At 68.8% G+C, this 57,671-nt stretch carries 49 protein-coding genes and 1 riboswitch (2 of these 50 cut by a window edge); of the genes, 38 read left to right on the forward strand and 11 right to left on the reverse strand.

Translation table 11 applies throughout. The features are described from left to right. Positions 1 to 305: the beginning of a 2-phospho-L-lactate guanylyltransferase gene (gene cofC / locus HT102_RS13875; RefSeq protein ID WP_192040036.1), read on the reverse strand. 448 nt of this gene lie to the left of the window's left edge; only the first 305 of its 753 coding nucleotides appear in the window; it begins with the start codon at positions 303 to 305; its stop codon lies off the left edge, out of view. A gap of 111 nt (positions 306 to 416) precedes the next feature. Between cofC and HT102_RS13880 the strand changes: the two genes are divergently transcribed. The 3 genes from HT102_RS13880 (at position 417) to HT102_RS13890 (ending at position 4,778) form a co-directional block, all read left to right on the forward strand. Next, positions 417 to 1,415 (forward strand): NAD(P)H-dependent glycerol-3-phosphate dehydrogenase, encoded by a 999-nt coding sequence (locus HT102_RS13880; RefSeq protein ID WP_192040037.1) that lies wholly within the window; start codon positions 417 to 419, stop codon positions 1,413 to 1,415. A 51-nt stretch (positions 1,416 to 1,466) separates the two neighbouring features. Further along, positions 1,467 to 2,582 carry a D-alanine--D-alanine ligase family protein gene (locus HT102_RS13885; RefSeq protein WP_192040038.1) on the forward strand — a complete coding sequence of 372 codons (1,116 nt, stop codon included), beginning with the start codon at positions 1,467 to 1,469 and terminating at the stop codon, positions 2,580 to 2,582. Between the two features lie 120 nt (positions 2,583 to 2,702). Further along, positions 2,703 to 4,778 (forward strand): copper-translocating P-type ATPase, encoded by a 2,076-nt coding sequence (locus tag HT102_RS13890; RefSeq protein ID WP_192040039.1) that lies wholly within the window; start codon positions 2,703 to 2,705, stop codon positions 4,776 to 4,778. Here HT102_RS13890 and HT102_RS13895 read toward each other — a convergent pair. Together HT102_RS13895 and HT102_RS13900 are read right to left on the reverse strand one after the other, a co-directional pair. Further along, positions 4,755 to 5,531 carry a serine hydrolase family protein gene (locus HT102_RS13895; RefSeq protein ID WP_192040040.1) on the reverse strand — a complete coding sequence of 259 codons (777 nt, stop codon included), beginning with the start codon at positions 5,529 to 5,531 and terminating at the stop codon, positions 4,755 to 4,757. The genes HT102_RS13890 and HT102_RS13895 overlap by 24 nt on opposite strands. 231 nt (positions 5,532 to 5,762) lie before the next feature. Then, positions 5,763 to 6,317, reverse strand: coding sequence for a DUF3515 domain-containing protein (locus HT102_RS13900; RefSeq protein ID WP_192040041.1), 555 nt, complete (start codon positions 6,315 to 6,317; stop codon positions 5,763 to 5,765). Positions 6,318 to 6,339: 22 nt separating this feature from the next. Here HT102_RS13900 and HT102_RS13905 point away from each other — a divergent pair, with 22 nt between their 5' ends. The 4 genes from HT102_RS13905 to HT102_RS13920 all read left to right on the forward strand — a co-directional run bounded on the left by HT102_RS13905 (position 6,340) and on the right by HT102_RS13920 (position 10,194). Then, entirely contained in the window at positions 6,340 to 7,320 is a 981-nt protein-coding gene (locus tag HT102_RS13905) for a thiamine-phosphate kinase (RefSeq protein WP_333473454.1), read from the forward strand. A gap of 281 nt (positions 7,321 to 7,601) precedes the next feature. After that, positions 7,602 to 9,128: a multicopper oxidase family protein gene (locus HT102_RS13910; protein WP_192040043.1), complete on the forward strand. Its 1,527-nt coding sequence runs from the start codon at positions 7,602 to 7,604 to the stop codon at positions 9,126 to 9,128. A gap of 31 nt (positions 9,129 to 9,159) precedes the next feature. Further along, positions 9,160 to 9,681, forward strand: a complete 522-nt coding sequence (locus HT102_RS13915) for a pyridoxamine 5'-phosphate oxidase family protein (protein WP_192040044.1) — start codon at positions 9,160 to 9,162, stop codon at positions 9,679 to 9,681. A gap of 18 nt (positions 9,682 to 9,699) precedes the next feature. Beyond that, positions 9,700 to 10,194, forward strand: coding sequence for an SRPBCC domain-containing protein (locus HT102_RS13920; RefSeq protein WP_192040045.1), 495 nt, complete (start codon positions 9,700 to 9,702; stop codon positions 10,192 to 10,194). Between the two features lie 61 nt (positions 10,195 to 10,255). On the opposite strand, the gene HT102_RS13925 is transcribed toward HT102_RS13920, so the two are convergent. Continuing rightward, a complete protein-coding gene (locus tag HT102_RS13925; protein WP_192040046.1) occupies positions 10,256 to 11,521 on the reverse strand; it encodes an MFS transporter in 1,266 nt (421 codons plus the stop codon). Positions 11,522 to 11,796: 275 nt separating this feature from the next. Between HT102_RS13925 and HT102_RS13930 the strand changes: the two genes are divergently transcribed. Beyond that, complete coding sequence (locus HT102_RS13930) at positions 11,797 to 13,371, forward strand: phospholipase D-like domain-containing protein (protein ID WP_333473455.1); 1,575 nt, start codon at positions 11,797 to 11,799, stop codon at positions 13,369 to 13,371. Here HT102_RS13930 and HT102_RS13935 read toward each other — a convergent pair. The 3 genes from HT102_RS13935 to HT102_RS16200 all read right to left on the reverse strand — a co-directional run bounded on the left by HT102_RS13935 (position 13,368) and on the right by HT102_RS16200 (position 16,010). Beyond that, on the reverse strand, positions 13,368 to 14,423 hold the full coding sequence (locus HT102_RS13935; RefSeq protein ID WP_192040048.1) for a hypothetical protein: 1,056 nt from the start codon (positions 14,421 to 14,423) through the stop codon (positions 13,368 to 13,370). The genes HT102_RS13930 and HT102_RS13935 overlap by 4 nt on opposite strands. 36 nt (positions 14,424 to 14,459) lie before the next feature. Then, positions 14,460 to 14,873, reverse strand: coding sequence for a cupredoxin domain-containing protein (locus HT102_RS13940; RefSeq protein WP_192040049.1), 414 nt, complete (start codon positions 14,871 to 14,873; stop codon positions 14,460 to 14,462). Positions 14,874 to 15,029: 156 nt separating this feature from the next. Beyond that, entirely contained in the window at positions 15,030 to 16,010 is a 981-nt protein-coding gene (locus tag HT102_RS16200; protein ID WP_192040050.1) for a ribonuclease H family protein, read from the reverse strand. 210 nt (positions 16,011 to 16,220) lie between these two features. Here HT102_RS16200 and HT102_RS13950 point away from each other — a divergent pair, with 210 nt between their 5' ends. The 3 genes from HT102_RS13950 to HT102_RS13960 are packed head-to-tail and all read left to right on the forward strand — an operon-like array spanning position 16,221 to position 20,529. Then, complete coding sequence (locus HT102_RS13950; RefSeq protein ID WP_192040051.1) at positions 16,221 to 17,123, forward strand: ABC transporter permease; 903 nt, start codon at positions 16,221 to 16,223, stop codon at positions 17,121 to 17,123. Then, a complete protein-coding gene (locus HT102_RS13955) occupies positions 17,123 to 18,325 on the forward strand; it encodes an ABC transporter ATP-binding protein (RefSeq protein ID WP_192040052.1) in 1,203 nt (400 codons plus the stop codon). The genes HT102_RS13950 and HT102_RS13955 overlap by 1 nt, the downstream gene beginning before the upstream one ends. Continuing rightward, on the forward strand, positions 18,322 to 20,529 hold the full coding sequence (locus HT102_RS13960; protein WP_192040053.1) for a glycosyltransferase: 2,208 nt from the start codon (positions 18,322 to 18,324) through the stop codon (positions 20,527 to 20,529). Before HT102_RS13955 ends, HT102_RS13960 begins: the two co-directional genes overlap by 4 nt. 12 nt (positions 20,530 to 20,541) lie before the next feature. Here the strand turns inward: HT102_RS13960 and HT102_RS13965 are convergent, their stop codons facing one another. Further along, entirely contained in the window at positions 20,542 to 22,614 is a 2,073-nt protein-coding gene (locus HT102_RS13965) for a glycosyltransferase (RefSeq protein WP_333473456.1), read from the reverse strand. A gap of 3 nt (positions 22,615 to 22,617) precedes the next feature. Between HT102_RS13965 and HT102_RS13970 the strand changes: the two genes are divergently transcribed. From HT102_RS13970 to mutM, 13 genes are all read left to right on the forward strand, one after another. Next, positions 22,618 to 24,504, forward strand: coding sequence for a glycosyltransferase (locus HT102_RS13970; RefSeq protein WP_225443700.1), 1,887 nt, complete (start codon positions 22,618 to 22,620; stop codon positions 24,502 to 24,504). 168 nt (positions 24,505 to 24,672) lie between these two features. Continuing rightward, positions 24,673 to 24,927, forward strand: a complete 255-nt coding sequence (locus tag HT102_RS13975) for a GlsB/YeaQ/YmgE family stress response membrane protein (protein ID WP_192040056.1) — start codon at positions 24,673 to 24,675, stop codon at positions 24,925 to 24,927. Between the two features lie 136 nt (positions 24,928 to 25,063). After that, a complete protein-coding gene (locus HT102_RS13980) occupies positions 25,064 to 25,585 on the forward strand; it encodes a gamma carbonic anhydrase family protein (RefSeq protein ID WP_192040057.1) in 522 nt (173 codons plus the stop codon). Positions 25,586 to 25,664: 79 nt separating this feature from the next. Continuing rightward, complete coding sequence (locus HT102_RS13985; RefSeq protein ID WP_192040058.1) at positions 25,665 to 26,342, forward strand: uracil-DNA glycosylase; 678 nt, start codon at positions 25,665 to 25,667, stop codon at positions 26,340 to 26,342. A gap of 135 nt (positions 26,343 to 26,477) precedes the next feature. After that, positions 26,478 to 28,208, forward strand: a complete 1,731-nt coding sequence (locus tag HT102_RS13990) for a DAK2 domain-containing protein (protein WP_192040146.1) — start codon at positions 26,478 to 26,480, stop codon at positions 28,206 to 28,208. After that, complete coding sequence (recG, locus tag HT102_RS13995) at positions 28,205 to 30,442, forward strand: ATP-dependent DNA helicase RecG (protein ID WP_192040059.1); 2,238 nt, start codon at positions 28,205 to 28,207, stop codon at positions 30,440 to 30,442. The genes HT102_RS13990 and recG overlap by 4 nt, the downstream gene beginning before the upstream one ends. Before the next feature lie 152 nt (positions 30,443 to 30,594). Next, positions 30,595 to 33,996 carry a pyruvate carboxylase gene (locus HT102_RS14000; protein WP_192040060.1) on the forward strand — a complete coding sequence of 1,134 codons (3,402 nt, stop codon included), beginning with the start codon at positions 30,595 to 30,597 and terminating at the stop codon, positions 33,994 to 33,996. Continuing rightward, complete coding sequence (gene rsmD / locus HT102_RS14005) at positions 33,993 to 34,553, forward strand: 16S rRNA (guanine(966)-N(2))-methyltransferase RsmD (protein ID WP_192040061.1); 561 nt, start codon at positions 33,993 to 33,995, stop codon at positions 34,551 to 34,553. Before HT102_RS14000 ends, rsmD begins: the two co-directional genes overlap by 4 nt. 679 nt (positions 34,554 to 35,232) lie before the next feature. Further along, positions 35,233 to 35,721, forward strand: coding sequence for a pantetheine-phosphate adenylyltransferase (gene coaD / locus HT102_RS14010; protein ID WP_192040062.1), 489 nt, complete (start codon positions 35,233 to 35,235; stop codon positions 35,719 to 35,721). A gap of 170 nt (positions 35,722 to 35,891) precedes the next feature. Beyond that, positions 35,892 to 36,665, forward strand: a complete 774-nt coding sequence (locus HT102_RS14015; RefSeq protein WP_333473458.1) for a DivIVA domain-containing protein — start codon at positions 35,892 to 35,894, stop codon at positions 36,663 to 36,665. 43 nt (positions 36,666 to 36,708) lie between these two features. Then, complete coding sequence (locus HT102_RS14020; protein ID WP_408611369.1) at positions 36,709 to 37,290, forward strand: YceD family protein; 582 nt, start codon at positions 36,709 to 36,711, stop codon at positions 37,288 to 37,290. A gap of 85 nt (positions 37,291 to 37,375) precedes the next feature. After that, positions 37,376 to 38,083 carry a ribonuclease III gene (gene rnc, locus HT102_RS14025; protein WP_192040064.1) on the forward strand — a complete coding sequence of 236 codons (708 nt, stop codon included), beginning with the start codon at positions 37,376 to 37,378 and terminating at the stop codon, positions 38,081 to 38,083. Positions 38,084 to 38,116: 33 nt separating this feature from the next. Further along, positions 38,117 to 39,061, forward strand: a complete 945-nt coding sequence (gene mutM, locus HT102_RS14030; RefSeq protein WP_192040065.1) for a bifunctional DNA-formamidopyrimidine glycosylase/DNA-(apurinic or apyrimidinic site) lyase — start codon at positions 38,117 to 38,119, stop codon at positions 39,059 to 39,061. A 3-nt stretch (positions 39,062 to 39,064) separates the two neighbouring features. On the opposite strand, the gene HT102_RS14035 is transcribed toward mutM, so the two are convergent. Further along, a complete protein-coding gene (locus HT102_RS14035) occupies positions 39,065 to 39,646 on the reverse strand; it encodes a hypothetical protein (RefSeq protein WP_192040066.1) in 582 nt (193 codons plus the stop codon). Positions 39,647 to 39,782: 136 nt separating this feature from the next. On the opposite strand from HT102_RS14035, the gene HT102_RS14040 reads away from it, so the two are divergent. From HT102_RS14040 to gcvP, 14 genes are all read left to right on the forward strand, one after another. After that, positions 39,783 to 41,264: a flavin-containing monooxygenase gene (locus tag HT102_RS14040; RefSeq protein ID WP_192040067.1), complete on the forward strand. Its 1,482-nt coding sequence runs from the start codon at positions 39,783 to 39,785 to the stop codon at positions 41,262 to 41,264. 191 nt (positions 41,265 to 41,455) lie between these two features. Further along, positions 41,456 to 41,914, forward strand: a complete 459-nt coding sequence (locus tag HT102_RS14045; protein ID WP_149359121.1) for an OsmC family protein — start codon at positions 41,456 to 41,458, stop codon at positions 41,912 to 41,914. Positions 41,915 to 42,417: 503 nt separating this feature from the next. Next, positions 42,418 to 42,687, forward strand: a complete 270-nt coding sequence (locus HT102_RS14050; RefSeq protein WP_192040068.1) for an acylphosphatase — start codon at positions 42,418 to 42,420, stop codon at positions 42,685 to 42,687. 8 nt (positions 42,688 to 42,695) lie between these two features. Then, positions 42,696 to 46,328, forward strand: coding sequence for a chromosome segregation protein SMC (gene smc, locus HT102_RS14055; protein ID WP_192040069.1), 3,633 nt, complete (start codon positions 42,696 to 42,698; stop codon positions 46,326 to 46,328). Between the two features lie 103 nt (positions 46,329 to 46,431). Next, the gene (locus HT102_RS14060; protein ID WP_192040070.1) at positions 46,432 to 47,154 is read left to right on the forward strand and encodes a CDP-alcohol phosphatidyltransferase family protein; all 723 of its coding nucleotides are present in this window, start codon (positions 46,432 to 46,434) and stop codon (positions 47,152 to 47,154) included. A 9-nt stretch (positions 47,155 to 47,163) separates the two neighbouring features. After that, a complete protein-coding gene (locus HT102_RS14065) occupies positions 47,164 to 48,018 on the forward strand; it encodes a DUF881 domain-containing protein (RefSeq protein ID WP_192040071.1) in 855 nt (284 codons plus the stop codon). Further along, a complete protein-coding gene (locus HT102_RS14070; RefSeq protein ID WP_192040072.1) occupies positions 48,015 to 48,347 on the forward strand; it encodes a small basic family protein in 333 nt (110 codons plus the stop codon). The genes HT102_RS14065 and HT102_RS14070 overlap by 4 nt, the downstream gene beginning before the upstream one ends. Further along, a complete protein-coding gene (locus HT102_RS14075; protein ID WP_333473460.1) occupies positions 48,340 to 49,068 on the forward strand; it encodes a DUF881 domain-containing protein in 729 nt (242 codons plus the stop codon). Before HT102_RS14070 ends, HT102_RS14075 begins: the two co-directional genes overlap by 8 nt. Before the next feature lie 97 nt (positions 49,069 to 49,165). Beyond that, positions 49,166 to 49,573 carry a glycine cleavage system protein GcvH gene (gene gcvH / locus HT102_RS14080; RefSeq protein WP_333473461.1) on the forward strand — a complete coding sequence of 136 codons (408 nt, stop codon included), beginning with the start codon at positions 49,166 to 49,168 and terminating at the stop codon, positions 49,571 to 49,573. Positions 49,574 to 49,822: 249 nt separating this feature from the next. After that, positions 49,823 to 50,305 carry a glycogen accumulation regulator GarA gene (gene garA, locus HT102_RS14085; RefSeq protein WP_192040075.1) on the forward strand — a complete coding sequence of 161 codons (483 nt, stop codon included), beginning with the start codon at positions 49,823 to 49,825 and terminating at the stop codon, positions 50,303 to 50,305. Further along, positions 50,302 to 51,021, forward strand: a complete 720-nt coding sequence (gene ftsR / locus HT102_RS14090) for a transcriptional regulator FtsR (protein WP_192040076.1) — start codon at positions 50,302 to 50,304, stop codon at positions 51,019 to 51,021. The genes garA and ftsR overlap by 4 nt, the downstream gene beginning before the upstream one ends. Before the next feature lie 134 nt (positions 51,022 to 51,155). Then, positions 51,156 to 51,629, forward strand: coding sequence for a bifunctional nuclease family protein (locus HT102_RS14095; RefSeq protein WP_192040077.1), 474 nt, complete (start codon positions 51,156 to 51,158; stop codon positions 51,627 to 51,629). A gap of 266 nt (positions 51,630 to 51,895) precedes the next feature. Then, the gene (locus tag HT102_RS14100) at positions 51,896 to 52,510 is read left to right on the forward strand and encodes a MerR family transcriptional regulator (protein WP_333473462.1); all 615 of its coding nucleotides are present in this window, start codon (positions 51,896 to 51,898) and stop codon (positions 52,508 to 52,510) included. Positions 52,511 to 52,563: 53 nt separating this feature from the next. Then, positions 52,564 to 52,670, forward strand: a riboswitch (glycine riboswitch). 144 nt (positions 52,671 to 52,814) lie between these two features. Further along, positions 52,815 to 55,664, forward strand: coding sequence for an aminomethyl-transferring glycine dehydrogenase (gcvP, locus tag HT102_RS14105; protein WP_192040079.1), 2,850 nt, complete (start codon positions 52,815 to 52,817; stop codon positions 55,662 to 55,664). A gap of 219 nt (positions 55,665 to 55,883) precedes the next feature. On the opposite strand, the gene HT102_RS14110 is transcribed toward gcvP, so the two are convergent. Further along, complete coding sequence (locus HT102_RS14110) at positions 55,884 to 57,044, reverse strand: metallophosphoesterase (RefSeq protein WP_192040080.1); 1,161 nt, start codon at positions 57,042 to 57,044, stop codon at positions 55,884 to 55,886. Positions 57,045 to 57,134: 90 nt separating this feature from the next. Next, on the reverse strand, positions 57,135 to 57,671 hold the 3' portion of the coding sequence (locus tag HT102_RS14115) for a malate synthase G (protein WP_192040081.1). The gene runs 1,638 nt beyond the window's last position; only the last 537 of its 2,175 coding nucleotides appear in the window; the start codon falls outside the window, past its right edge; its stop codon occupies positions 57,135 to 57,137.

A 57,671-nucleotide genomic window follows, 5' to 3' on the forward strand; every position in this document is an offset into this window, starting at 1 on the left:
GCGAGCAGCATGTTCAACCGGGCCTCCGGGCTGGCGCGACCGGGGGTGAGCGGCGCGGCACCGTGCGCCGCGAGGCAGGTGGCCTCATCAAGGATCCGGGCCCCGTGGCCCCCAGCTGTCCGCGCGATCGCGTCGGAGCCCGCGATCACCGCGACCGAATCGACCGATGGACTGCCGACCAGCGTGGACAGGACATCATTGAGCATGGCCTCGGCGAGCCGGGACCGCTCCGCGGCATCGAGGCGCGGACCGAGCCGGGACTTGGCGCGCGACCAGTCCTTGGCCGGAACCAGCACATCTACCACCGGCGCGCTCCGGGGTGTTGTCGTGGCGATCGACCACGGCCACCCTGGGCGGCTGGCAGAATGCCGGAGCAGGAGCATGGCGTCGCGAGCGAGACACGGAAGTGGGTTTTCATGACCAAGGCTGCAGTAATGGGCTCGGGATCGTGGGGAACGGCATACGCCAAGGTCCTCGCCGATGCCGGTACGGACGTCATGATGTGGGCGCGCCGCCCGGAGCTCGCCGAGTGCATCGAGTCGCGGAACGAGAACAAGGACTACCTTCCTGGCATCATCCTGCCGGAGCGCCTGCACGGCACGGCCGACCCCGCGGTGGCGCTCGCCGACGCGGACATCGTGGTGTTGGCGGTTCCGTCGCAAACACTACGCGGCAACCTGGAATCGTGGAAGGAACTGGTTCCGCCGGATGCGACGCTGATGAGCCTGGCCAAAGGCGTGGAGAGCGAGACGCTGCTGCGCATGAGCCAGGTGATCGCGCAGGTGCTCAAGGCCGACCCCTCGCGCGTCGCGGTGCTGTCGGGCCCGAACCTCGCGCGCGAGGTCGCCGAGGGGCAGCCCGCGGCAACGGTCATCGCGTGCCCGGACTCGGCGCGGGCCATCGCGCTGCAGAAGGCCTGCCACACTGGCTATTTCCGGCCCTACACCAATACCGATGTGATCGGCTGCGAGATCGGCGGCGCGTGCAAGAACGTGATCGCGCTGGCGTGCGGCATGGCCTCGGGGGTGGGCCTCGGGGAGAACACGCTGGCCTCGATCATCACTCGCGGGCTCGCGGAGGTCACCCGGCTCGGCGTCGCGCTCGGTGCCAGCCCCGCGACGCTCGCGGGTCTCGCCGGGGTGGGGGACCTGGTGGCGACGTGCACCTCGCCGCTCTCGCGCAACCGCAGCTTCGGCGAGGCGCTGGGCCGGGGCGGCTCGATGGAGGACGCGCAGCGCGCGGCCCACGGACAGGTGGCAGAGGGCGTCAAGTCGTGCACGTCGGTGCGCGCGCTGGCGAACAGCTATGGGGTCGATATGCCGCTGACCAACGCGGTGCACCAGGTGTGCCACGAGGGGCAGGCCGTGCTCGATGCGGTCCAGCAGTTGCTGGGGCGCTCCACGAAATCCGAGTAACAGCCGTGCCTCTCGCCCCGCCCTGGCAGCGCTCCGGGTAGCGTTGGGCGGGTGCCTGAGGATCGGATTCGCGTAGCTGTTGTATTTGGTGGCCGCAGTGCCGAGCACCCCGTGTCGTGCGTATCGGCGGGGAGCGTGCTGCGACACATCGATCGGGAGCGCTTTGATGTCGTCCCGATCGGCATCACCCGGGAGGGCACCTGGGTGCAGGGCGTGACCGACCCCAGCAAGCTGGTCATCGCCAACAAGTCGCTGCCGTCGGTGGATCCCGCTGGGGGCGAGCTGTCCCTGTCGCCGTCCCCCGCGCGCAAGGGCGAGATCGTCGCTCTCGACGGTGACGCGATCGGAACTGTCCTGTCCACCGTGGACGTCGTCTTCCCGGTCCTGCACGGGCCCTACGGCGAGGACGGCACGGTACAGGGCCTGCTCGAGCTCGCCGGTGTGCCCTACGTGGGACCCGGGGTGCTCGCGAGCGCTGCCGGAATGGACAAGGAGTTCACCAAGAAGCTGCTCGCGGCCGAGGGGCTGCCGGTGGGGAAGCAGGTGGTGCTCCGGCCGGGCGCGGCTACCCTCACCGAGCAGGAGCGCGAGCTCATCGGGCTTCCCGCGTTCGTCAAGCCTGCCCGGGGCGGCTCGTCGATCGGGATCTCCCGCATCACGAGCTGGGACGATCTGGATGCCGCGATCGGGGAGGCCCGCGCGCACGACCCCAAGGTGATCGTCGAGGCGGGGATCGTGGGCCGCGAGGTGGAGTGCGGTGTGCTCGAGTTCGCTGACGGCCGGGTGGAGGCGAGCGTCATCGCCGAGATCCGGCTGCCCGAAAGCCATGTCGGCGACGCCGAGGGTGGTGCTTTCTACGACTTCGAGACGAAGTACATCAATGACGTCACCGAGTTCGATGTGCCGGCCAGCCTTGATGACGCGACGACGAAGGAGATCCAGCGCATCGCGATCGAGGCGTTCCACGCGCTCGGCTGCCAGGGGCTCGCTCGCGTGGACTTCTTCGCGACCGAGGACGGTCCGGTGATCAACGAGATCAACACGATGCCCGGCTTCACGTCGATCTCGCTGTATCCGCGCGTGTGGGCCGAGACGGGCGTGGAGTACCCGCGGCTGATCTCCACGCTGATCGAGACGGCGCTCGCGCGCGGCACCGGCTTGCGCTGACCGAGGACTAGCGGGGCTGTCGCGCGGCATTCCGGGGCGCGGGAATGGCTAGCGCTAGCACCCCTTTACTCGGGTACCCCCAGGGGGTATGGTGGGGATGCTTCGTACCGGAGGTCCACCATGCATGATCACAACGCCCACGACAACCACGACGCGCACGCCCAGCACCAGCAGAGCGATCGCCACGCCGGTCACGGTGCCCACGGCGAGATGTTCAAGCACCGCTTCTACACCAGCCTGGTGCTCGCCATCCCGGTGGTGCTGCTCAGCCCCATGATCGCCGGCCTGCTCGGCTACACCCTCCCGGACAATCGCCTCGTCACCGCGATCCCGGCGATCCTCGGCACGATCATCTACGTCCATGGCGGCAGCCCCTTCCTGACCGGCGCCTTCCGGGAGCTCCGGGACCGGCAGCCCGGAATGATGACACTGATCGGCATGGCCATCACCGTCGCGTTCCTCGCCTCGGCAGCAACGACCCTCGGGATCGGCGGCCTGCACCTCGACTTCTGGTGGGAGCTCGCGCTCCTCATCGTCATCATGCTTCTCGGCCACTGGCTGGAGATGCGTGCACTGGGTTCCGCGTCCGGCGCGCTCGACGCCCTGGCCAGCATGATCCCCGATACTGCCGAGCGCATCGAGGACGACGGGACGCGGGAGGTCCCCATCGCCGAGCTCGCCGTCGGCGACCACGTGCTCGTCCGCGCCGGTGGCCGGGTCCCCGCTGACGGCACCATCGAATCAGGCCACGCCGACATGGATGAGTCGCTCATCACCGGGGAATCCCGGTCGGTGCCGCGCGAGGCCGGGGACCGCGTCGTCGCGGGCACCGTCGCCACGGACAACTCGGTGCACGTCACTATCACCGCGATCGGCGACGATACCGCGCTCGCTGGCATCCAGCGGCTCGTCGCCGACGCCCAGCAATCCTCGTCGCGCGCCCAGGCCCTCGCCGACCGCGCCGCGGCCCTGCTGTTCTATTTCGCCATCACCGCGGCCGTGCTCACCTTCACCGCCTGGATGATCGCCGGCAGCCTCGACGACGCCGTGGTGCGCACCGTCACCGTCCTGGTCATCGCATGCCCGCACGCGCTCGGGCTCGCGATCCCGCTGGTCATCGCCATCTCCACCGAGCGCGCGGCCCGCGCCGGAGTGCTCGTCAAGGACCGGCTCGCCCTCGAGCGCATGCGCACCGTCGATACGGTCCTTTTCGACAAGACTGGCACCCTCACCACCGGCGAGCATCGCGTCACGGGCATCGAGCCAGAAGACAGCGAGGAGCTGCTCCGGATCGCCGCGGCCGCCGAGTCCGAGAGCGAGCATCCCGTCGCGCGCGCCATCGCGGCAGCAGCCCGGGAGCGACGCATCGACGTGCCACGCGCCACCGACCACCAGACCCTCGCGGGGCGCGGCGTGACCGCCCAGCTCGAGGGGCGCCGCATCGCCGTGGCGGGCCCCGCGCTGCTCGACGAGCTCGGCATCGAGCCGGACCAGCGCCTCGAGGCCACCATCGAGGAGTGGAAGCAGCGCGGAGCATCGGTGCTGCACGTCCTCGACGGTGATCGGATCCTCGGCGTGCTTGCACTCGAGGACGCGATCCGGCCCGAGTCGCGGGACGCCGTCGACGCGCTGCACGCTGACGGCATCCGCGTCGTGATGATCACCGGCGATGCGCGGGAGGTCGCCGAGAGCGTCGCCGACAGGCTCGGGATCGACGAGGTGTTCGCCGGGGTGCTGCCGGACCGCAAGGAATCCCGCGTGCGCGAGCTGCAGGAGCGCGGCCATGTCGTGGCCATGGTCGGGGACGGCGTCAACGATGCGCCCGCGCTCGCCCGCGCCGATGTCGGCATCGCGATCGGGGCGGGCACGGACGTCGCCATCGAGTCGGCCGGCGTGGTCCTCGCGGCGGACGATCCCCGGCTCGTGGTCTCCGTCAAGCACCTCTCGCGGGCCGCCTATCGCAAGATGCGCCAGAACCTCGTGTGGGCCGTCGGCTACAACATCGTTGCCGTGCCGCTCGCGGCAGGCGTCCTCGCCCCGGTGGGCATTGTCATGCCCCCCGCTGTGGGAGCGATACTGATGTCGCTGTCGACCATCGTCGTGGCGCTCAACGCGCAGCTGCTCCGCCGAGTAGAACTCGATCCAGGCCAAGCGCGGGACGCCGCGGCACGCTCACCCGAGCGCGTCAACGCATGATCCTTCGGTCGCTCCTGCGATATCGGCAGTGTGCTGCTCCCGCGATCCGATGGTGCTGCCCGCGACGATGAATCCGTCGCCGAACCCGACGGACGCCACGGTCGGCTCGCCCCAGTCCGACCAGCCGAGCTTCACCCCCTCCATGCCGGGGATCCGCGCCACGCCCCAGTCCTGCCGCTCGCCATCCGCCGCGATGAGCTCGGTGGTCGCCATGAGCGCCAGCACCTCGCGGCCCGCTCGTGTTTCCCTGGCTCGCTGCAGGAACGCGACAAGGTCGGCGGCGCTGGTGCGGCTCGTGCCCCAACGGTCGATCCTCACCGTCTCTTGCAGGCCGTACCGGTCCGCTACGCTGTCGATCGCGCTCGGGTGCCGGCCGTCCAGGATGTCGGCCGCGTGATCATCGGAACGCGCGATCATCCGCCCCACCAAGGCACGATCCTCCTCGGCAAGGCCGGCGCGGGACAGGACATGCTCGGCGAGGTACAGCTTGGCCGTTGACAGCGCCGCGCGAGACGCGGTCGCGTTCCCGGTGGCCGCGACCGCGCCATCGGAGCATGCGATCACCAGGGCGGTGCGCGATGGCACGACCAGCGTAGCGGCGGCAGGATCGGGAAGAAGCTCGGGAGCGTCGCTGTCCGCGACGGAAATGCACGCGGACAGCGCGTTCGATGCGGCGAGCGCACCGAATGCCAGCGCTACGATCGCGGAGGCCCAGGCGGGATCACCGCCGAGGCGTGCCCGCAGGCTCGCCATGCCTTCCACTCTAGGCCGGGTTGCCGCTTGCCGCCAGTTGCCGCTTGCCGCCAGTTGCCGCTTGCCGCTTGCCGCTTGCCGCTTGCCGCAAACGCGATAGAAGCGGTGGGAATTGCGGCCTGGTTTCTATCGCGTTTGGCGGTTTCCGGTGCTTCTGCTGCTGCTGCCCACGCCACGCACCGCCCACACCACGCGCGTGCCCACCCCGCCCGCGCGGCCGGGCAGAACCGCCTAGTTGATCGGGGCCGGGTCGATGGGTTGCTTCGCGATGGCGTCGCTGACGGTGTTCGACAGCACCTGGATCGGGGTGGGGCCCGATCCGCTGGGGATCGTCACGGCGACATACACGCCGCGATCGACCGCGTACCACGTGGAGGAGTCCAGCCCCATGCTCTCGCCGGAGATCTCGAACCAGTCCACCCCATTGACCACCTGCAACGCCGAAGCACGGTCGAACTCGAGGGGCCGCTCGAGCCCGCAGCGCAGTACCACTGGCTCGCCGAGGGTCGCGGGGTCGCGCCATGCCGCGGCACCCAGCGGGGCCGGGTCGAGAAGCTCCGCCCGCTTGAGGTCGCCGAGCTGCTCGGGCAGGGCGTCCAGCAAGCCCGCGCACTCGGTCGGCCCGGCATCGGGCGCGGGCATGGTGGTGATCGCAACAGGTTCGGCGGGCGAGGACCGTTGCATGACCACTGCTGCCACGATCAATGCCACGATCAGCGCCGCGGGCAGCGACACCGCCGTGGCGATGAGTCCGGGGGAGTACCGTTCCGACGCAGTCTTGCTCACCCCGCCACCGTACTCTAGGGGCGTGAGCGATCTGCATCACCACGATCCCAGGGCAACGGTGCGCGCGGCCGGCGAGTTCACCGTCATCGACCGGGCCACACGGGGCCGCGCCCAGCCCGCATCGGTGCTGCTCGGCCCCGGTGATGACGCAGCGATCGTCCGCATCGACGGCGGGGCGACGGTCGCCTGCCTCGACATGCTCGTCGAGCATCGGCACTTCCGCACCGACTGGTCCAGTGGCCACGACATCGGGCGCAAGGCGATCGCGCAGAACGCCGCCGACCTGTGCGCGATGGGTGCCGTGCCGGTCACCTTCCTCGTCGGGCTCGCCTGCCCTCCCGATACCCCCACCTCCTTCACCGATGCCCTCAGCGACGGCTTGTGGGCCGAGGCCGCGCGGTTCGGCGCGGGCATCAGCGGCGGAGACCTCGTCCAGGGGCGCGACATCACGGTCTCTGTCACCGCGCTCGGCCAGATGGAGGGCCGCGATGCCATCACCCGCTCGGGAGCACGACCAGGTGATGTGGTGGCGCTGGCCGGAGCGACCGGGCGGTCCGCGGCGGGACTGCACCTGCTCGAGCACGGGAGCGCACCCGCATCGGCGGCCGAGGAGGAGTGCATCGCGGTGCACCGCGTACCTTGTCCGCCCTACGCATCAGCGCTTGCTGCCGCGCGGGCCGGTGCCAGCTCCATGATCGACATCTCGGATGGCCTCCTATCGGACCTCGGCCATATCGCGCGAGCCTCCTCGGTGACGATCGACATCGACCTTGGTTCCTGGCAGCCGTGCTCCACTGTGCTGGCGGTAGCGGGGGCGCACCAGGTCGATCCCTGGGGCTGGGCCCTCGACGGCGGCGAGGACCACGCGTTCGCGGGCACGTTCGGTCCCCGCGCCCCGCTGCCCGAGGGCTGGAGCCGGATAGGGACGGTCTCCGAGGGCGGGCCTGGGGTCCTGGTGGCGGGCAAGCCTGCCGCGGCGCGGGGCTGGACGAGCTGGACATAGCTGGCGCCTTCGCGGGTGCTCGCCCTCTAGGGCTCCGCAGTCAGCACCAGTGTTAGCGAAACCCGTGGCATGCCCCCCTAATAGGGTGCATACTGGGCAACAGGGGGCACTAGCGCAGAGGGGCCCAAAACGCGGGCGCCCCGCACGTGACCAGCTCCGTGCGGGGCGCTTCGCTATTCCGCTGTTTCGCTATTCCGCTGGTCCGTAAGGGTAGACCCCGAGGCGGGAATGGGGCGCGAGCACCCATGTGCTGGGCGCCAGGGCCGCCGACGATGAGAACCATGGGTTCCCGTGTGCTTCCGTCCCGCCTAGCGATCGTGGCTCGCCTGGCGCTGATCGTCATCCTTGCCGGCATCGCCGCGATGGCGATCGTGATGGCGATGGCCTGGAGCAGCGCCGTCACGGACACCTCGGGGGCCGTGGCGCTCGACACCGAGCTGCGCATCCCGCCGCTCGCCGGGTCGCGCATCGGCCCCGACGGCGCCCGGGTGTTCGACCTCGAAATGCGGGCGGGCACCGCTGACCTCGGCCATGGGCCACAGACCCGGACCTGGGGCGTGAACGGCGACTACCTCGGCCCGACGATCCGCGCAGCGCGGGGCGATACGGTTCGCATCAATGTCGACAACGAGCTCGGCGAGACCAGCACCCTGCACTGGCATGGCATGCATCTTCCCGCAGCGATGGACGGCGGCCCGCACCAGCTCATCGAGACTGGGCAGCGGTGGGCGCCAGAATGGACGATCGCGCAGCCCGCTGCGACGCTGTGGTACCACCCGCACCTGCATGGCGCCACCGCTGAGCATGTCTACCGCGGCATCGCGGGCATGTTCATCGTCGATGAGCCAGGCGGGCCGGACCTGCCCTCGGAATATGGGGTCGATGACATTCCGGTGATCGTGCAGGACAAGCAGTTCCGCGACGGCCAGCTCGATATGTCCCCGGCGCTGTTCGCCGAGGCGGGGGTCCTCGGTGGCGACGTCCTTGTCAACGGGACGCCCGCGCCCTATCTCGAGGTGACCACCGAGCGCGTGCGGCTGCGCCTCCTCAACGCCTCCAGCGCCCGAAGCTACCGGTTCGTCGTCGCCGGAACCGCCACGGTGGACCTCATTGGCACCGATGGCGGGCTCCTCGAGCGCCCGCACCGGGTAGACCACGTGCAGCTCTCGCCCGGGGAGCGTGCGGAGATCATCGTCGAGGTGGCCGCGGGGACCACCGCGGTGCTGCGCAGCGAGCCGCCCGAGCTGGGCCTGAACTTCTGGACCGATCGCTTCTCGGGCGGCGACGACACCCTGGAAATCCTCGGGCTTCGTGCCGTGGACAACCTAGCCCCGAGCCCCGGCCCGCCCCCGGTCCTCGCGGCTCCGCGCGACCTCGGCGAGCCCGCGACGAGGCGTGAGCTCACCATCACCAGCTCGAGCACGATCAATGGCCGCACCATGGACATGGAACGAATAGACGAGACCGTCACGGTCGGCACAACCGAGATCTGGGAGGTGCGCAACGCCACCGGCGACCCCCACAACTTCCACATCCATGACGTGCAGTTCCAGATCCTCGATCCCGAAGGTCCCCTCCAATCAGGGCCCAAGGACACCGTGTACATCCGGCCAGGCCAGGTAGTGCGGTTGCTGGTGCGATTCGAGCACTACACGGATCCGGCCACGCCGTACATGTTCCACTGCCACCTCCTCGCCCACGAGGACCGCGGCCTCATGGGGCAGTTCGTGGTGGTCGAGCCAGGTGCCACCGCGACCGAGTCCTCCCGCGAACATCCGATGAGAAACGGAGCCCGCGCAGGTCCATAGCTGTAATACCCTGCGATCAGAGGAGGGCGTCATGGCTCTAGCACCCAGCATCCACTTCGATCCGCGCTACAGCGATCCCGCGGCACCCGCTACCTCGTGGGAGTCGGCGCGGACGCTCCTCGAGCGGGCGGAGCTCTACTGGATCTCTACCGTCCGGCGCAACGGCCAGCCCCACGTCACACCGCTGATCGGGTTGTGGCTCGACGAGCGATTCTGGTTCTGCACCGGACCGGCCGAGCAGAAGGCGCGCAACCTCGCCGGCAACCCCCGCGCCACCATCACCACTGGTGCGAGCGCGCTCGGCAGTGGTGTCGATATCGTCGTCGAAGGCGTTGCCACCCCGCAGCACGACGAGCAGGTCCTTGGTCGTATCGCTGCGGCATATGTCGACAAGTTTGGCCCGAGCTGGTCGTTCACGGTCCGCGATGGAGGCTTCCACCATGATGCAGGAGGCCATGCGACCGTCTACGCGGTGCAGCCGATCACGGTCCATGCCTTCGCCAAGGGCACGTACAGCCAGACGAGCTTCAGGTTTCCCGCAATGGCGGGATAGCGGTCGAAAGGAACCAGCATGACCCCCAAGCCGACAGGCACCGTGACGCGAACTGAGCTGATCATCACCCGAGCCTTCCGCGCACCGATCGACGACGGCTGGGCCAGCATCACCGAGTCCGACCGCACCGCGCGCTGGTACGGCCCCTGGACCTCGACTGATCAACCACCCCGGCCAGGCTCCACGGTCAGCGTGCAGTTGTTGTTCGAGGAAGGCCAGCCCTGGGGCGACGCGCGCATCGAGGCCTGCGTGCCGCCGACCAGCCTCCACCTCGCGCTCCTTGCCGGCCCCAGCGAGGAGGATATGTGGCATGTCGCCCTCGACCTCGTCGAATCGAGCGGCAGCACCAGGCTCACCCTCACCCAGCAGCTCGGGCCCGGAATCGATCCTGCCGACATTGGTCCCGGCTGGGAGTACTACCTCGACATGCTCGTCGCCGCCCGCAACGGCATGCCGCTGCCTGACTTCGCGGACTACTACCCCTTGATGAGCGAGCACTACAGCGCGAAGTAGTGCGCGCCCGCCCGCACGTGCTGATCGTGAAAGCCGGGCCACCTCCCGCGTGGCTACATCCTCACGATCGAGTAGCACGGGCGGCCGCGGCGGGAGACCGAGGACCGCTCGACCGCCACAGCAGCACTGCCGCTACGAGGTACGGCACGAGCAGCAGCAGCGCGAAAGCCCCCGCATGGCTGCCCAGGGGCTGTACACCGGCATAGGCAAGCAGCACCGCGATCGCATAGGCAAGCAGCACCGCGATCGCCAGGATCTCGCTCGCCACCCCTGCGATCGAGGTGATGGTGGCCCGGCTCGTGCCACGGATCCGATCCTGCATCCAGGCCTCGGCGAGGACGCTGGTGATCTGGAAGCCACCGAACGCGATGCCAAGCGCGATCCAGCCGATGGGGCCACCGAGGACCGCGCCGAGCGAGCCGAGCAGCGTGCTCCCGGCCAGCATCAGAGCCGTCCCGCGCGCGGTGAGGCCGCTGAACCTGCCGGTGAGCGCGCCCCCGAGGCCAACCCCGGCCCAGACGGCGAACACCACCCACGGCACATCCGCGGTCGCCACGCCATGCTCGGCGGCGAGCAGCGGCACGTACTCCTCGAGGGATTCCCACACGGCCGGGATGATCGCGACGAGCCCGATCACCGCGAGGAGCCGATGGTCGGCCCGGACCTCTTGGATGCCTGCGCGGATGGTGCCGAGGTAGCCGCCTCGCGCATGGTCCGCGTTGCCAGGCAGCACGGGGGCGGCGGCGCGGCGTGTCTCGGGCATGGCGAGCCCGGCGATGGCGCAGGCGACGCACGCGGCCACGCTGCCGATCGCGACGAGGGTGTAGCCGCCGACGTTCATGGCAGGAATTGCGAGGAGGGTGCTCGCGCCGACGGCGAAGACGCCGAAGGCCTGCGCCAGGCCCATCACCGCGGCATACCGGCCGGCGGTCCCGTGCTGCTCGAGCTCGGTGTAGACCAGTGCCTCGAGCGCGCCGGAGGACAGGGTGCCGCCGAATCCCCACAGGATGAAGCCGAGCAGGAACACCTCGAACGAGGGCGCGATCACCCAGAGGGCGAACGCGACCCCAGCGAAAAGGGGAGCGGCGGCGATGAGCCAGCGGCGGGGGAGCACGTCCGCGAGCGCGCCGGAGGGAACCTCGAACACGATCACCGTGATGGCTCCGGCGATGAACAGCGCGGTGATCTGGGCGACGCTCAGGCCGGTATCGGCGAACAGGAGCGCGTAGAACGGGTAGAGCAGGATGAAGTCCTGCAGGAACAGGTAGCTGTAGAGCGCCACGGTGAGCCTGCGCGGGGCAGCATCGTGGATGGGCAGTGCGGGCATGGCTGGATCCTCGGGGGTGACGGCGTGGCAGGGCCGGCGGGCATGCCTGTGCGCGGCATGCTGGGTCGCGGGAGGGGCTCGCGCCCGCGCCCGTGCGGCAATGCCAGGTCCAGCGCCTCTGCGCGAGGATCAACATCGGTGATGCATGATTCAGATTCTAGGACCGGGCACCGGGCGGCGCATCAGGGTTTTTCCCGGCCCCGGCATCCAGGGGCGGCACGGGGTGGCTAGCGTGTGCAATGACGCGACAGCGGGAGCGGAGGTGGCGCGTGCGCGTGGATCCGGTTGCGGAGCGCTGGTTGCTGTCCGGGCCCGAGCGCGGCAATCCGTGGACGCGGCTGCACGGGTGGACCCAGGGCAACGTGGTGGTGCCGCTCATCGATGGCCGCCGGTACTTCGAGCGGCTCGCGCGAGCGCTCGCGGCGACGCGGCGCGGGGACGTGGTGCTGTTCTCGGCATGGCGCGGCGACGCGGACCAGGTCTTGCTCGATGGTGGCCCGACGATCGGCGATGCGCTGGCTGGAGCGGCACGCCGCGGCGTGGTCGTGCGGGGGCTGATGTGGCGCTCGCACGTGGAGCCCCTGGGTTTCTCGGGGCCGCAGAACCGGGCGCTGGTGGAGCGGGTGAACGCGGCGGGCGGGGAAGTGGTGCTCGACCATCGGGTGCGGCCCTTTGGCAGCCATCACCAGAAGTTCGTGGTGGTCCGGTTCGCTCGCCCGGGAGTGGACGATGTGGCGTTCGTTGGTGGCATCGATCTTGCGCGCACGCGCCGGGACGACGGCCTGCATGGGGGTGATCCCCTGGTGCGGCGCGAGGATCTCGAGCCATGGCACGACGCCCAGCTCGAGGTTCGCGGCCCGGCGGTGGCAGATGTCGAGCTGGTCTTCCGGGAGCGCTGGGAGGACCCGTCGGCGCTGGAGGAACCTCCGTGGGTGGCGCTGAGCGATGAGCAGGAGCCCCAGCGCGACCGCGAGCCGAGCACGCTGCCCACGATGAGCGCGCCGCCGCCCCCGGTGGGATCGTGTGCCGTGCAGGTGCTGTGCACGTATCCGCGCCGGGTGCCGCCGTTCCCGTTCGCGCGGGACGGCGAGCGCTCCATCGCCCACGCCTACGCCAAGGCGCTGCGTCGAGCGCGCGCACTGGTGTACGTGGAGGAGCAGTACCTGTGGTCGCGTGATGTGGCAGAGGTATTTGCCTCCGCCCTGCGCCGCAATGCCCGGCTGCGCATGGTGATCGTGGTGCCGCGCCTGGTGTACGAGACCAGCCCGATGCGCTCGATCCCGGCGTTGCTCGGACATGGGGCCGCCCTGCGGGCGCTGTGCCGGGCCGCGCCCGATCGCGTGATCGTCGTTGACGTGGAGAACCATGATTCCGCGCCGGTATACGTCCATGCCAAGGTGTGCGTCGTCGACGACGTGTGGGCTTGCGTGGGCAGCGGCAACCTCAATCATCGCTCCTGGACCTACGACTCCGAGCTGACCGCGGCATTCGTCGATGCGACCCGGGATCCGCGGACACCGATGGATGCTGCCGGGACCGGGGAGGGCGCGCGCATCGCCGCGCGTGACCTCAGGCTCGAGCTCGCCGTGGAGCACCTCGACCGAGACCCCCACGATGTGGCCGACCTGATCGATCCATTGCGGTTCTTCCAGGCGATCCGCCGCTCCGCGCACCGCCTCGAGCAATGGCACCACGACGGCGAGCATGGTCCCCGGCCGCCCGGGCGCCTGCGGCCGCACAAGGCCGCATCCCTATCGCCCTGGCAGGCCGCGATCGCAGCGCCTCTCTACGAGGCCATGATCGACCCCGACGGCCGCAGCTGGCGGATGCGCGCGGCTCGGACGTTCTAGCGGCGGGCCATCCTGAGGCGATAGTAGGCACCCCGGCCAAGCCTGCCGAGGTTCCTGCGGGTGATGCGCCGCGCGGTGAGGGCACTCATGGCGTGCTCGGCAATGATCCGGGTATCCAGGGGCCCGGGCGAGGCCCAGGCGGCGTCCTCGCGCGGCATCGGATCGAGAAAGAGCTTGCCATCGGCCCGGCGAAGGAAGGTCCGGGCGATCCACTCGTAGTCGTCGCGGTTGTCCTCGATGAGCTGCGCGCGCCGTGCGGGGGAGATCGTGGGGGCGTGGGTGGTGCCGACGGGGTTGTCCATGGCGTGGGTGATGAGCCTCTTGCGGACCCGCTGTGGCATCCGCGAGCGCTGGTAGGTGTCGATGAGGGCCATGGTCTGGTTATCGAGGGCGATGTTGGCCATTGGCGGCTGGATGAGCCTGGAGTCCGCGAGCTCGGGCTGATTGGCGGCGCGGAGGAAGTCGGCAACGATGTCTGGCTGGTTCTGTTGCCTCTCGAATGGCCGGACGATCAGCGCGGCGGTGCCGAACTGGTCGGCCCAGCGGCTGATGAGGTGGCGGTAGTCGGCGCGGGTGGAATTGCGTCGCTGGTGGAAATCGATGAAGGATTCGGCGCTGCTCTCCCAGGGCGGGCCTGGCAAGCGCTTCACCGATTCGCGGTAGGCGGATTCCCACCACTTGTCGTGGCGCCGCAGGTAGACGATGATTCGGGTGTCGAACGGGGCGAGCAGCTCACGGGCGAGGGCGGGGTCCTGCTCGTTGACGAACATCTCTGAGCTGATGATCACAGTCGCGGCGCGGCTGCGCCGGATCTCGTTGGCGAGCTTCTGCTGGAGCGCAGGGATGCGGGCGCGGATAGTAGGGGTCGAGCGCTTGGGCGCGCTGGTGAACCCGAGGGCGCTGCTCAGCAGGTAGTGCGCGTGGCCGACCCTGCCTGTGCGCGGGTAGAGGATGCCGTGCTCGCGGAGGGCGCGCGCGGACTGGCTGAGGGCTTGCTGGATCGCGGTCGTTCCGGTCTTGTCAGTGCCGATGTGCAGGTAGACGACCGTCATGCCTGCCTTTATAGCAGGCGCTCCGTGGCGTGGGGGTCATCCGGTGACCCGGAGCTGGGTGACCACCGTGCCCGCCTGGTGCAGCTCCACCTCGAACACGCCGGGCAGGTCAGCAACGAACTCGATGGACGCGGGCTGGCCGGGCACTGTGTCGGCGGTGAGGTCGTAGCCGTGGACGTGGAGCTCGTCAGCGGTGTCGGCAGTGACGGTGAGCGCGACCGAGGTGCCGAGCGGGATCTCGACCTGGGAGGCGCCGTCGGTGCGTGTCCCGTCGGCGACGGTGAACTCGTAGCGCGTCGTCTCAGGGACTGTGGCATCGCCGGTGCTGGTGCTGGTATCCCCGGTCGTGCTGGTGGCGTCCTCGGTGCTGCCACAAGCGGCGCCACCGAGGGCCAGCATGGCCGTGGCGAGCGCAGCAGCGACGGAGGCGAGGCGGCGTGATGCGTGCATGGATGCTCCCGGGGTCGAGTGCCGCCTGAGCCCGCGGGCAGGGCCCGGTGGCATGGCGTGCTGGTGGTTCCTCCCGGCAGCCTAGGTGGTGAGCGAACGCGGTTCCCGCCGAATCGTGGAGATGCGCGCGTTCTTTCCGGCGATCGAGCGGTGGCGCTAGCGCGCGAGCCCCATGCTGGACTGGCGCCATTCCCCGATGATGTTGCGGATGATGACCTCCTGCCCCGGCCCGGTGAGGCCCGCGCTGCGGAGCCGGCGCGTGGCCAGGGCGAGCCGGTCCGCTGTCTCGTTGAGCTCATGGCCAGCGTGGCCCTTGACCCACTGGATGTCGATCTGCCGTCCCTGCCGCTTGGCGTTGATGCGATCGACGAGCGAGCGGGCGCGATCCGGCGTGGTGCTGGGGTTGTTGATAGCCGCCACCGCGGGCTTGCTGTCACTGAGGATGCGCAGCGGACGCCGCCCCTGGCGGGAAGCGATCGCGAGCTCGATCGCGGTCAGCTCCGCGAGGAAGACATCGGAAACGCTGGGCAGGTACTTGGTGACGTGCCTGCCCTCGGCGTCCATCACAGCGATGCCCGCGCCGGGCCGCCCGCGACGCAGGGAGGCATCCGTGCACACGATCAGTGGCGCCCGTTGCAGCTCATGACGCTGGGCGAGCGTTGCCTGCCGAGCGAGGAGCTGCTCCTCCGCGATCGCCGCTGCCCGGCTCAGCCTCGCCCGGGTCGAGCTGCGGGCGAACGCGCCGGAGACCTCGCAGCCGGGGAACGAGGCGCCAGCGCCATGCAGGAGCGAGAGCAGAAGCGGATCGTGGGCATGGACCGCGAGCGAACGGCCGGTCGAGCGCGCCACCCCATAGAGGTGCGCGAAGCAATCCAGCCCGGCGCGAGCCAGCGCGCGGGACACCGCGACATCCTGCGAGCGCGCCGGAATGGCCGCCCGCACCACGGTGGCCGAGGTCCACGTGCCATCGGTGACGCTGGCGACCGCCCAGGCCGAGTCGAGCGAATCGCCATCAACGAAGAAGGGGCCGCGAAACGTGCGAATGACCGCCGATAGTTGCGGGGCCGCGTCGAGCGCCACTCCGCGCGGCGCGTGCCCGGAGGCTCCACGCCGCAATACCTCGAGCCATGTGCTCACTGGTTCCCGCATCGCGTACCCACCCTTCCCGGACAGCCGGATCGCGGACGATCCGCCATGATATCCCACGCCCGCGCGCTCACCTGTCCAGCGATTGGATGATCGGTGAGCGCGGCCACCCCGCGATGACCCTGTATGGAGCCACCGCCCGCGCCCCGGGTTGCTAGTGTGAGCGCCGACCCTGCTTCTCGATGCTCCCGGAGGGGATCCATGCCCGCACCGATCGCTGAGCAGGTCGCGCCTGGTCGGCTCGCGCGGGTGAACGCGCCGCAGCCGTTCCTGCTGGGTTTCGGCAGGTCGGCGCGCGAGGTGTGGCGCTACCGGGAGCTGCTTGGAAACCTTGTCCGCAAGCAGGTCACGGTCAAGCACAAGAATTCGTTCCTTGGCTTCCTGTGGAGCTTGCAGATCCCGCTCGTGCAGCTTGCCGTCTACTGGCTCGTGGTGGGCTACTTCCTGCGGGCAGGAGCGATTCCGTACTTCGGGCTCTTCATCTTCTGCGGCCTCGCGGTGTGGGCGTTCTTTGCCGATATCCTGCAATCGACGACGAAGTCGATCGTGTCGAATTCCGCCCTCGTGAAGAAGGTGTACTTCCCGAGGGAGCTGTTCCCGCTGTCGACCACCGGCGCGGCGATCGTCAACTTCGCCTACTACCTGGTGATCCTGCTCGGCGGGGTAGTGCTGGCGGGGATCCTCAGTGGCGTGTGGCCGGATCCGGCGCGAGTGGCACTGCCGGTCCTCGGTTTGCTCACGGTGATTGTCTTTGGTCTCGCGCTGGGGATGTTCCTCGCCGCGGTGAACGTCTACCTGCGCGATGTCCAGCACTTTGTCACCGTCATCATGATGCCGTGGTTCTGGCTCACGCCGATCATCTACGACATCAGCATGGTGGAGCGCGCGCTTCCTTCGTGGTTGTACCAGGTGTACCTATTGAATCCGATGGTGCCCGTGATCTATGCGTTCCGCTCGTTCTTCTGGCCGCAGGGCGTCGACTATGGCTTCGGTGACGGCCTGTATCCGCGATTGCTGCTCGCGCTAGGAGCCTCGCTGGTGCTGCTATGGCTGTCGCAGCGGATCTTCGCCCGCTTGCAGGGCAATTTCGCGCAGGAGCTGTGATGGCCGACGAAATCGTCATCCGAACGGTGGACCTGTCGAAGCAATTCTCCATCCGGAAGGACAAGTCGCTCAAGGAGCGCGTGCTCAAGCGCGGCCGCGGACGTGCCCATGCCGAGCAGTTCTGGGCATTGCGCGAGGTCAACCTCGAGATCGCTTCGGGCCACACGATTGGCCTGATCGGGCCCAATGGCTCGGGCAAGAGCACGTTGCTGCAAATGATCACGGGCATCATCACGCCCACCGCGGGGTATGTGGAGCGCACCGGCCGAGTTGCTGCGCTGCTGAACCTCGGCGCTGGCTTCCATCCTGATCTCACGGGACGCGAGAATGTGTATCTGAACGCTTCCATCCTGGGGCTGAGCCGCAAGGAGATCGATCGGCATTTCGACGCGATCGTGGAGTTCTCCGAGATCCAGAAGTTCATCGATACCCCGGTGAAGTTCTATTCCTCCGGGATGTATGTGCGGCTCGCGTTCGCCGTAGCTGTTCATGTCGATCCCGATATCCTCATCATCGACGAAGTCCTGTCGGTCGGCGATGAGGCATTCCAGCGCAAGTGCCGGGAGCGCATCGAGCAGTTCCAGCAGCAGGGCAAGACGATCGTGCTGGTCACTCATTCGCTCGAGCAGGTGCAGAAGTGGTGCGACCGCGCGATCCTGCTGGTCAAGGGGGACGTGGTCGCGCAGGGCGACCCCAAGGATGTGGTGGCGCGCTTCCGCGAGATGCAAGGCCCGCCCACCGACTCTGCTCCCGCGCGACAACGCACCGATGTGTCGATCGCTGCCGCTCGGGCCCTGGATCCCGATGGCGTCGCGGCGTCGACGTTCGCGAGCGGATCCCCGGTCTCCCTCGACCTAGGCATTGCCAGCGATGATGCGCTCACCGGCTGGGCCATGCGGATCGAGCTGCGCAAGGCTGACGGCACTCTCGCCCATTCGATGACGACCTCGCAGCGGGGCATCGAGCTGCCAGCCCTGGTGGGTCGTGCGACCGTGCGGATCGATTTCCCCGCCCTGCCGCTGGCTGCCGGGAACTATCACGCAGACATCGCGGTGCTGGCGAGCACGGGGCATGTGCTGCACGATCGCAAGCAGGCAGTGCGATTCGCGATCGCCCGCGACTGCGGGGACGGAGGAGTGGTCGCGCTGGATCCCACCGTCCGCATGGCTGAGGACCTGGCGCCAGCGAGGACGGGGGAATGAGCCTCACCATCACTGGAGAGGCCGCGGCTGCCCGGAGCGCATTGCCGGACGGCGATGAGCCGATCGTGATCATCGCCGTGCACGGCTCCTATGACGATGTCGTGCGCTGCTACGAGTCGTTCCTCCGGGAGACTGATGCGAGCATCCCGCTGCTGGTGATCGATGACGCGAGCCCGGATGCGCGCGTGGTGACGGTCCTCGACGGCCTGCTGCAGCGCATGGGCTCCGCGCATACGGTGGTGGTGCTGCGCCAGCCGGAGAACCTCGGCTTCGTGGGCTCGGCGAACAACGCCTTCGCTGTCGCCCGGGGCCGGGATGTAGTGATCCTCAATTCCGACACCATCGTCGGCCCGGAATGGGTGCCGCGGCTCCAGGCGGCCGCCCGGTCGAGCTCGACCATCGCGACCGCGACCGCGCTGACCAATCACGGGACCATCGTCTCGGTCGGCGCCGACGGCAAGCCCGCGTCCGCCATCCCCGGCGGCCACGATCCCCGCGAGGCAGCGATCCGCGTAGCGCGGGCAGCCACCAGGACGCGGCCCCGCTTGCCCACTGGCATCGGCCACTGCCTCTACATCACCCGGCGCGCGCTCGATGTGGTGGGTGGATTCGACGACGCGTTCGCCCCCGGATACGGCGAGGAGGTCGACTTCTGCCAGCGCGCCCTCGCGCACGGCCTCCAGCACGTGGTCGCCGACGATGTCTTCATCTATCACCGCGGTGGCGCGAGCTTCGGCGAATCGCCCCGCAAGCGACAGCTTCAGGCAGCCCACGAGCGCATCATCGCGCAGCGCTACCCCTACTACCACCCGTGGGTGCGGAAGCACGCCGGCGATGAGGGATCGATGCTCGCCGCGGCGCTGCTCACCGCTCGCGCCGCGCTCGCAGGGCTGCACATCGCAGTGGACGGCACCTGCCTCGGCGCGCGGATCGCCGGTACCCAGGTGAACGTGCTCGCCACAACGACGGCGCTGGCCAGGCATCCCGGCGTGGCTCGGGTGACCCTGTACACGCAACGGATCGTCCCGCAGTACGCCCGCGATGCAACGGAGGGCATTGTGGGCCTGCAACTGCGGACCATGCCGCGCGGCGGTGTCGGCAGCGCCAGCAAGGCCCATGCTGTCATCCGCCCGTACCAGGTGCAGCACCCGGGAGAGCTCGACGTGCTGCGTGGCATCGCGCACCGCGTGGTGGTGACTTGCCTGGACCTGATCGCCCACGACAATCCCGCGTACTTCGCAGCGGGCGAGGAATGGCAGCGCTACCGCAGCGCGACGAGGGCGATGTTCCGCGAGGCCGATGCGATCGGGTTCCTCAGTGGCCACGTCGTCAATGCCGCGCGCGCCGAGGGGCTGCTCGATGGGGAGGTGCCGCACGGGATCGTCGGCAGCGGCACTGACCACGTGATCGTGCCGGAGGCACCGGCAGCACGACCATCGGTGCTCGAGGAGATCGAGCCCGGCTATGTGCTGGTCCTGGGCTCGGCGTACTCGCACAAGAACCGACCCTTCGCGATCGCCCTGCACCAGCAGATGCAGCAGCGCGGGTTTCGCGGCCAGCTCGTGCTATGCGGCGCGAGCCCGGCGCACGGATCAACACTGTTCCGGGAACGCGAGCTGCTCGCCCGGCCAGGTGGGCCGGACAATGCGGTGGTGACCCTCGGTTCCCTCCCCGAGGAGCACAAGGCGTGGCTGTACCAGAATGCTGGCCTGGTGCTGTACCCGACGTTGTCCGAGGGCTTCGGGCTCGTCCCCTTCGAGGCCGCCCATCACGGCGTGCCCGTGCTTTCCACCAGATCAGGCTCGCTCGACGAGGTGCTGCCCCGCGGCATTCCGACCATCGACGCGCTCGATGCCGCCCAGGTCGCGGCGATGGCGATGGAGCTGCTCAGGGACAAATCGGCGCGTGACGATCTGATCGACCGGCTCCTCGACCACGCCACCACGCATTCGTGGGCCCGGACCGCCGATGCACTGGTCGAGCTAACAGAGGCCAGTCTCGGTCGTCCCCCACGATCGGGCGACCACGGGCACGCGGGACAGGGCGGCGCCTCCGGCATGTCGAGGGCGATCGGCGAGCTCATGGATTCGACGGTGATGCTCTATAGCGCAATGCCGGGGGCGCGCGAAGCGATCACGCCGCAGGGGTCGAGGCGGGAACAAGCGGCCCGAAGAGTCCTCGGAACGATCCGGCGAGCGACGTAGCGGGGGAGCGCCTCACCGGGGCGCTGGCTCGGTGATCGATTCCTTGTATTGCCGAACCAGCTGGCGGTATTCCGGGTAGCGGGAATCGAGTATCTTCTCGTTCGCCGCCACCTGGGCAGCGCGAGTCCTAGGTGTGAAGCTGCGCGCCCGGTAATGAAGCACGAACGAGCGATTCGCCACCGCGCACTGCCAGCCCTTGCGGCGGATGCGCATGCAGAAATCGTTCTCCTCGCCGTAGCCCTTTCCGTAGGCGGTGTCGAACAACCCGAGATCGTTGATGACCTCGCGGCGGATCATCATGCAAAATCCATGCGCCACCGGTGCCTCGTACCATTGCGGAAGCCCATCGACGATGCCGAGGTAGTGCGCGTATGCCTGCTCCATCGGCAGCTGCCCGCCCATCGGCACCGAGAAGATCGTGGCAGCGTTGCTCCGTGATGTCACCGCGCCGAAACGCTGGCCCTCGGCATAGAGGACGCGTTGCATCTCCTCCGCGAATCCGTGGGTGACGATGGTGTCGGAGTTGAGCAGCAGCACGTCGCTAGCCTGATCGACGAGGTTCAGCACCGCATTGTTGCAGTTGCCCACGAACCCGAGATTCCGCGGATTACAGGAATAATGCACATTGTCGAGGCCCTCGATCGCCGCGAGGATCCGGTGTTCCAGGTCATCGGCGCGCGGGCCGCAATCATTGACGTAGTACACGTCGCAGGCTGGATTGGCCGCGAGGTCCGCGCGCACCGAAGCGATGTTGTGCTGGAGCGAGTCCCAGTCGCCGAACACCGGGATGATCACCGCGATGCGGCGTGACGCGTCGAGCACTGACTTGCCGCGCCGCTCCAGCGACCACTCGAGCAATGCGGCGGGATCACGTGGGGCGCGCGCAATCGCGCTGCTCCGGGCGGGCGTGGCCATCCGGCGCGCTGGCCCGCTTGCCCGCTCGAGGCGCCGGCCCAGCGCGATCGCCTTCTTCGTCACGAGAGTGAGGTGAATGGTGGTCACCAGCGCGAGGACGAGTCCGAAGGCACGCGGCGCGGAGTAGGGGCGAGGCAGCGAAGAGGTGTCGATGGCCTCAAGCATCGGGGAGATGCACGATTCGGGCGCGAGGAGCTCGGCGTACCGGCGCCGGCCTGCCTGTCCCATGCGATCGATCAAGCCGGGGCTCGCCGCGAGCGAGGCGATGTGGCGCGCGAGGGCGTCGGCATCCCCGGGCTCGTAGAGAAGGCCGTTCTCGCCGTCGTTGACCAGATCAGGGGTGCCGCCGCTGCGCGAGCCGATGACCGGGATCCCGCAGGCCATCGCCTCGACCGTTACACGTCCGAATGCCTCGCACCGCGACGCCATGATGAAGATGCTTGCCCCGCGGATCCATGGAATGGGGTCGGGCTGGTAGCCCGCGAACACAACACGATCGCGAGCGATTCCGTTCTCCCTGAGGCATTCGATGATCCTTGCCTTGTAAGCCCGGTCGGTTGCTCCGACAAGCACTAGCTCGAGATCATGCTGGCCCTGCCGCAGCACCAGGCATAGTGCTTTCGCCGCGTCGAGCTGGCCTTTGGACGGAGTGACCATGCCGACCATGACGAGGCGGACGCGGGTGCGCGCTATGGCCTGCCCAGCGGGCGCCGCGAGGGTAGCGGGGAGATCCACCACGGGATGGGACACGGCGACCGGGCGCGGGCTCCCGATGCGAGCACCGATATGCTCGGCGACGGCGGCGGAGTTCGCGACGATCGAGGACGATAGCGCGTCGATCGCCCGGTACGTCCTCGCTGGGCCGAGATAGAAGTTGAAGCCGTGGTCCTCGGCGCCGAACTCGCGGATGTACCAGATATGCGGAACCCGGCTCAGGCTTGCCGCGACGGCCGCCCAAGGGCAGGTGATCGTGTTGGAAATGACCACGTCGACCTGGTTCACGCGGATGATCTCGCGAAAGCGCGCGATGGCGAGCGCGCTGCCGAGCGCCTCCGCATGGGTCGCCGGGGCCTGGCGCACCCACCAGATGTGCGGGACGACCAGCGCTTCCACGCCGATGCTGAGGAGCGGATCGCGGAGGCCGAGGTCAGCGGGCATCGTCACGATCACGCGATGGCCGCGCTCCACCAGTATCCGGGCCGAGGCGACCAGGGATCGCTCGCTGCCGCCCGTGGTCTTGCCGCTGTGCGAGGCCCAGAGTACGGTGGGCCGCGTCGCGGTGGGCGGCGTCAACGGTTCGGCAGGAACGGCTTTCGCGTCCACGCGGCGTCGGCTGGCTGTGTCGTCGGGCATAGCCGCGTTGGTCGTCACCGGGCAGACTCTAACGAACCGGTTGGCCATGCGTCCACGCTGCGATCGCATCGTTGGGCAGCAAGGGGCAAGGATGCGGGAATGGATCTGAATGCTCGATCGCGGGCTGCCCGGCACACGGTTGCGTCGGCTTCGGAAGGCGTGCGGCGGACGATCCTGGCCGCTTATCGCTGCCGCCACCTGATCAATCGGGCCGAGTTGCCGCGAATGACGGTGCTCGGGCTCGTGCGGGATCATCTTCTCCTGTCGTCCTCGGTGTGGTTCGATACCGCGTGGTACCTGCGGCAATACCCCGACGTCGCGTCCTCCGGCGTGGACGCTGTGGCGCACTACCAGGCGTTCGGCGCGCGAGAGGGACGGGATCCGGGGCCCCGCTTCTCGACAAGCTTCTACCTGGAGGGCAATCGCGATGTCGCGGTATCCGGGATGAATCCTCTCGTCCACTTCATCAAGCACGGCATGGCCGAGGGGCGTCTTCCGCGCGCTGGCTCCGGCCCGGCTGGCACCCGGCAGGGCGCCCTAGGGGAGATCGGGATCGCTTTCCCAGGCAGTGCTGCGAGCCCTGTGCCCGGCCCCAGTGAGCGCCGAATAGCAATCGTTGTCAAGAATTGCAGTTCGCCGCGCGCCACGGCCTACATCCGCGTGCTTCTCCCGTGGCGACTGGTCGCGCCTTCCGTCGCGTGCCTGCCCGTCCTCGTCGAGGCAGAGTTCCTGCTCACCGAGGAAGTAGCCGAATTCGACGCAGTGGTGATCCAGCGTGATGCTGTGTCGCCTCGAATCGTGACGGATGTGGTCGACAATCTGCGCAAAGCAGGCATTCCTTTTTTGTTCGAGATCGATGACCTATTGTGGGATCTTCCCTCGGATCACCCCGACCGGGCCGAATACGCCAACGCGTCGGGCTCACTGACCCATCTCATGCGTCATGCTCGAATGATCTCCACCTCGACCGAGAAACTGCGAACCGAGATCTCGCGCCATAATCTCAGCACGATGGTCGTGCCCAATTCTCCGTGGTTCGAGTGCTGGGAGGAGCGGATCGATCCTGGCATCGTCGAGGAAGTACGCCGCGCCAATCGGATTGATCGGGAGGTGCCCAGGATCCTATACATGGGCAGCGCCTCGCACGCGCACGATCTCGCGATGGTCTCGCCGGCTATCGCGGACGTCGTGAGAAGACGGCCTGATGCCGAGGTCATCCAGATCGGAGGCGGCGGGCTCTTGCCGTCTGCCCGGAGGCTGGCCGTGCCGCACCGGTTCAGCTCGTACGAGGCGTTCGTCCAGTGGTTCCGCATCGTCGCGGGCACTGCCACGATCGGCATCGCGCCCTTGCGGGGAACCCGGTTCGATTCGATGAAGTCCGACGTCAAGGCGCTCGACTACGGGAGGGCCGGCCTGCCAGCGATTTTCAGTGACGCCGAGCCATACCGGGGTTCCATCGTTGACGGGCGGACGGGCATTCTTGCCGGAAACACGCATGAAAGCTGGACGAGGGCAATTCTGGACTTGCTCGACGATCAGGCTGGGCGCGAGCAATTAGCGATGGGCGCCCGCCAGTGGGCACGGGAGCGCGGCAGCGCGGCGCGCCGCGCGCACGAGCGATTCGCGCGAGAGGCCCTCGGAACGGAGGCTCCAGCGGATTGTCGTTTGGGGCAGCACCCGAGCGAAGAGCGCTCTGGAATGGGCTGAGGCGCCCAACGATCGCAGTTATGCGCCAGGTTGCATCAACTATTGCAGTCGGCAATCCCGCAGCGATCTCGATCCCGTTGCAGTTTCCGCTCCTCCGGTTGCGGAGGCGTGCGGGCCTGATAAGACTTGAGGGGTCCAGGTTCTGCTCGACCAAGGAGAGTGTTTCTCATGATTTGGAGCATCATCGTCGCCATTTTCGTCGGCGCGATCATCGGTGTGCTGGCACGTATCGTGCTGCCCGGCAAGCAGCAGGTCTCGATGCTGCTGACCGTCGTGCTCGGCGCCGTGGGCGCGTTCGCGGGCTCCGCGATCGTCAGTGCTGTCGCGGACAAGGAGGGCTTCAACATCTGGGCCCTGCTCGTGGGCATCGTGGTGGCCGCTGCGCTGATCGTGGGCTACGAGCGGATCGCGCTCAAGAAGTAGCACCAGGAGAGATTCGCCTGGCCGGGCGCGGGGAGAACGTTCCCCGCGCCCGGCCTCGTGCATGGGCACGGGCGCTCGGGCGTGGTGATGCCTTCCAGGGCCGGACAGTGTGTCTCACATGTCCTACGATGTGGCCATGGCGATCTATTCGTTGGGCGACCGGGAACCATCCATCCACCCCGAGGCGTATGTGCACCCTGATGCTGTCGTGATCGGCGCGGTGACACTAGGAGCGGGCGCGAGCGTCTGGCCCTCATCGGTGCTGCGTGGCGACTACGGAACCATCGAGGTCGGGGCCCGCACCAACATCCAGGACGGCACGATCATCCATTGCACGGGAGTGCACCCCACCGTGATCGGCGAGAACTGCGTGATCGGCCACAACGCGCACATCGAGGGCGCCACCATTGGCGCGAACTGCCTGATCGCTTCGGGTTCGGTCGTGCTCAACGGCTCGGTCGTGGGGGAGGGCGCCATCGTGGGCGCTGGCGCGGTGGTGCCGTTCAACTTCGAGCTGCCCGCGCGCCGCATGGCCCTCGGAGTTCCCGCCCGCATCCGGGAGGGCTACGAGGTGCCCGAGGGACACGTCGATGGAAACACCGCCGTGTACATGGCCAATGCTTCCTACTATCGTGAGGCGCTGCGCCGGCTCGACTGAGCCTCTCCCGGAGAATTCCCGGGGCAGCTCGGGGGCTGGCGTAGTGATGTGTGGGGACGCGACGGAGAAGCGAGGCAGCATGGCGCCACGGCCACTATCGGAGATCGTCGAGGAAGGCTGGGCGCAAGCGCTGGCCCCGGTGGAGCCGGTGATCGGCGTGATGGGCGAGTTCCTGCGCGGCGAGATCGCCGATGGGCGCGGCTACCTGCCGAGCGGCACGAATGTCCTGCGGGCGTTCCAGCAGCCCCTCGACGAGGTGCGCGTGCTGATCGTCGGGCAGGATCCGTACCCCACGCCAGGCCACGCGGTGGGGCTGAGCTTCTCGGTGGCGCCGGAGGTGCAGCCGGTGCCGCGCAGCCTCGCGAACATCTTCCGCGAGTACTGCGACGATCTTGGCCATCCGACGCCGGCGACCGGTGACCTGACGCCGTGGTCGCGCGCGGGGGTGCTCCTGCTCAATCGTGTCCTGACGGTCCAGCCGGGCCAGCCCGCATCGCACCGGGGCAAGGGCTGGGAGGCCGTGACGGAGCAGGCGATCCACGCGCTGGTCGACCGCGACGAGCCGCTCGTGGCGATCCTGTGGGGCAAGGACGCGGCATCGCTCAAGCCGATGCTGCAGGATGTGCCGATCATCGAGTCCGCGCATCCCTCCCCGCTCTCGGCGTCGCGCGGGTTCTTCGGATCCCGGCCATTCAGCCGTGCCAACGAGCATCTGCTCGATCTGGGCGGCGATGAGATCGACTGGCGGCTGGCCTAGCGGATGCTGCCGGCAAGCCGTTCCATCCCGGTGAGGACGCGGGCTAGGCTTGGCATAGCGTGACCTGGCGGACGGCGCGAGGGAGGTGAGCAGGCAGTGCTGGAGGTTGTCGATGCGCTCGATGCGCGGGCCCTGATGCGATGGGCGCACGCCTGCGTGGGCGGCCTCGAGGCGCGGCGCGAGGAGATCAACATCCTCAACGTCTTTCCCATCGCCGATTCCGACACCGGCACGAACCTGCACTTCACCATGCGCGCGGCCTACGAGAAGGCGCGCGCCGAGTGCGTCCCGCTCGACGGAATGACCACCCACGATGTCGCGGTCGTGCTCGCTCGCGGCGCCGTGGCCGGAGCGCGCGGCAACTCCGGGGTGATCCTGTCGCAGGTGCTGCGCGGAGTCGCGGATGCCGCGCTCGACGGCTCCATCGACGGGCAGGTCCTGCGCAACGCGCTCACTGGTGCCCTGCAGCTCGTGGGCGATTCCATGTCGCACGTCGTCGAGGGCACGGTGGTCACGGTGCTGCGCGGGGCCGCGACCGCGGCACGCGATGCTGATGAGCATGATCTCGCGAGCGTGGCGCGCGCAGCGGTCGCCGGCGCCGTCTCGGCGCTCGACGAGACGCCCTCGCAGCTATCGGTGCTCGGCCAGGCCGGTGTCGTCGACGCGGGCGGCGTGGGCCTGCTGATCATCCTCGATGCCCTCGTGGAGGTCGTGACGGGCGAGCCCACGCGGCGGCCACGCTTCACCGCGCGCGCCGCCGCCCGGCCCGTGGCCGACGGGTCCGCAGCGACGGTCTCAGTGGGCAAGCCCTCGACCGCCGTGAGCGGCACGACGCTCGCGGAGCCTTCGGGAAACGGCCATCGGCCCGGGGCCGGGATCCCGAGCGGCGCGGCCGGGCAGAGTGCCGAATGCGTCCACAGCACCGAGCACGTCCACGAGTACGCCACGGGCGACGTCGAGTACGAGATCATGTACCTGCTGCGGGGCTGCGATGATGCCGCGGCCGCCGTGCTGCGCGAGAAGTTGTCGGACCTCGGTGATTCAGTGATCGTCGTGGGAGACGGTTCAGGAGCATTCTCGGTGCACGTGCACAGCACCGATCCGGGAGCGGCGGTGGAGGCCGGTATCCCTGCTGGCGTGCCCTATGACATCCGGATCACCGCGTTCGGTGCCGATCAGCAGGGCTTCACGCCGTCCTCGGCGCCACGTGTGCGCGAGGTCCTCGCGATCGTCAACGGCGAGGCTGGCGCTGAGCTGTTCCGCTCCGAGGGTGCATCAGTGCTGACCTGCGGCCACGAATGCTCACCGCAGGAGCTGCTCGACGCGGTCCTCGCCACCACGGCCGACGAGGTGTTCGTGCTGCCCAATGGCTTCATCCGTCCCGAGGAGCTCGTCGGGGTGAGCACCCAGGCCCGCCAGCTCGGGCATCCAGCCGTGCTGCTGCCCACCGCGAGCCTCGTGCAGGGCCTCGCCGCGCTCGCGGTGCACGACCCGCACCGCGCGGCCTCCGACGATTCGTATGCCATGGCCGCCGCCGCAGCCGCGACACGATGGGGCAGCGTGCGCCGCGCCCAGGAGAAGGCACTCTCCCTCGCCGGGGCCTGCGAGCCCGGGGACTACCTGGGGCTGGTTGGCCACGAGGTGCTCGTCATCAAGGATGAGTTCCTCGCCGCCACTCTGCACATCGTTGATCTCATGCTCGGAGCCGGTGGCGAGCTGCTCACGATCCTGCGCGGCGCCGCGCAGACCAACGACACCTTCGCCGAGCAGCTCGAGGATCACATCAACAAGAACCATCCCGGTGTGGAGCTGATGATCTACGTGAGTGGTCAGGACGAGGACATCCTGCAGATCGGCGTGGAATGACCACCGCGTGCACCAAGCTTGGCCTTGAATCGAGGCTCGACGGTGTGCTGGCTCCCGCGGCCGTTGCCGCGCTCGCCGAGGACTTCGAGATCCATACCGTGGGCGACCTCCTGCGCGCCTACCCTCGCCGCTACGCCCGCAATGGCGTGCCCCTGGGCGATGAGCAAGCAGAGCCAGGCGATCACATCACCGTCGTGGCGACCATTGCCAAGGCTGACCTGATCCCTATGCGCAACCGCAAGGGCAGCTTCCTCAGGCTCACCCTGCAGGCCGATCGGCAGAAGCTCGAGGCGACGTTCTTCAACCCGCAGAAGCTGCGGCACGTGCTCAAGCCGGGACTGCGCATGATGTTCTCGGGCACCGTCAAGTACTTCCGCGGCACCATGCAGCTCACTCACCCCAGCTATGTCGAGCTCCGGGCCACCAAGGACGGCACCACCGTGCACGGCAGCGGCCAGCTCGCCCAGATGGCCCGCGCCCAGCAGCAATCCGCGGGAACCCTCACCGAGGACGCCCTCGCCCGCGACATCATCCCCATCTACGACTCCACCCGCGCCCTGCAGAGCTGGGAGATCTGGAGCTGCATCCGCATCGTCCTCGACCAGCTCGCCCCCATCGAGGATCCGCTGCCGCGCGAGATCGTCGAGGCCCGGGGGATGGTCCCGCTCGAGACCGCGCTGCGCGCCGTCCACCTGCCCAGCACCCCGGCCGACCACGACACCGCGCGCGACCGCCTGCGCTTCGACGAGGCCCTAGCCATGCAGCTCGTCCTTGCCCGGCAGCGCCACGCGGAGGCCGCCCGTACCGCGCCAGCCATGCCCCCCCGCGCCGATGGCATCGCGGCCGCGTTCGACCAGCGATTGCCATTCACGCTCACCGACGGCCAGGCCAGCGCCGGGCAGCGCATCGCCGAGCGGCTCGCCCGGCCGCACCCGATGAACGTGCTGCTCCAGGGCGAGGTGGGCTCGGGCAAGACCCTTGTCGCGCTGCGCGCGATGCTCCAGGCGATCGACTCGGGCCACCAATGCGCCCTGCTCGCTCCCACCGAGGTGCTCGCCACGCAGCACTACCGGTCCCTGCGCGCGATGCTGGGCGATCTCGGCGATGGCGGCGAGCTCGGCAGCTCCGCGAGCGCCACCCGCGTCACCCTGCTCACCGGTTCCATGACCGCCAGCCAGCGCAAGGCCGCGCTGCTCGCCACCGTCACCGGCGATGCCGGGATCATCATCGGCACCCACGCCCTCATCCAGGACACCGTCGAGTTCTTCGACCTCGGGCTCGTCGTCATCGACGAGCAGCACCGGTTCGGCGTCGAGCAGCGCGACCAACTGCGCGGCCGTGGGCGCGGCGGCAACACCCCGCACACCCTCGTCATGACCGCCACCCCGATCCCGCGGACCATCGCGATGACGGCGTTCGGCGCCCTCGACGTCATCACCCTGCACGGGCTGCCCGCTGGCCGCAGCCCCATCACCACCTCCGTGCTCGCCCTCGGCGTCTCCCGCAAGTGGCTGCCCCGAGCCTGGCAGCGCATCACCGAGGAGGTCGAGCAAGGCCGCCAGGCCTACGTCGTGTGCTCCCGCATCGGCGATGACGCCGCCGCCGCCGCGAAGGACGGTCCCGAGACCACCCCCGTCCTCGACATGCATGAGCACCTCTCCACAGGCCCCCTCGCGGGCCTGCGCGTGGGCCTCCTCCACGGGAGGCTCCCCACGGAGGAGAAGGACCTCACGATGCGGCAGTTCGCGGCCGGGGAGATCGATGTGCTCGTGTGCACCACCGTCATCGAAGTGGGCGTCGACGTGCCCAATGCCACCGTCATGGTGATCGTCGACGCCGACCGGTTCGGGATAAGCCAGCTCCATCAGCTCCGCGGCCGCATCGGACGTGGACGACACGCCGGGCTGTGCATCCTCATGTCCGAGGTGCCCGAGGGATCACCGGCGCTGCAGCGGCTCCAGGCCGTGGCCGGCACCACCAACGGGTTCGAGCTCGCTGAGCTCGACCTGCAAGCCCGCCGCGAGGGCGACATCCTCGGCGTCGCGCAATCCGGAACGCGCACATCGCTCCGGCTGCTCTCGCTCCTCGACCACGCTGAGACCATCACCGCGGCCCGCGAGCTCGCCGAGGACATCATCTCCCGCGACCCCGCCCTCGCTGACCATCCCGGTCTCGCCCGCATGATCACTGCCGCCACCACCACGAGCAGCATCGACTATCTCGACAAGGCATAGGCGGGTCACCGAGCACCCCGCGCGCCCATCGCGATACCGGTAGTGTTCCTTCCCAAGAGAGCGGCACCCGCCCTCCGTCGGCCAGCCGGAATGGTGGCCGACGGGCAGGCACGGTGTTGTTGCAGCGAACAGGTCAAGGAGCCACAGCCACCATGTTCACCAAAGTGCTCGTCGCCAACCGTGGCGAGATCGCCGTCCGAGCCTTCCGCGCCGCCTACGAGCTCGGTGCCTCCACCGTTGCCGTCTTCCCCTACGAGGACCGCAACTCGCTCCACCGCCTCAAGGCCGACGAGAGCTATGAGATCGGCGAGCACGGCCACCCGGTTCGTGCCTATCTCTCCGTTGACGAGATCATCACCGCTGCCACCAACGCCGGCGCCGATGCCATCTACCCGGGCTACGGGTTCCTCTCCGAGAACCCCGACCTCGCCGCGGCCTGCGACGCGGCCGGGATCACCTTCGTCGGCCCGTCCGTCGAGGTCCTCGAGCTCGCCGGGAACAAGGCCCGCGCCATCGCCGCGGCCCGCGAGGCCGGCCTGCCCGTCCTCGACTCGTCCGAGCCCACCGATGACGTCGATGCCCTCGTCGCCGCATCCGAGCAGATGACGTTCCCGGTCTTCGTCAAGGCCGTCGCTGGTGGTGGCGGGCGCGGCATGCGTCGCGTCGATGCGCCTGCCCAGTTGCGCGAGGCCATCGAGCAGGCGCAGCGCGAGGCCGAGTCCGCCTTCGGCGATGCCACCGTCTTCCTCGAGCAGGCCGTCGTCAACCCCCGCCACATCGAGGTGCAGATCCTCGCCGACAAGCACGGCAACGTGATCCACCTCTTCGAGCGCGACTGCTCCGTGCAGCGCCGCCACCAGAAGGTCGTCGAGCTCGCCCCCGCTCCCAACCTGCCCGTCGAGACACGGGACCGAATCTGCGCCGACGCCGTGGCGTTCGCCAAGCGCATCGGCTATTCCTGCGCGGGCACCGTCGAGTTCCTCCTCGACGAGCGCGGCCAGCACGTATTCATCGAGATGAACCCCCGCATCCAGGTCGAGCACACCGTCACCGAGGAAGTCACCGACGTCGACCTCGTGCAATCACAGATGCGCATCGCCAGCGGAGCCTCGCTCGCTGACCTCGATCTCGCGCAGGAGAACATCACCCTGCGTGGCGCGGCCCTGCAGTGCCGCATCACTACTGAGGACCCCGCCAATGGGTTCCGCCCGGACACCGGCCGCATCACCGCCTACCGCACTCCCGGCGGCGCTGGCGTGCGCCTCGACGGCGGCACCGCGCTCGGCGCCGAGGTGGGCGCCTACTTCGACTCGATGCTCGTCAAGCTCACCTGCCGCGGCCGCGACTTCGGCACCGCCGTCAGCCGGGCCCGCCGCGCTCTCGCGGAGTTCCGCATCCGCGGCGTCTCCACCAACATCCCGTTCCTCCAGGGCGTCCTCGACGACCCCGACTTCCGCGCCGGCAACGTCACCACCTCGTTCATCGACGAGCGCCCCCACCTGCTCACCCAGCACGCCCCGGCCGACCGGGGCACCCGCATGCTGCGCTACCTCGCCGATGTCACCGTCAACAAGCCGCATGGCGAGCGGCCCGTCGATATCGACCCACGCAGCAAGCTCGCAGCGCTCGACAAGGAAGCACCCATCCCCGACGGCTCCCGGCAGCGGCTCCTCGCGCTCGGTCCCGAGGGATTCGCCCGCTCGCTGCGCCAGCAGGACGCGCTCGCCGTCACCGACACCACTTTCCGCGACGCCCACCAGTCGCTGCTCGCCACCCGCATCCGGACCCGCGACCTGCTCGGCGTCGCCGGGCACGTAGCCCGCACCACACCAGAGCTGCTGTCCCTCGAGGCATGGGGCGGTGCCACCTACGACGTCGCGCTGCGGTTCCTCTACGAGGACCCCTGGGAGCGCCTCGCCCGGCTTCGCGAGGCAGTGCCGAACATCTGCCTGCAGATGCTGCTGCGCGGCCGCAACACCGTCGGCTACACCCCTTATCCTGAATCCGTTGCCCGCGCATTCGTCGACGAGGCCACCCGGACCGGCATCGACATCTTCCGCATCTTCGACGCCCTGAACAACGTCGACCAGATGCGCCCCGCCATCGACGCGGTCCGCGAGACCGGCACCGCGCTCGCCGAGGTGGCGCTCAGCTACACCGGCGACCTCGCCAACCCGAGCGAGGACATCTACACCCTCGACTACTACCTGCGCCTCGCCGAGCAAGCCGTCGAGGCCGGAGCGCACATCCTCGCGATCAAGGACATGGCCGGCCTGCTCCGCGCCCCCGCCGCCGCGACCCTCGTCACCGCGCTTCGGTCCCGCTTCGACCTGCCCGTGCACGTGCACACCCACGACACCCCGGGCGGGCAGCTGGCCACCTACCTCGCCGCGTGGCAAGCCGGCGCCGACGCCGTCGACGGTGCAGCAGCCTCGCTCGCGGGCACCACCAGCCAGCCAGCGCTGTCGGCCATCGTCGCCGCCGCCGCCCACACCGGGCGCGACACCGGCCTCGACCTCGGCGCCGTCTGCGCCCTCGAGCCGTACTGGGAAGCCGTCCGCAAGGTGTACGCGCCATTCGAGTCGGGGCTGCCCGCGCCGACCGGCCGCGTCTACGAGCACGAGATCCCCGGCGGCCAGCTATCCAACCTGCGGCAGCAAGCGATCGCGCTGGGTCTCGGCGACCGCTTCGAGAAGATCGAGTCCGCGTACGCCTCGGCCGACCGGCTCCTCGGCCGCCTCGTCAAGGTCACGCCCTCCTCCAAGGTCGTCGGCGACCTCGCCCTGCACCTCGTGGGCGCCGACGTCGACTTCGAGGAATTCGCCACCGACCCCGGCTCCTACGACATCCCCGACTCCGTGATCGGGTTCCTGCGCGGGGAGCTCGGTGACCCCGCCGGAGGTTGGCCCGAGCCATTCCGCACCAAGGCGCTCGAGGGCAGGGCGGCCGCCAAGCCCGTCCCGGAGCTCTCCGCCGAGGACACCGCCATCCTCTCCGGCGACGACCACGATGCGCGCCGCGCCACCCTCAACCGGCTGCTGTTCCCCGTGCCCACCCACGAGTACGAGGACCACCGCGAGCAGTACGGCGACACCTCCGTCATCCACAGCCTCGAGTTCTTCTACGGGCTCCAGCCGGGCGAGGAGCACCAGGTCAACCTCGAGCCTGGCGTGACCCTCATCTTCGGCCTCGAGGCCATCGCCGAGCCCGACGAGCGCGGCATGCGCACCGTCATGTGCACCATCAATGGGCAGCTGCGGCCAGTCAAGGTGCGCGACCGCTCCGTCGCCAGCGAGGCGCCCACCTCCGAGAAGGCCGACAAGGACAACCCCGACCATCTAGCCGCGCCGTTCGCCGGTGTCGTCACTGTGTCCGTCGGCGCCGGGGATTCCATCAAGGCAGGCGAGACCATTGCCACCATCGAAGCGATGAAGATGGAGGCCTCCATCACCGCGCACAAGGCAGGCACCGTCGCTCGCTTCGCCATCAGTTCGGTGCAGCAGGTCGAGGGCGGTGACCTCATCGCGGTCATCGAATCCACCGAATCGGAATGACCCGCATCATCGCCGGGAGCGTGGGCGGCACACGCATCGCCGTGCCGCCCCGCGGCACCCGACCCACCTCCGACCGCGTGCGGGAGGCCCTGTTCAGCTCCCTCGACGCGCGCCTCGACCTCGGCGGCATGCGCGTGCTCGACCTCTACGCGGGGTCGGGCGCGCTTGGCATCGAAGCGCTCTCCCGCGGCGCGGCGCACGCCACCCTCGTCGAGAAGGATGCCCGGGCCGCCCGCATCATCAGCAGCAACCTCGCCGCGACCGGCTTCAGCGCCCGCGCGGACGTCGTGCGCGGCGATGTCCTCGCCACCCTCCACCGCGCCCCCGTCGCGCCGTATGACCTCGTCCTCGCCGACCCGCCCTACGACGTCGAGGAACCCAGCATCCACGAGCTGCTGCAGCGGCTCCTCGACCAGCACTGGCTCGTGCCCGGCGCGGTGGTCGTCATCGAGCGGTCCGCTCGGTCGCCCGAGCCCGCCTGGCCGGAGCCGCTCGAGCCCCTGCGCGCCCGCGACTACGGCGAGACGCGCATCAGCATCGCCGAGCACGTGGGCTGAGTCGCGGCCGGCTGGCTGGCGGGTTGGTGGGTTGGTGGCTGGTGCGCGGTTGGCTGGCTGGCGGGTCGGCGGTCGGCTGGCGGCCGCTGGTGGAAACTTTTCCCTCTCCAGGCGGGAAAAGATTCCACTGACCGCGCCGTGCGAAGGATTTCGCAGGCGAGAGGCTGTGGCCGCGCCGGTGTGGTCCGGCTAGGCCGAGCTCTAGCTGCCGGCGGGGCTTGCGGCCGCGCGCGGGTGTGTCGTGAGGTCAACTCGTGCTCCCTAGCTGCCACCCTGGGCCTGCCGCTGCCACCCTTGGCCCGCAGCTGCCACCCACGGCCCGCAGCTGCCACCGATATATCCGTGGCAGGTCCACGCAAAGGTGGCCGATGGCAACCATGGGTAGCAGCTATGGGGCAGGCGGCCACGCGTAGAGCACGGATTCCCGCTCCGTCGGCAGGAACAATGCTCGAAGGGATAGCCCCTGGCCGGTCACGATGTGCGGCCGGGGTGGCAGGTTGGCTGGCGGCTGGCAGTGGAAACTTTTCCCCGCCGAAGCGGAAAAAGTCTCCACCAGCCGCGGGATGCCCAAGCTAGCCCCCACCGCCGCGCATCGCGCGAATCCCACCGCCGCGCATCGCGCGAATCCCGCCGCCGCGCACTAGTACCGGGGAGCCCGCCAACTGCTACCGTCAACGCCATGAGCGGAGCTGTTTGCCCCGGGTCCTTCGACCCCATCACCAATGGCCATCTCGATGTGATCGAGCGCGCGGCCAAGAACTTTGATCGCGTCGTCGTGGCCGTGCTCGTCAACCCGAGCAAGAAGGGGATGTTCAGCGTCGACGAGCGGCTCGAGCTGATCCGTACTGTCACCAGTCATCTTCCCAACGTGACCGTGGATTCCTGGCAGGGGCTCCTCGTGGACTACGCGCGCCAGGAGAAGCTCGATGCCATCGTCAAGGGGCTGCGCGCGGTGAGCGATTTCGAGTACGAGCTGCAGATGGCCCAGATGAACAAGGAGCTCACGGGGGTGGATACCTTCTTCACCGCCACGAATCCCGTGTATAGCTTCGTGTCGAGCTCGTTGGTCAAGGAAGTGGCCACCTTGGGTGGCGAGGTGGCGCAGCACTTGCCCTCTGCCGTTCATGAGGCATTGCTCGCCAGGATTGCCCAGCGCCAGCAGGGATGAGCCAGCGCCAGCAGGGATGAGCCAGCGGTCCGGGCCCTGGCGCGGCAGGGCGCTAGGCTGCAACACTGACACGCCTGCCCCGCGATGATGCGGATTCCGCGCGGAGCGGGCAGACTAGCGATTGTCACGCACACGTGCCGCGAGGGCACAGTCGAAGATGTGGGGTAGCGGTGTATCGGGTTTTCGGTGCTCTGGACGAGCTCGTGGCGATCGTCGAGGAGGCACGCAGCGTGCCCATGACCGCGGGGTGCATCGTGCCACGCGGCGACATCCTCGAGCTGCTCGACGAGATTCATGCGATGTACGAGCCTGAGCTCAATGATGCCCAGGATGTCCTGGATCATCGCGACAAGCTGATCAACGACGCCCGGGAGACAGCTGAGCAGACCGTGTCCTCGGCGAACTCCGAGGCGGAGTCCACTGTCGCGAACGCGCGCGAGGATGCGGACCGCATGCTTCGCGATGCGAAGGCGCAGGCCGATCGCATGGTCGCGGAGGCGAAGGCGCATGCCGAGCAGCTCGTCGCCGAGGCGCAGGGCGAGGCCGACCGGGCGATCGCTGGGGGCCAGCGCGAGTTCGAGGCCATGACGGCCCGCGCGCGCAGCGAGGCGAACCGGCTCATCGAGTCGGGCAACACCGCCTATGAGCGCGCCGTCAGCGAGGGTGTCGCCGAGCAGCAGCGCCTGGTGTCGGATTCCGAGGTGGTGCGGGCGGCGCAGGCCGAGGCGAACCGTGTGGTCGATAACGCGCACGCGGAGTCCGAGCGGCTGCGAGGCGAGTGCGACCTCTATGTCGATTCGAAGCTGGGGGAGTTCGAGGAGTTCCTCAATGGCACCATCCGGTCGGTGCATCGTGGTCGCCAGCGGCTGCGCGATGCGGCGCCGGTAGCGCCCGCTGGAGGGGCTCCGCTCGTGGAGGATCGCGCAGGTGGTCGGCGCCGGTAGACTGGTGGCTTCCTGAAGCAAACCAGAATCGGAGCGTGAGCTTGTGAAGTCTTCCCAGCATGGTCCGGCGCGGCCTGATGCGAATGCGCCGTTTGTGCTGGACGCGCGGTCTCTCGGGCGCAAGCCTGGCTCGATGCGCGAGGTGCATCGGGTCGTGGCGGCACCCGAGCGCCTCGGCCTGGATATGATCGCGATCCCCGAGGGCAGTGATGTCACCATCGATGTGCGCCTCGAGTCGGTCAGCGAGGGCGTCCTGGTGACCGGCTCGGTCTCCGCGGTCGCGGTGGGGGATTGCGTGCGGTGCCTGGAGCAGACCGAGCAGCACGTCGAGGTTCCTCTCGTCGAGCTGTTTGCCTATCCGAACAGCACCACCTCGCAGACCACCGAGGATGACGAGGTCCAGTTGCTCGTCGAGGACCTGATCGATCTAGCCCCGGTGGTGGTCAACGGCCTGGGCGACGAACTGCCCCTGCAGCCGGTGTGCAGCGAGGACTGCCCCGGATTGTGCACCGAGTGCGGTGTTCCGCTTTCCTCGGCCGAGCCCGGCCATGGGCATGACACAATAGATCCCCGGTGGGCGGCGTTGCTGGACAAGCGTGACGGGATGGATTCGCCTCGATCCTGATGCGCGGCCCGCTCGCGACCAAGACCGGAGCGAGCTGCCCTCGCGCAAGCGGGCTGCTCAGCGTCATACACAGGTGAAGGAATCGATGTCCGAGAGCACCCCCCCAGATCGTGGACAGCTTCTCGATGCACTGGGCGTGCGGATCTCCGACGAGATGCTCACCCTGGCCCTGACCCACCGCTCCTATGCCTACGAGCACGGTGGCCTGCCCACGAATGAGCGACTGGAGTTCCTCGGTGATTCCGTGCTCGGGCTGACGATCACCGAGCACTTGTACACCGAGCATCCCGAGAAGCCCGAGGGAGAGCTCGCGAAGATCCGGTCGAGCGTGGTCAACATGAACGCGCTCGCGGAGGTGGCCCGTGATCTGGGTCCAGGCGGGCTGGGCGCGCACATCAGTCTCGGCAAGGGCGAGGAGCTCACCGGCGGGCGGGACAAGGCCAGCATCCTCGCCGATGGCATGGAGTCCATCCTTGGGGCGATCTACCTCGATCACGGGCTGGACGTGGCCCGCGAGGTCGTGATGCGCCTGTTCGAGGACTTGCTGGAGCGCGGACCGCGGCTCGGGGCCGGGCTCGATTGGAAGACAAGCCTGCAAGAGCTCACCGCGGAGCGTGGCCTGGGCGTGCCGTCCTATGAGGTGACGGCCAGTGGCCCCGACCATGACAAGGAATTCACCGCGTCCGCCGTCATCGCAGGCCGTGATCTAGGCACTGGCGTGGGTCGTACCAAGAAGGAAGCCGAGCAGATGGCCGCGGGAGCGGCGTGGCGCGCCCTGTCGGAGGAGGCGTGAGCGGCCACCGCTTCGGCGCCAGGGCTCCTCGTCATGCCTGAGCTGCCCGAGGTCGAGGTGGTGCGGCGTGGCCTCGAGCGGCACGTGGTGCCGAGCCGGATTGTTGGCATCGACGTCCTGCATGATCGGGCAGTGCGCCGGCATGTGCCCGGGGCCGGGGATCTCGCGGGCAGGCTGCGGGGACGGATGATCCGCGGTGCTCGGCGGCGCGGCAAGTACCTGTGGCTCGATGTTGCTGAGGGAAACCATCCGGCGCCCAGCCGTTCTGGGCCAGGCGCACCCGAGGCTGGGGATCCCGGCGAGTGCATCGTGGTGCATCTCGGCATGAGCGGGCAGATGCTCGTGCAGCAGCCTGGGGCGGGCCGGGAGAAGCACGCGCGCATCATCGCTGTGCTCGATACCGGCGTGGAGCTGCGCTTCGTGGACCAGCGCACGTTCGGTGGCTGGATGCTCGCGGACCTCGTCGACGACGGCTCGGGTGGCACGGTTCCCGAGCCCGTGCGGCACATCGCGCGCGATCCGCTTGACCCGCTGTGGGACCGCGAGCGCACGGTCGAGGTGATGCGCTCGCGCACGTCGGCGATCAAGCGGGTGCTGCTCGACCAGGCAGTGGTATCCGGCATCGGCAACATCTATGCCGATGAGGCGTTGTGGCGGGCGGGGGTGCACGGCGAACGGACCGCGGCCAAGCTGACGAGGCCGCGGCTGCGAGCCGTGCTCGGCGCCGCCCGCGACGTGATGGTCGAGGCGCTCGCCCAGGGCGGGACGTCCTTCGATTCGCTGTATGTGAATGTCAACGGCCAGTCCGGCTACTTCAGCCGCTCGCTGGACGCCTATGGCCGGGCGGGGGAGCCGTGCCGCCGGTGCGGGGCGGTGATGCGGCGGGAATCGTTCATGAATCGCTCGTCGTTCTCGTGCCCGGTGTGCCAGCCTCGGCCGCGTGTGCGTGCCGTGCCTGGCGGGGTTCGGCGTCCTTGATCCCTACGGTGCTTCTGCTTGACGGGTTAGGGCGCGCCGAACCTCGTCGGCTAGTTCATTCCATCCGACGGGTCTTGCTCCGAGCTTCTCGACCGTCGAGAGGCGCATGGAACTCTGCCCTGTGCTAGCTATCGCTGCGCCGGGTAGGACATAGAACCTCCACGCGTCGATGTCGAGCGGGTCGTAGGGCTCGCTGGGAAGGGTGGTGTGCACAGCGAAGACGTATACATCGGCGATGAAGGCAGTCCTGTATGAGTTTGCCGAGGCATCCCACGAGACCTTCGTGCGTGCGCCGGGCAGACCACTGAAGGTGATTACAGGCTGCGTGTTCGTTGGCCAGGATTGGGAGTATCCACTGCTCTTCACTTCGATAGTGGTGCCGTCGGGAGCGCGCACGTCGTAGGCGTCCCACTCGACCCTCGTCTGTTGCGACCCCATTGCCTGCGCCACGAGGAACTCGGCCAGATAGCCACGGGTAGTGTTTCCGCGCAGGTCGGACAAGGCGAAGGCCCAGAAGTCGCGAACGGAAGCCGCAAGGCCAAGAAACCGCTCGTCGCCTTGCAGGCGCGGACGCGTGCTGACCATGGATTCAGGCTAGCCAAGTGCTTCTGGCGATCCCGCATTCAGCGGAGTGATCGCCCCCGACTGTAGTGTGAGACGCTGTGTCTAAGTAATGTGGATGTGACGCCGGGCCCCACCGCGACGATAGGGAGAATCAACCATGGCTGACCGCGAGGAACACCGCGTCATCATCGTCGGGGCTGGTCTGGCCGGCATCGCCGCCGCCATCACCCTCGAGCGAGCGGGCATCGATGACGCCATCGTCCTCGAGAAGGCAGACCGCGTCGGCGGCACCTGGCGCGACAACACCTACCCGGGATGCGGGTGCGACATCCCCTCCAACGTGTACTCGTTCTCGTTCAACCCCAACCCGGACTGGCGCTCGGCCTTCGCGCTGCAGCCCGACATCCTCGACTACATCGAGGAGACGGCGGACAAGTTCGACACCTACCGCAAGATCCGCTTCCGCACCGAGGTCACAGAAGCGCGCTGGGACAACGATGAGCGCCGCTGGCTTATCGACACCACCAATGGCAGCTTCCGGTCCCAGTTCGCGATCTTCGCCGGCGGCCCCATCACCGAGCCCAAGCTGCCCGACGTGCCGGGCATCGACTCCTTCGAGGGGGAGATCTTCCACTCGGCCCGCTGGAACCACGATCTCGACCTGACGGGCAAGCGTGTCGCGGTCATTGGCACGGGTGCCTCGGCTGTGCAGTTCATACCTGAGATCCAGCCGAAGGTCGCGCAGATGCATGTCCTGCAGCGCACCGCCTCGTGGGTCATCCCGCGCCTCGACGCGCCCATGCCCGGCGCCGTCAAGACCCTGTTCCGCAAGGCACCCGCCACCCAGCAGGGCCTGCGCCACGGCCTCGACGGTGTCCTGCGCCTGCTCACCCTTGCTATGCGCCACGACAAGGCCGCGCGCAAGCTCAACATCATCGGCAAGAGCTTCCTCCGCGCCCAGGTCAAGGACCCCGAGCTGCGCAAGGCGCTCACCCCGACCTTCAGCCTCGGCTGCAAGCGCCTCCTGATCTCGAACGACTTCTATCCGGCGCTCACCAAGCCCAACGTCGAGCTCATCCCGCACGCGCTTTCTAGCCTCGGCCCCCGCACCATCACCGCCACCGATGGCACCACCCGCGAGGTCGACGTCATCATCTTCGGCACCGGCTTCGACGTCAGCCACCCGCCCATCTCGCGACGCATCCGTGGCGCCGACGGGCACTTCCTCTCCGAGGCATGGTCGGTGAGCCCCGAGGCATACCTCGGCACCACCACCACCAACGTGCCCAACGGGTTCGTCCTCCTCGGGCCGAACCTGCTCGTCTACAACTCCTTCCTCGGGATCGCCGAGGATCAGATGCGCTACGTCGTCGACGCCATCAAGAAGGCCGACGAGTACGGCTTCGAGGTCTTCGAGCTCAAGCCCGAGGCGCTGCGCGAGTTCAACGACGACATCCAGCAAGCACTCGAGCGCACCGTGTTCAACCACGGCGGCTGCGCCTCCTACTACCTCGACGCGAACGGCAAGAACTTCGCCGCCTGGCCCTACTCCACGACACTGATGCGCAAGCTGCTCAGCGAGTTCGACCTCGAGAAGTACGATCTCACGCCCATCCGGCAGCCCGCCCCCACGCGCTGATCCTTGCGGCGGCCGCCGACTGTCCTCACTTGCGGCGGCCGCCGACTGTCCTCACTTGCGGCAAACGCACCGGAAACCGCCAAACGCGATAGAAGCCGACCTAGCTTTTCCGCGGCTTCTATCGCGTTTGCGGTCGGGGTCCGCCACCGCGCGTTCGGAATATCCGCGCGACGGGTGCGATTATTACCGGCATGACTGACCAACGCCATGAGACCGAGATCCGCAACCCGAACCCCGAGGACACCAGGCTATGGGTGGATCGCACGGGCGTGCGCCGCTATGTGGGGCGCAGCTCGCGCGGCGCGGAGGTGCAGATCGGCTCGGTGGACGTCGAGGGCGTGTTCACTCCCGGGGAGCTGCTGAAGATCGCGCTTGCCGCCTGCTCGGGATTGTCGTCGGACCTGCCGCTGTCGCGACGGCTCGGCGAGACCTACGATGCCCGCATCCGGGTGACGGGTAGCCCCGATCGGGAGAACGAGGTGTATCCCGTGCTCGATGAGGTGGTGGAGCTCGATCTCAGCGAGCTCGACGAGGCCGCCCAGCAGCGCTTGCTGACGGTGGTGGAGCGGGCCATCGAGCGAAGCTGCACGGTGGGCCGTACCCTCAAAGCAGGTTCGACCATCAATCTGGCCATCGAGGGGGAGTCATGACCACATCGCGCCAAGGAGCAGGAGCGCCCCGATCGCGCCGCCCGGGCAATCCGCGCGCGGCGAGCCATCGCCCGAGCCAGCTGCACCGGAGCGTCGGCACTTTTGGTGCCCGCGCGCGTGCGGGGCACTCGACCACCGGGGTCACCCCGGTGCGCTCCGCCGCTGCCCCCCGGCCTGCTGCCCAGCCACGATCGGCCGCAGCGCCCGGGAGCCAGGCGCCGAAGAATGCATCCGCTCGCCCGGCATGGCTGGAATTGCGCAGCCTGGGGCGGCTGGGCTCGCTCAGCATTCCCGCCGTGAGCATTTCCCGCCCGCCCGCGCTCCCCGTGCGGCTGCCGCGCCTCGCGCTCGTGCCGGGGCAGATCTTCCCGCCGCGCATCCCGCGCATCCGCCTGCGCGGCTGATCGGGACGCAAACGGCATCGGTGGTTCACCAGCGCTCCAGGAGGCTGTCGGCGGCGCGTGGTTTGCTGTTCTGTCGGGGCCGGCGTCCATAATGGCGGCATGGTGCGATTGACAGCATGGGTGCATGGCCGGGTGCAGGGCGTGGGGTTCCGTTGGTGGACCCGCTCCCGAGCGCTCGAGCTTGGCCTCAATGGTCATGCCACCAACCAGCGCGACGGCCGGGTCCTCGTCGTGGCGGAGGGGCCCCGGCAGGAATGCGAGAAGCTGCTCGGCCTGCTGCGCTCGGGAACCACTCCCGGATCGGTCACGCTGGTCGTCGAGTCCTGGGACGAGCCTCGTGGTGACCTCGTGGGCTTCGAGGAGCGGTAGGCGCTGCCGTGCATCTGAAATCACTCACGCTGCGGGGCTTCAAGTCCTTCGCGTCGGCCACCACGCTGCAGTTCGAGCCGGGCATCACCTGCGTGGTTGGCCCGAACGGCTCGGGCAAGTCGAACGTGGTCGATGCGCTGTCCTGGGTGATGGGGGAGCAGGGCGCCAAGGCGCTGCGTGGCGGCAAGATGCAGGATGTGATCTTCGCCGGCACCGCGGGCCGGGGCGCGCTCGGCCGGGCCGAGGTGACCTTGACCATCGACAACTCCGACGGGGCGCTGCCGATCGACTACACCGAGGTGTCGATCACCCGTCGCGTGTTCCGCGACGGGGCGAGCGAGTACGAGATCAACGGCGCGAGCTGCCGCTTGATGGATATCCAGGAGCTGCTCAGCGACTCCGGCATCGGCCGTGAGATGCATGTCATCGTCGGGCAGGGCCAGCTCTCCCAGATCCTTGAATCCCGCCCCGAGGATCTGCGCGCCTACGTCGAGGAGGCCGCGGGCGTCCTCAAGCACCGTCGCCGCAAGGAAAAGGCCGTGCGCAAGCTCAATGCGATGCAGGCCAACCTTGCTCGGCTGACCGACCTGACCGCCGAGCTGCGGCGCCAGCTCAAGCCCCTCGCCCGGCAGGCCGATGTCGCGCGCCGGGCGCAGGTCATCCAGGCAGAGCTGCGTGACGCGCGATTGCGCATCGCCGCCGATGATGTGGTGCAGCGCCGCGCGGAGCTCGCCGATCAGCAGCGCAATGAGGACCGTGCCCGCGAGCGCGCCCGCGAGGTCCGGGAACGGCTCGACGGGATCACCGAGCGGGGCGTGGCGCTCGAGGAGCAGGTCGAGTCGATCACTCCGCGCGCGGAGGAAGCATCCCAGGCGTGGTTCCGGCTCTCCGCGATCTCCGAGCGGGTCAGCTCCACGATGCAGATCGCCCGGGAGCGGGCACGCCACCTCGATTCCGGCGGTGCGATGCATCGCGGCCAGGATCCGGAGCTCCTTGAGGAGCAGGCGGAGCAGGCAGCCGAGCAGGAGCTCGAGCTCGCCGAGTCCGTCGCCATGGCGGAGGCCGCGCTCGAGACGGTGCGCGATGAGCTCGCCCGCTGCGAGGACGAGGCCGCCGAGGCGGAGCGGGAGCACTTGAGCGCGGTGCGGTCCATCGCGGATCGCCGCGAGGGGCTAGCCAGGCTCGCGGGGAAGGTGGAGAACCTGCGCACGCGCGCGGAGTCCTTCGACGGCGAGATCGCCCGCTTCGACGATCGCATCGAGACCGCCATGCAGCGCCACCACGAGGCCGAGCAGGAGGTGGAGGATGCGCTCGCCCGTCTCGAGGAGCTCGAGAACAGCGAGCACACGCTCGACCGGCAGCATGAGCGCGCCGCGGCCTCGCTGGGGAAGGCCGAGGAGCGCGTGGCGGGGCTGCGTGCCGCCGAGCGCGAGGCCGGGCACGAGGTCGTGTCCCTGCGATCACGCATCGATACGCTGTCGGCATCGCTGCGCCGCGGTGATGCCCCCGCCTGGCTCGTCCAGCACCATGATGGAGCGCTCGGCCCGCGCCTCACCGACATCATCGAGCCGCGCCCCGGATTCGAGACCGCCATCGCCGCGGCGCTCGGCACGGCTGCCGATGCCCTCACCTGCGAGACGCCCAACGATGCGGAGGCCGCGCTCGCCGCGCTGCGGGCCGCCGACCGTGGCCGCGCCGTCATCCTGCACGCCCACCACGCGCGCCGTGGCGCCGAGGAGCCAGTACTGCCGGAAGGCGCCTGGTGGGCGCACCAGCTCGCGACCGTTCCGCCCCAGTACCTCGCGGCGCTGCGCTCCCGGCTCGGCCGCACTCTCGTCGTCGAGGACGAGAAGCTCATCCCCCGGCTCCTTGCCGAGCACCCCGATGCCCGCCTCGTGACCCGGGGCGGCGAGGCGCGCGGCACGGCCTGGATCGAGGGCGGGACCAGCCAGGCCCCCTCGACCCTCGAGATCCAGGCCGGAATCGACACCGCCACCGAATCGCTCGAGTCGGCGACGCAGCGCGCCGAGGAGCTCGCGGCAGCCCTTGCCGGGGCCGTCGACGACCTCGAGACGCGGCGCGCGACGGTCACCGAGGCCCATGCGGCGCTCACCGCCAACGATTCCGCCATCGTCCAGGTTCAGGAGGAGCTCGCTCGCCACGGGCACGCCGCGCGGGTCGCGAACGCCGAGCGGGACCACCTCTCCCAGCAACGCATCCGTGCCGAGTCCGAGCACGCGGCGCTGCTCGGCGAGCTCACCGAGCACGAGGAGCGACTGCGGCGCGCCCAGGGCGAGAGCGAGGACACCCCCGACGAGACGGGCACCGCGGCACGGCGCGAGGTCACCGCGCACGCTCTCGCCACCGCCCGCGCCGCCGAGGTCGACGCCAGGCTCGCTGCCCGCAGCGCCGAGGAACGGGCCGGGGCGCTCCGCGGCAAGGCGGAGTCCCTGCGCCGGGCCGCGCGCGCCGAGCGGGAGGCCCGTGCCCGCGCCGAGCAGGCCCAGCAGCGGCGCCGCGCCGCGGCGGAGGCCGCGCGCGTGATCGCCGGATCCGCCGAGCAGCTCGGCACCCGCCTCGCTGTGGCCGTGGAGGCGGCAGCCGCGCATCGCACCGAGCTCGCCCGCCAGCGCGATGACGCCAGCGCGGCCCTGCACCGCGAGCGGGAGGCGCGGCACGCGCTCACCGTCGAGCTCGGCAGGCTCACCGACGCCGCCCACAAGGACGAGATCGCTCGGGCCGAGTCAGCGTTGCGCGCCCAGCAGCTTGAGGAGACCGTGCTCGAGCAGTTCGGCATCGCCGCCGACGAGCTGATCGGCGAGTACGGCCCCGATGTGCCGTTGCCGCCATCGGCGCTCGAGATGCGCGAGTACGAGCTCGCGCGCGAGCGAGGCGAGACCGTCAGCAAGCCGCAGCCCATGCCTTATGACCGGCCCAGCCAGCAACGGCGCCTCAAGGCCGCGGAGAAGGACCTCGCCACCCTCGGCAAGGTCAACCCGCTCGCCCTCGAGGAGTTCGCGGCGCTCGAGGAGCGGTACAACTTCCTCGCCACCCAGCTCGAGGACGTCAAGGCTGCCCGCAAGGACCTCCTCGATGTGGTCGACGATGTCGACAACCGCATCCTGCAACTGTTCACCGACGCCTACAACGACGTCGAGCGCGAGTTCGTCACGGTCTTCGCCACCTTGTTCCCCGGCGGCGAGGGGCGCCTGGTGCTCACCGACCCCGAGGACATGCTGGCCACCGGCATCGAGGTCGAGGCGCGCCCGCCCGGCAAGAAGGTCAAGCGACTCTCCCTGCTCTCGGGCGGCGAGAAGTCATTGACCGCGGTGGCGATGCTCGTGGCGATCTTCCGGGCGAGGCCCTCGCCGTTCTACGTCATGGACGAGGTGGAGGCAGCGCTCGACGATACAAACCTGCGGCGCCTGATCAACCTGTTCGAGCAGCTCCGCGAGACCTCGCAGTTGATCGTGATCACCCACCAGAAGCCAACCATGGAAATCGCGGACGCGCTCTACGGCGTGACGATGCGCGGCGATGGGATCACCACGGTGCTCTCGCAGCGGTTGCGCGGTCGCGCTCTCGGAGCGCGGGCCAGCGAGGGCGCGCCGGACGATTCCGCGCCCAACGTCGTTGCGTGACGATCATGCCAACTACTGTTGATAGCAACACGAGCCCCAGCCGGAGCGGCCCCGCGCAGGCTGGCCTGCCGAATCGGAAGCGTGGTGTGCAACAGTGGCAGACATGAGGACGCCCGAGCCGGGATCCCGGCACCCCATGCGTCGCCGGGGCGAGACCTACGCGGAATACGCCAAGCGGATCCCGCGGCCGATCAAGTCCGAGGACTACGTCCGCGAGATCGACGAGCTCGCCGCCGAGCCGCCCATCACCACTGATCGCATCTGGACGATCCCCAACGCGCTCAGCATGCTGCGGCTCGCGGGAGTGCCGGTCTTCCTCGTGCTCCTGCTGGTCTATCAGCTCGACGGGTGGGCGCTGTGGGTGCTGGTATTCAGCGGCATCAGCGACTGGCTCGATGGCAAGCTCGCCCGGTTGCTCAACCAGACATCGAAGCTCGGCGCGATCCTGGATCCGCTCGCCGACCGGCTCTACATGTTCGTCATCCCCATCGCGTTCGCGTGGCGCGAGCTCATCCCGTGGTGGGTGGTCGCGCTGCTCGTTGGGCGCGACGTCATCCTCGCGGCGATGGTGCCTTTCGTGCGGGGCCGGGGCGTGGACTCGCTGCCGGTGACCTATTTGGGCAAGGCGGCGACCTTCGCCCTCATGTATGCGTTCCCGGTTATTCTTGCAGCGCAGGTGGCCAGCACCTTCGCCTCGATCATGGAGCCCATCGGCCATGCCATGCTGATCTGGGGCCTTTTCCTGTACCTCTGGACGATGGTGCTGTACGTGGTGCAGGTGCGCTTGCTGGTCCGCGAGTACCCGCGCCTGCGCGAAGAGCACTAGCGACCGACGATGCCCCACCCCGCCCCCCGCTCGCCGCAGCCGTCGCTGCTGCGTGCTCTGCTCACCAGCCATCTCGACCCTGGCTACGCGGCGGCGCGCGCCCGGGCCCAGCGCTCCGGCGGAAGGCTCCGGCATCCCCTCGCGGACGTGGCGTGGCTGGTGGTCGGCGCCTTCCTCATCGGCATCGCCCTGGGCGGGGCCCGGGGCTGGGCCGAGCAGCGTGCTCCCGATACGGAGCTGCTGCTCGCGACCTTGCGCGCCGAGGCCCGGCAGGCAAGCGCTCGCGTCGATGCGCTTGCCATCGAGCGCGACCAGCTCGCCGCGGAGATCGGCGATTCCCGGTCGCGCCTCGCCGAGCTCGGGGGACCGGCAGGCCGCGCGGTCGATGAGCTTGCTCTCATCGAGCATGCGGTGTCCGCGACGCCGGTGGAGGGGGCGGGCATCGAGGTCGATCTCGCCGAGCCCGCTGAGGCGAATGCCATCACCGGCACGGGCCGCGTTGGCGCGACCCGGAACACCTTGCTCGACCGGGACCTGCAGATCGTGGTGAACGCGCTGTGGGCCGCGGGGGCCGAGGCCATCGCGGTCGATGGCGTGCGCATCGGCGCGCACACCGCGATTCGCCAGGCTGGTCGTGCCATCCTGGTGGACAATCACGTCATCAGCGAGCCCTACGTCATCTCCGCGATCGGGGAGCCACGGCGCTTGCAGTCATCGTTCATCGCGAGCGGCGCCTACGTGCGCATGTCGGGGCTCGGCCAGCTCTACGGGATCGGTTTCGCCGTCCGCGACGCCGAGCACCTCGAGCTGCCGGGCGCGTCGGTCCGCGAGATGCGGCTCGCGGAGCAGAAGGAGGCACCGTGATCGGTGTTATCGCCCTCATCGCGGGAGTGGTGCTCGGGGTGTACCTGAGCCCCGATGTGCCCGCCGGAATCCAGCCGTACCTCCCGATCGCCGTCGTCGCCGCGCTCGATGCGCTCTTCGGTGGCCTGCGAGCGTATTTCGATGGTCTTTTCGATTCCAAGGTCTTTGTGGTCTCGTTCTTGTTCAACGTGACGGTTGCCGCCTTGCTGGTGTATCTCGGGGATCTGCTCGGGGTGGGGGCGCAATTGTCCACGGCCGTGCTCGTGGTGCTGGGCATTCGCATCTTCGGCAATGCGGCCTCGATCCGTCGCGGGGTGTTCGGTGCCTGACCGCGCGGCCCGCAAGCGCACGCGCGGGCGGAAAGCCGTCTTCTCTGTTCTTGCCGTGGTGTTCTGCGTCATCGTGGGTGTCGCGATCACTGCGCAGGTGCGCACCGTGGGCAGCGACGATGTGCTCGACGGCATGCGCCAGCAGGATCTCCTGGAGCTGCTCGACCAGCTCAACGCGATCGAGGCGGAGAACCGGGCAGAGATCGAGGCGCTCGAGGACACCCTGGCGGGGATCATCGCGTCGGGCAGCGATGGCGAGGCCGCGCTCGAGCAGGCTCTGGCGCGGCGCGATGCGCTGGCCGTCCAGTCGGGGATCGTCGCTGCCAGCGGGCCCGGCGTGGTGCTGATCATCCGGGACCCGAACAACGCGGTGGGCGCGGAGGTCCTGCTCGACCAGATACAGGAGCTGCGCGCGGCGGGCGCCGAGGCCATCCAGGTGACGGACAGCGAGGGAGCGGGCGTGCGGGTGGGCACTAGCACCTGGTTCACCGGCCCGGGCGGGCGGGTCGTGGCGGAGGGTGTCGAGCTCGCGGCTCCCTACGTGGTCACGGCGATTGGTGACCCTGATACGCTCGCAGCCGCTCTCGACATTCCCGGGGGGGCGCTCGACACAGTGGCGCGCAATGGCGGTAGGTTGACCATCGAGAAGCGCGACGAGGTCGTGGTGGACATCGTGCGGGAGCTGCCCGGCCCGATCTATGCTCGGCCGGGGGGACCCTGACCGATCGGTTCCGGCGACGGCGCCGCGGTCACCCTGGTACGTCGCGGCGGATGCGCGGCGGAAGCACGCAGACAGTGTGGATGGAAGGAAGACGCAAGTGACCGAGGCCAGCCTCCCCGAGGACCTGCGGTATACCCGCGAGCACGAGTGGGTCCTCAAGTCCGGGGACTCGACGGTCCGTATCGGCATCACGGACTATGCCCAGCGCCAGCTCAACGATGTGGTGTTCGTGCAGCTCCCTGACGTCGGCAAGAAGGTGACCGCGGGGGAGCCGTTCGGCGAGGTCGAGTCGACGAAGAGCGTCTCCGACATCTTCGCGCCGGTCAACGGCACCATCTCCGCGTTGAACGAGGCGCTCAGCGACTCCCCGGAACTGGTGAATACCGACCCCTACTCAGGGGGCTGGCTCGTCGAGATCGCCGTGGCCGATGCGGGCTCCCTCGACGAGGCGCTCGGCGGGATGCTGGGCGCGGCCGAGTATCGCGAGATCATCGGTGATGAGTGAGATCCCCAAGTACTGTTCGGATTAAGTTTCGCTGAGGATCCCGGAAAACTCACGCAAGCGCTCCGCATGGCCGCGCCAACAAGGTACGGTCGAACCTAGCGTCGGCGTGGCTCGCGACACCACGGGCTGGACCGACGGTCGGGGTTTGCGCAGCGGGACAGCGGGACGCGGCCGTGGGTTCGTCAACGATCCCCGGCCTGCGCGACACTCGGTCGTGGTGCCACAAGGCAAGTAGAAAGAGGAGATACGGTGAGCGACAACCAGAACAATCCGGCCTTCGAGGGAGCGTCGGCGGAGACCACATCGGTGTTCCGCGCGGATTTTCTGCGCGAGCTCGATGCTGCCGGCCACGCTCCTGAGCCGCAGGTTTCCGGCATCGAGAGCCTACCGGCCGGATCGGCGCTGCTGGTGGTCAAGCGCGGACCCAACGCGGGCTCGCGCTTCCTCCTTGACGAGGCGACGACCTCCGCGGGCAGGCATCCGGACAGCGACATCTTCCTCGACGATGTCACCGTGAGCCGCAGGCACGCGGAGTTCCGCCGCGAGAATGGCGCCTTCCAGGTCGTCGACGTGGGCAGTCTCAATGGCACCTATGTCAATCGCGAGCCTGTTGACTCCGCCGTCCTGGCCAACGGGGATGAGGTCCAGATCGGGAAGTTCCGGCGGGTGTTCCTTTCCGGCCCGAAGCCCGCGGGATCGGAGGAGCCCGCCCCAGGAGCAGGCAGCCAGTGACCGCAGCCGGGAATCCCCACCAGAGCGCGGGGCTATCGATCGGGGCGGTGCTGGATCAGCTTCGCCCCGATTTTCCTGATGTGACGATCTCCAAGATCCGCTTCCTGGAGTCCGAGGGCTTGATCAGCCCGCAGCGCACGCCGTCGGGCTACCGGCGATTCGGCGCGGCGGACTGCGACAGGCTCCGCTTCATCCTCACCGCGCAGCGTGATCACTACCTGCCGCTCAAGGTGATCCGCGAGCAGCTCGATGCCATTGATCGGGGATCCACCCCGGAGGGGCCCGTGGTCCGGTTGCCCCGCACCTTCGCGTCCAGCGATGGCCAGGGCCTCGACGTCGGCGAGTCCTCGTCGCGATTGAGCCGCACGGAGCTGCTGCGGCGCACCGGGGCGGACGAGGCTTTCCTCGATGCGATCATCTCGGTCGGGTACGTCAAGGCCGGGACTGCCGGCTACTTCGACGCTGATGCGATCACCCTGGTGCGGACCGCGAGATCGATGTCGGAGTTCGGTATCGACGCTAGGCACCTGCGCTCCTTCCGGATGGCTGCCGAGCGCCAGGCGGATCTCTTGGCGCAGATCGCGAGCCCGGTGGCCCTGGGCCGCGAGGAGGGCGCCCGCGACCGCGCCGAGGAGATGATCCGGGAGCTTGGTTCGTTGCTCGTCACCGCGCATGCCGCGCTGCTGAAGTCCGCTGCGCGGGACGCGCTGCACTAGCTGGGCCGGGGGAGAGGTTCCGCGCGAGCACGGGCCCGGGAGGATCGCCCGTACGGCCATCGTGTCCGCGTTCCCATAGACTTGGTGGTAGCGCTCCGGTCCAGAGCCACACGTGCACAGGAGAGGCGGTTGACATGGGTGAGGTTCGCGTTATCGGTATTCGCGTCGAGCAACCACAGAACCAGCCGGTGATGCTGCTTCGCGAGGTCGATGGCGATCGCTACCTGCCCATCTGGATCGGGCAGGCCGAGGCGACATCGATCGCGCTGGAGCAGCAGGGCGTGGTTCCGGCGCGGCCACTGACCCATGACCTGTTCCGCGATGTGCTTGTGGCACTGGGGCATTCCCTCAAGGAAGTGCGGATCGTGGATCTGCAGGAGGGCACCTTCTACGCCGAGATGCATTTCGACAAGGACGTGACCGTCTCCGCGCGGCCGTCCGATGCCGTAGCGATCGCGCTGCGCGTTGATGTGCCGATCTATGCCGAAGAGGCCGTGCTCGAGGAAGCGGGCCTGGTCATTCCGGATGAGAAGGAGGACGAGGTCGAGAAGTTCAAGGAGTTCCTGGACTCGGTCTCGCCGGATGACTTCAAGTCCCCGGATAGCTAATTGCGTCTCGGAATGGCAACGTAAAAATCTCAACCCGTGGTTGAGGGTTTACTATTCTGATTCTTTCTTACATTTGTGTGATTTTAATCATGCTGGTAATCGAAAAGTTGTAATCTAAAGGCGGCGAGGCGCAAGGACGCGCAGCGCTTCAGGGCGGTAGTGTGCTTCTCGACCACCCTGAGGGGACCACCTCGGTCCCACCACATCCGTGTCGCCACGGGATGCCCAGCATCCGGCGTGACGGATCCGGCGAGAGGGAGATATCCGTGGCCGAAGACCTGAAGGGACAACGGAGCGCGCACGCGACACCTCGATCCATTCCTGCTGAGCCTGTCGTCCAGCCGGGATTGTTTCCCGATGACTCGGTTCCCGATGAGCTTGTCGGCTACCGCGTGCCCACTGCCTGCCAGATCGCCGGTATCACTTACCGGCAGCTCGACTACTGGGCCCGCACCGGCCTCGTGCAGCCCTCGATCCGCGGCGCCGCGGGCTCGGGCAGCCAGCGGCTCTACTCCTTCAAGGACATGCTTGTCCTCAAGATCGTCAAGCGACTCCTGGATACCGGAATCTCGCTGCACAACATCCGCATTGCCGTTGAGCATCTGCGCCAGCGTGGCGTGGCGGACCTAGCGAACGTGACCCTCTTCTCCGATGGCACCACCGTCTACGAGTGCGCGTCCCCCGAGGAGGTCGTGGACCTGCTCCAGGGCGGCCAGGGCGTGTTCGGCATTGCTGTCGGCGGCGCCATGCGCGAGCTGACCGGCAAGATCGCCGAGTTTCCCGGCGAGCACGCGGACGTCGTCGAGACCGGCGAGAAGGTCGTCCCGTTCGAGGACGAGCTCGCGTCCCGCCGTCGCAACCGGGCTCGCAAGATCGGCTAGCTAGCGGCGCCAGTTCGTCCGAACCGGTCGCAGCCAGTAAGCTGGGTGCGCGTCGATGCCGTGCGGGAGAGACCCTGCTGCAGCCCCCGGGCTGCGCGGGGCGCCGAAGGAGCAACACCTCTCCGTCAATCTCTCAGGCACCCGGGACCGCACGAGCTGCGACGCCTCTGGAAAGTGGTGGCACCGCCACCCGCCCACGGGGAAAGGCGCGAACGCGCTGAATCTCTCAGGCGCCCGCACGGGCAGCGACAGAGGGGGAGGACCACACCAAGGCAATGCCTTGCCCGGCCCCCGAGGAGCACCCGTGATCGACTCCACCCCGCAGGGATTCGCTGATCGCCACATCGGCATCAGCTCCGACGCGCTCGACCACATCCTGTCCGTCATCGGAGTGGATTCCCTCGATCAGCTCGCCACCAGGGCCGTGCCCGGCGACATCCTCGACCAAGCCTTCGCCAACGCCCAGCATGACGCGGCCAGCGAGTTCGAGGTCCACGCGGAGCTGCGCGCCCTCGCCGCCCGCAATACCGTCACCACCTCCATGATCGGGCTTGGCTACTACACCCCCCTCACCCCGCCCGTGCTGGTGCGCAACATTCTCGAGAACCCCGCCTGGTACACCGCCTACACCCCGTACCAGCCCGAGATCAGCCAGGGCCGCCTCGAGGTGCTGCTGAACTTCCAGACGATGGTCGCCGACCTCACCGGCATGGACATGGCGAACTCGTCGCTGCTCGACGAGGCTACCGCGGCGGCCGAGGCCATGACGATGCTGCGCCGCGCCTCGCGCTCGAAGTCGCCGAGGTTCCTCGTCGATACCGACATCTTTCCCCAGACCCGAGCCGTGCTGGAGACCCGCGCCGAGCCGCTCGGCATCGAGCTCGTCCACAGCGACCTCACGGCGGGCCTCCCCGACGGCGAGTTCTTCGGCATCCTCGTCCAGGCTCCCGCCGCGAGCGGTCGCGTCCACGACTGGACCCCCACCTTCGCTGCCGCCCACGAGCGTGGCGCGCTTGTCGCAGCCGGGGCCGACCTGCTCGCCCTTGCCCTCGTCACCCCGCCTGGCGAGATGGGCGCGGACGCGGTGTTCGGCACCACCCAGCGCTTCGGTGTCCCGATGGGATTCGGCGGCCCCCACGCCGGCTACCTCGCCACCCGCCAGCCCTATGCCCGGCAGCTTCCCGGTCGCCTGGTCGGGGTGTCCAAGGATGCCGACGGCAACCTGGCCTACCGGCTTGCCCTCCAGACGCGCGAGCAGCACATCCGCCGCGAGAAGGCCACCTCCAACATCTGCACCGCCCAGGTGCTCCTCGCCGTGATGGCAGCCAGCTACGCCTCGTACCACGGGCCGGAAGGGTTGCGTGCCATCGCTAGCCGGGTCGCGTCCCACGCAGCCACCCTCGCCACGCGCCTCGCGGCTGCCGGTGCCGCCGAGATCGTGCACGAGCACTTCTTCGACACGATCCTCGCCCGCGTGCCAGGCCGTGCCCGCGCAATCCAGGAGGCAGCCCGCGCCGAGGGGATCACTCTCCGGCTGGTCGACGCCGACCACCTCGGCATCGCCTGCGACGAGGCCACCACCACTGCCCACATCGACGCCGTCGCCGCCGCGTTCGGCGCCGGTGGTTCCGGCGCGCAGGGTTCGGCGACGCAGGGCGCGCCCGCCATCCCGGCAGCACTGGTCCGCTCCAGCGACTACCTCACCCACCCGGCCTTCCACCTCTACCGCACCGAGACCGCCATGCTGCGCTACCTGCGGTCCCTCGCTGACAAGGACATCGCGCTCGACCGCAGCATGATTCCGCTCGGCTCGTGCACGATGAAGCTCAACTCCACCACCGAGATGGAAGCCATCACCTGGCCCGAGTTCTCCGGCCTGCACCCCTTCGCCCCGGCCGAGGACACCGAAGGCATCCGCGCGCTCATAGGCGACCTCGAGACCTGGCTGGCCGAGGTCACTGGCTACGACCGCGTCAGCCTCCAGCCCAACGCAGGCAGCCAGGGCGAGCTCGCTGGACTCCTCGCCATCCGCGGCTACCATCACGCGCGCGGCGAGGCCCATCGCGACGTGTGCGTCATCCCGTCGAGCGCCCACGGGACCAACGCTGCATCGGCGGTCATGGCCGGGATGCGCGTCGTCGTGGTCAAGTGCCGCGACAACGGCGATGTCGACCTCGACGACCTGCGCGCGAAGATCGCCGCCCACGCTGAATCGCTCTCCGCGATCATGATCACCTACCCCTCGACGCATGGCGTGTTCGAGCACGATATCCGCGATATCTGCGCCGCCGTGCATGAGGCGGGAGGACAGGTCTACGTCGATGGGGCCAACCTCAACGCCCTCGTCGGCGTCGCGCGCCCAGGCCACTTCGGCGGCGACGTCAGCCACCTCAACCTGCACAAGACCTTCTGCATCCCGCACGGCGGTGGCGGCCCCGGCGTGGGCCCCGTCGCGGTCCGCGAGCACCTCGCGCCGTTCCTGCCGGGCCACCCGCTCGCCCCCGAGCTCGGCGATGGCCCCACCATCTCCGCGGCCCCCTACGGATCGGCGTCCATCCTGCCCATCAGCTGGGCCTACATGCGCATGATGGGCACCGCCGGGCTGCGCCGCGCCACGCTCACTGCCATCGCCTCCGCGAACTATCTCGCCCGGCGCCTCGACGAGTACTTCCCCGTGCTCTACACGGGCGAGGATGGCATGGTCGCGCACGAGTGCATCCTCGACGTGCGCCCGCTCAGCAAGGCAACCGGCGTCACCATCGATGATGTGGCAAAGCGCCTTGCCGACTACGGCTTCCACGCGCCGACCATGAGCTTCCCCGTCCCCGGCACGCTCATGGTGGAGCCCACCGAGAGCGAGGACCTCGCCGAGCTCGATGCGTTCTGCGACGCCATGATCGCCATTCGCAAGGAGATTGATCGCGTCGGTTCCGGCGAGTGGCCCGTCGACGACAACCCGCTGCGCGGCGCGCCCCACACCGCCGAGTGCCTCGTCGAGGACTGGCAGCATCCCTACGATCGCAAGACTGCCGCCTACCCGGCCGGGATCGGCACCCGGCCGAAGGTGTGGCCTGCTGTGCGGCGGATCGATGGCGCGTTCGGCGATCGCAACCTCGTCTGCTCGTGCCCGCCGCTGGAGGCGTACCAGGGGTAGGTCGCGCCGGGTGGCCCTGGAGCCGCGGGCCGGGAGCGCTCGGGTGGCCCCGGAGCCGCAAACGCGATAGAAGCAGCCAAACGCGATAGAAGTCGACCTGGGATCTGCGCGGTTTCTATCGCGTTTGCGGCGGACGCGGCGGCGGACGCGGCGTAAGCGGCAGAGGCGGCGGGGCCGGGCGGCAGTCAGAGCCGTGGGCGGCAGGAGGCCCAGCCCGGTCTACTCCCGGACGAGCTCGATGATCACGATCTCGGGGGTCGTTCCGATGCGGACCGGTGGCCCCCAGGCGCCCGCGCCCGAAGTGGTGTAGATCTGCGTGCCGCGCTCAGCACCACGCCCTTGGGCATCACTGGCCAGCATGTCGAGCCCGGTAATGGCTACGTCCTGGGTGAGCGCGACGAGGTAGCCAAACGGCCAGAGCTGCCCGCCGTGGGTGTGGCCGGAGAACTGGACGTCCACCCCTGCCTCGGCGGCTGCGTTGATGTGGCGCGGCTGGTGGGCGAGCAGCAGCAGGGTGCGCTCGGTATCGCGGCCGCCGAGAGCCTCGTCGAGATCAGCGGGGCGGGGCGCGGGGGCGTCGTAGTCGTTGACCCCAGCGAGGTCGATCGTGTCTCCCTCGCGCTGCAGCTCGATGCGCTGGTTGCGCAAGGGATTCATGCCGAGCCCCGCGAAGTAGTCGAGCCAGGCGTCGGCGTCGTCGGCATAGTATTCGTGGTTTCCGGAGACGACGTGCACACCGAGCGGCGCGCGCAGGGCCGCTAGCGGCATGGTGGCGGGCCCGACCTGGGCGATGGTTCCGTCGATGAGATCCCCGCCGACCAGGATGAGATCGGGATCCTGCTCGTTGACGAGCTCGGTGGCCTTCCGGGCGAACTCTTCACCGAGGGCGGGCCCGAGGTGCAGGTCGGCGACGAGCGCGATGCGTGCGCCGTCGAATCCCGGGGGCAGGCCAGGCACGGCGATGCGGGCCTCGCGCACCGTGAGCTGGTGGGCGTTCCAGGTTCCCCAGCCGCACACGGCGAGCACCGCTACGACCACCAGCGCGGTGGCCGCGCGACGGGCTCCTAGGATGCGGCTGGCGTCCATGCGGATGGCCCGGGCCAGGAGTGCGACGACGCTGATCAGGACGAGGGCGGGAACGAGGTAGAACAGGACCGCGAACCAGATGCCACCGAGGTATCCGATCGGCCGGCCCCAGCTCATCGGTATATGGATGCCGACGGCGAGGCTGGCTATGGCGGCGGCCCACAGGATGGCAAGGGTGATTTGGCCAAGCCGCCGGGCGCGCGGCCCGAGCCGGGCCGCGGAGACCAGGGCATGGTGCAGCCAGAGGTGGATCGCGCCGATGAACAGCGCGGTGATGGCGAGGAAGAGCAGCATGCTAGTTCCCGATCCGGATAGCACGAGGGCGGGCGCCCCCTGCGTGGGGAGCTCCCGCCCTCGATTCTAGGTGGTGCCCGCTAGCGGCGATCAGGCGTTGGCGGCCTTGTGCTCGCGGCGGCGGCGGTGCAGGATCGGCTCGGTGTAGCCGCTCGGCTGCTTGGTGCCCTCGAGGATGAGCTCGCGCGCTGCCTCGAAGGCGATGTTGCCGTCGAAATTGGGCGCCATGGGCTTGTAGCTCGAGTCCCCGGCGTTCTGGCGGTCGACGACCTCGGCCATGCGCTGGAGGCTCTCGTTCACCTGCTCGGTGGTGATGATGCCGTGGCGCAGCCAGTTCGCCAGGGTCTGGCTGGCGATGCGCAGGGTGGCGCGGTCCTCCATGAGGGCAACATCATTGATGTCGGGAACCTTGGAGACACCCACACCGTGGTCGATCCAGCGGACCACGTAGCCGAGGATGGACTGGCAGTTGTTGTCGACCTCGCGGGCGACGACGGCGGCGTCCCAGGAATCCGCATCGGCGGCGACGGGAATGGTGAGCAGCGCATCGATGCTGGCCTGCTCGCGCTTCTTCAGCTCGATGTGCTCGGCGAACACATCCACCTGGTGGTAGTGCATGGCATGCAG

This window comes from Lolliginicoccus lacisalsi (assembly GCF_014841105.1).
Taxonomy (GTDB): Bacteria; Actinomycetota; Actinomycetes; order Mycobacteriales; family Mycobacteriaceae; genus Lolliginicoccus; species Lolliginicoccus lacisalsi.

Bases quoted from the DNA above. Each gene is read 5' to 3' on its own strand.
- HT102_RS13880 (WP_192040037.1), top strand. From the start codon at position 417: ATGACCAAGGCTGCAGTAATGGGCTCGGGATCGTGGGGAACGGCATAC.
- HT102_RS13890 (WP_192040039.1), top strand. From the start codon at position 2,703: ATGCATGATCACAACGCCCACGACAACCACGACGCGCACGCCCAGCAC.
- HT102_RS13895 (WP_192040040.1), bottom strand. From the start codon at position 5,531: ATGGCGAGCCTGCGGGCACGCCTCGGCGGTGATCCCGCCTGGGCCTCC.
- HT102_RS13910 (WP_192040043.1), top strand. From the start codon at position 7,602: ATGGGTTCCCGTGTGCTTCCGTCCCGCCTAGCGATCGTGGCTCGCCTG.
- HT102_RS13915 (WP_192040044.1), top strand. From the start codon at position 9,160: ATGGCTCTAGCACCCAGCATCCACTTCGATCCGCGCTACAGCGATCCC.
- HT102_RS13920 (WP_192040045.1), top strand. From the start codon at position 9,700: ATGACCCCCAAGCCGACAGGCACCGTGACGCGAACTGAGCTGATCATC.
- HT102_RS13925 (WP_192040046.1), bottom strand. From the start codon at position 11,521: ATGCCCGCACTGCCCATCCACGATGCTGCCCCGCGCAGGCTCACCGTG.
- HT102_RS13935 (WP_192040048.1), bottom strand. From the start codon at position 14,423: ATGACGGTCGTCTACCTGCACATCGGCACTGACAAGACCGGAACGACC.
- HT102_RS13940 (WP_192040049.1), bottom strand. From the start codon at position 14,873: ATGCACGCATCACGCCGCCTCGCCTCCGTCGCTGCTGCGCTCGCCACG.
- HT102_RS13950 (WP_192040051.1), top strand. From the start codon at position 16,221: ATGCCCGCACCGATCGCTGAGCAGGTCGCGCCTGGTCGGCTCGCGCGG.
- HT102_RS13955 (WP_192040052.1), top strand. From the start codon at position 17,123: ATGGCCGACGAAATCGTCATCCGAACGGTGGACCTGTCGAAGCAATTC.
- HT102_RS13960 (WP_192040053.1), top strand. From the start codon at position 18,322: ATGAGCCTCACCATCACTGGAGAGGCCGCGGCTGCCCGGAGCGCATTG.
- HT102_RS13970 (WP_225443700.1), top strand. From the start codon at position 22,618: ATGGCCGCGCTCCACCAGTATCCGGGCCGAGGCGACCAGGGATCGCTC.
- HT102_RS13975 (WP_192040056.1), top strand. From the start codon at position 24,673: ATGATTTGGAGCATCATCGTCGCCATTTTCGTCGGCGCGATCATCGGT.
- HT102_RS13980 (WP_192040057.1), top strand. From the start codon at position 25,064: ATGGCGATCTATTCGTTGGGCGACCGGGAACCATCCATCCACCCCGAG.
- HT102_RS13985 (WP_192040058.1), top strand. From the start codon at position 25,665: ATGGCGCCACGGCCACTATCGGAGATCGTCGAGGAAGGCTGGGCGCAA.
- HT102_RS13990 (WP_192040146.1), top strand. From the start codon at position 26,478: ATGCGATGGGCGCACGCCTGCGTGGGCGGCCTCGAGGCGCGGCGCGAG.
- recG (WP_192040059.1), top strand. From the start codon at position 28,205: ATGACCACCGCGTGCACCAAGCTTGGCCTTGAATCGAGGCTCGACGGT.
- HT102_RS14000 (WP_192040060.1), top strand. From the start codon at position 30,595: ATGTTCACCAAAGTGCTCGTCGCCAACCGTGGCGAGATCGCCGTCCGA.
- rsmD (WP_192040061.1), top strand. From the start codon at position 33,993: ATGACCCGCATCATCGCCGGGAGCGTGGGCGGCACACGCATCGCCGTG.
- coaD (WP_192040062.1), top strand. From the start codon at position 35,233: ATGAGCGGAGCTGTTTGCCCCGGGTCCTTCGACCCCATCACCAATGGC.
- rnc (WP_192040064.1), top strand. From the start codon at position 37,376: ATGTCCGAGAGCACCCCCCCAGATCGTGGACAGCTTCTCGATGCACTG.
- mutM (WP_192040065.1), top strand. From the start codon at position 38,117: ATGCCTGAGCTGCCCGAGGTCGAGGTGGTGCGGCGTGGCCTCGAGCGG.
- HT102_RS14035 (WP_192040066.1), bottom strand. From the start codon at position 39,646: ATGGTCAGCACGCGTCCGCGCCTGCAAGGCGACGAGCGGTTTCTTGGC.
- HT102_RS14040 (WP_192040067.1), top strand. From the start codon at position 39,783: ATGGCTGACCGCGAGGAACACCGCGTCATCATCGTCGGGGCTGGTCTG.
- HT102_RS14045 (WP_149359121.1), top strand. From the start codon at position 41,456: ATGACTGACCAACGCCATGAGACCGAGATCCGCAACCCGAACCCCGAG.
- HT102_RS14050 (WP_192040068.1), top strand. From the start codon at position 42,418: ATGGTGCGATTGACAGCATGGGTGCATGGCCGGGTGCAGGGCGTGGGG.
- HT102_RS14060 (WP_192040070.1), top strand. From the start codon at position 46,432: ATGAGGACGCCCGAGCCGGGATCCCGGCACCCCATGCGTCGCCGGGGC.
- HT102_RS14065 (WP_192040071.1), top strand. From the start codon at position 47,164: ATGCCCCACCCCGCCCCCCGCTCGCCGCAGCCGTCGCTGCTGCGTGCT.
- HT102_RS14095 (WP_192040077.1), top strand. From the start codon at position 51,156: ATGGGTGAGGTTCGCGTTATCGGTATTCGCGTCGAGCAACCACAGAAC.
- HT102_RS14110 (WP_192040080.1), bottom strand. From the start codon at position 57,044: ATGCTGCTCTTCCTCGCCATCACCGCGCTGTTCATCGGCGCGATCCAC.